General features: G+C 66.8%; 38 protein-coding genes and 1 pseudogene (1 of these 39 running past the window's edge). 17 read left to right on the top strand and 22 right to left on the bottom strand.

Annotated features, from left to right (window positions below):
- On the bottom strand, positions 1-1,380 hold the 5' portion of the coding sequence (locus Y887_RS03405) for a methyl-accepting chemotaxis protein (RefSeq protein ID WP_046963010.1). Its footprint begins 789 nt before the window's first position; 1,380 of the gene's 2,169 nt are visible here — the first part of the coding sequence; it begins with the start codon at positions 1,378-1,380; its stop codon lies off the left edge, out of view.
- A 625-nt stretch (positions 1,381-2,005) separates the two neighbouring features.
- Positions 2,006-2,212 (bottom strand): hypothetical protein, encoded by a 207-nt coding sequence (locus tag Y887_RS03400; protein ID WP_046963009.1) that lies wholly within the window; start codon positions 2,210-2,212, stop codon positions 2,006-2,008.
- A 211-nt stretch (positions 2,213-2,423) separates the two neighbouring features.
- On the opposite strand from Y887_RS03400, the gene Y887_RS03395 reads away from it, so the two are divergent.
- The gene (locus Y887_RS03395; RefSeq protein WP_046963008.1) at positions 2,424-3,134 is read left to right on the top strand and encodes an rRNA pseudouridine synthase; all 711 of its coding nucleotides are present in this window, start codon (positions 2,424-2,426) and stop codon (positions 3,132-3,134) included.
- Between the two features lie 1,185 nt (positions 3,135-4,319).
- On the opposite strand, the gene Y887_RS20080 is transcribed toward Y887_RS03395, so the two are convergent.
- The 5 genes from Y887_RS20080 to Y887_RS03370 all read right to left on the bottom strand — a co-directional run bounded on the left by Y887_RS20080 (position 4,320) and on the right by Y887_RS03370 (position 9,223).
- A complete protein-coding gene (locus Y887_RS20080) occupies positions 4,320-5,171 on the bottom strand; it encodes a hypothetical protein (RefSeq protein ID WP_245879439.1) in 852 nt (283 codons plus the stop codon).
- Positions 5,172-5,235: 64 nt separating this feature from the next.
- A complete protein-coding gene (locus Y887_RS03385) occupies positions 5,236-5,640 on the bottom strand; it encodes a response regulator (protein WP_046963007.1) in 405 nt (134 codons plus the stop codon).
- Between the two features lie 78 nt (positions 5,641-5,718).
- A complete protein-coding gene (locus Y887_RS03380; RefSeq protein WP_046963006.1) occupies positions 5,719-6,201 on the bottom strand; it encodes a hypothetical protein in 483 nt (160 codons plus the stop codon).
- 135 nt (positions 6,202-6,336) lie between these two features.
- Entirely contained in the window at positions 6,337-8,139 is a 1,803-nt protein-coding gene (gene recQ / locus Y887_RS03375; protein ID WP_046963005.1) for a DNA helicase RecQ, read from the bottom strand.
- Between the two features lie 535 nt (positions 8,140-8,674).
- On the bottom strand, positions 8,675-9,223 hold the full coding sequence (locus Y887_RS03370; RefSeq protein ID WP_046963004.1) for a Dps family protein: 549 nt from the start codon (positions 9,221-9,223) through the stop codon (positions 8,675-8,677).
- 106 nt (positions 9,224-9,329) lie between these two features.
- On the opposite strand from Y887_RS03370, the gene hrpA reads away from it, so the two are divergent.
- Positions 9,330-13,445: an ATP-dependent RNA helicase HrpA gene (gene hrpA / locus Y887_RS03365; protein ID WP_046963003.1), complete on the top strand. Its 4,116-nt coding sequence runs from the start codon at positions 9,330-9,332 to the stop codon at positions 13,443-13,445.
- Positions 13,446-13,717: 272 nt separating this feature from the next.
- Here hrpA and Y887_RS03360 read toward each other — a convergent pair whose 3' ends face one another.
- The 9 genes from Y887_RS03360 to pqqA form a co-directional block, all read right to left on the bottom strand.
- Positions 13,718-16,354: a TonB-dependent receptor gene (locus Y887_RS03360; RefSeq protein WP_046963002.1), complete on the bottom strand. Its 2,637-nt coding sequence runs from the start codon at positions 16,352-16,354 to the stop codon at positions 13,718-13,720.
- Between the two features lie 100 nt (positions 16,355-16,454).
- On the bottom strand, positions 16,455-17,486 hold the full coding sequence (locus Y887_RS03355; RefSeq protein WP_046963001.1) for a glucokinase family protein: 1,032 nt from the start codon (positions 17,484-17,486) through the stop codon (positions 16,455-16,457).
- Positions 17,487-17,948: 462 nt separating this feature from the next.
- Positions 17,949-19,439, bottom strand: a complete 1,491-nt coding sequence (locus Y887_RS03350; protein WP_046963000.1) for a PhoPQ-activated pathogenicity-related family protein — start codon at positions 19,437-19,439, stop codon at positions 17,949-17,951.
- Positions 19,440-20,044: 605 nt separating this feature from the next.
- On the bottom strand, positions 20,045-20,557 hold the full coding sequence (locus tag Y887_RS03345; RefSeq protein WP_046962999.1) for a hypothetical protein: 513 nt from the start codon (positions 20,555-20,557) through the stop codon (positions 20,045-20,047).
- A 62-nt stretch (positions 20,558-20,619) separates the two neighbouring features.
- A complete protein-coding gene (gene pqqE, locus Y887_RS03340) occupies positions 20,620-21,747 on the bottom strand; it encodes a pyrroloquinoline quinone biosynthesis protein PqqE (protein WP_046962998.1) in 1,128 nt (375 codons plus the stop codon).
- Entirely contained in the window at positions 21,744-22,121 is a 378-nt protein-coding gene (pqqD, locus tag Y887_RS21065; protein ID WP_502362098.1) for a pyrroloquinoline quinone biosynthesis peptide chaperone PqqD, read from the bottom strand. Before pqqD ends, pqqE begins: the two co-directional genes overlap by 4 nt.
- Entirely contained in the window at positions 22,019-22,771 is a 753-nt protein-coding gene (gene pqqC / locus Y887_RS03330) for a pyrroloquinoline-quinone synthase PqqC (protein ID WP_046962996.1), read from the bottom strand. The genes pqqD and pqqC overlap by 103 nt, the downstream gene beginning before the upstream one ends.
- Positions 22,768-23,667: a pyrroloquinoline quinone biosynthesis protein PqqB gene (pqqB, locus tag Y887_RS03325; RefSeq protein WP_046962995.1), complete on the bottom strand. Its 900-nt coding sequence runs from the start codon at positions 23,665-23,667 to the stop codon at positions 22,768-22,770. Before pqqB ends, pqqC begins: the two co-directional genes overlap by 4 nt.
- Positions 23,668-23,748: 81 nt before the next feature.
- The gene (pqqA, locus tag Y887_RS18560) at positions 23,749-23,829 is read right to left on the bottom strand and encodes a pyrroloquinoline quinone precursor peptide PqqA (protein WP_002812057.1); all 81 of its coding nucleotides are present in this window, start codon (positions 23,827-23,829) and stop codon (positions 23,749-23,751) included.
- 292 nt (positions 23,830-24,121) lie between these two features.
- Between pqqA and Y887_RS03320 the strand changes: the two genes are divergently transcribed.
- Both Y887_RS03320 and Y887_RS20640 read left to right on the top strand, forming a co-directional pair.
- Positions 24,122-26,305 carry a RelA/SpoT family protein gene (locus tag Y887_RS03320; RefSeq protein ID WP_342749431.1) on the top strand — a complete coding sequence of 728 codons (2,184 nt, stop codon included), beginning with the start codon at positions 24,122-24,124 and terminating at the stop codon, positions 26,303-26,305.
- 347 nt (positions 26,306-26,652) lie between these two features.
- A complete protein-coding gene (locus Y887_RS20640; RefSeq protein ID WP_046962994.1) occupies positions 26,653-28,167 on the top strand; it encodes a hypothetical protein in 1,515 nt (504 codons plus the stop codon).
- Positions 28,168-28,466: 299 nt separating this feature from the next.
- Here Y887_RS20640 and Y887_RS03310 read toward each other — a convergent pair whose 3' ends face one another.
- Positions 28,467-30,572, bottom strand: coding sequence for a glycosyltransferase (locus tag Y887_RS03310; protein WP_046962993.1), 2,106 nt, complete (start codon positions 30,570-30,572; stop codon positions 28,467-28,469).
- A 237-nt stretch (positions 30,573-30,809) separates the two neighbouring features.
- On the opposite strand from Y887_RS03310, the gene mrcB reads away from it, so the two are divergent.
- From mrcB to Y887_RS03285, 5 genes are all read left to right on the top strand, one after another.
- Positions 30,810-33,254: a penicillin-binding protein 1B gene (gene mrcB / locus Y887_RS03305; RefSeq protein ID WP_046962992.1), complete on the top strand. Its 2,445-nt coding sequence runs from the start codon at positions 30,810-30,812 to the stop codon at positions 33,252-33,254.
- A gap of 13 nt (positions 33,255-33,267) precedes the next feature.
- Entirely contained in the window at positions 33,268-33,792 is a 525-nt protein-coding gene (locus Y887_RS03300) for a tetratricopeptide repeat protein (RefSeq protein ID WP_046962991.1), read from the top strand.
- A 618-nt stretch (positions 33,793-34,410) separates the two neighbouring features.
- Positions 34,411-36,420, top strand: a complete 2,010-nt coding sequence (gene yoaA, locus Y887_RS03295) for a DNA repair helicase YoaA (RefSeq protein ID WP_046962990.1) — start codon at positions 34,411-34,413, stop codon at positions 36,418-36,420.
- A gap of 31 nt (positions 36,421-36,451) precedes the next feature.
- Positions 36,452-37,171 carry a tRNA (adenosine(37)-N6)-threonylcarbamoyltransferase complex dimerization subunit type 1 TsaB gene (gene tsaB, locus Y887_RS03290; protein ID WP_046962989.1) on the top strand — a complete coding sequence of 240 codons (720 nt, stop codon included), beginning with the start codon at positions 36,452-36,454 and terminating at the stop codon, positions 37,169-37,171.
- Positions 37,168-38,085 carry an ADP-ribosylglycohydrolase family protein gene (locus tag Y887_RS03285; protein ID WP_046962988.1) on the top strand — a complete coding sequence of 306 codons (918 nt, stop codon included), beginning with the start codon at positions 37,168-37,170 and terminating at the stop codon, positions 38,083-38,085. The genes tsaB and Y887_RS03285 overlap by 4 nt, the downstream gene beginning before the upstream one ends.
- A gap of 192 nt (positions 38,086-38,277) precedes the next feature.
- On the opposite strand, the gene Y887_RS03280 is transcribed toward Y887_RS03285, so the two are convergent.
- A complete protein-coding gene (locus Y887_RS03280) occupies positions 38,278-39,153 on the bottom strand; it encodes an energy transducer TonB family protein (RefSeq protein ID WP_046962987.1) in 876 nt (291 codons plus the stop codon).
- A complete protein-coding gene (gene gshB, locus Y887_RS03275) occupies positions 39,150-40,100 on the bottom strand; it encodes a glutathione synthase (RefSeq protein ID WP_046962986.1) in 951 nt (316 codons plus the stop codon). The genes Y887_RS03280 and gshB overlap by 4 nt, the downstream gene beginning before the upstream one ends.
- 237 nt (positions 40,101-40,337) lie before the next feature.
- On the opposite strand from gshB, the gene pilG reads away from it, so the two are divergent.
- The 8 genes and pseudogenes from pilG to Y887_RS03235 all read left to right on the top strand — a co-directional run bounded on the left by pilG (position 40,338) and on the right by Y887_RS03235 (position 53,457).
- Entirely contained in the window at positions 40,338-40,739 is a 402-nt protein-coding gene (gene pilG, locus Y887_RS03270) for a twitching motility response regulator PilG (RefSeq protein WP_005913706.1), read from the top strand.
- A 17-nt stretch (positions 40,740-40,756) separates the two neighbouring features.
- On the top strand, positions 40,757-41,119 hold the full coding sequence (locus Y887_RS03265; protein WP_006450735.1) for a response regulator: 363 nt from the start codon (positions 40,757-40,759) through the stop codon (positions 41,117-41,119).
- On the top strand, positions 41,119-41,649 hold the full coding sequence (locus Y887_RS03260; protein WP_046962985.1) for a chemotaxis protein CheW: 531 nt from the start codon (positions 41,119-41,121) through the stop codon (positions 41,647-41,649). The genes Y887_RS03265 and Y887_RS03260 overlap by 1 nt, the downstream gene beginning before the upstream one ends.
- Positions 41,650-41,688: 39 nt before the next feature.
- Positions 41,689-43,725: a methyl-accepting chemotaxis protein gene (locus Y887_RS03255; protein ID WP_046962984.1), complete on the top strand. Its 2,037-nt coding sequence runs from the start codon at positions 41,689-41,691 to the stop codon at positions 43,723-43,725.
- 113 nt (positions 43,726-43,838) lie between these two features.
- Positions 43,839-50,879, top strand: coding sequence for a hybrid sensor histidine kinase/response regulator (locus Y887_RS03250; RefSeq protein WP_046962983.1), 7,041 nt, complete (start codon positions 43,839-43,841; stop codon positions 50,877-50,879).
- Between the two features lie 7 nt (positions 50,880-50,886).
- Positions 50,887-52,074 carry a chemotaxis protein CheB gene (locus Y887_RS03245; protein ID WP_046962982.1) on the top strand — a complete coding sequence of 396 codons (1,188 nt, stop codon included), beginning with the start codon at positions 50,887-50,889 and terminating at the stop codon, positions 52,072-52,074.
- Between the two features lie 33 nt (positions 52,075-52,107).
- Positions 52,108-52,587, top strand: coding sequence for a chemotaxis protein CheW (locus Y887_RS03240; RefSeq protein ID WP_046962981.1), 480 nt, complete (start codon positions 52,108-52,110; stop codon positions 52,585-52,587).
- Between the two features lie 297 nt (positions 52,588-52,884).
- A pseudogene (locus tag Y887_RS03235) lies at positions 52,885-53,457 on the top strand (GNAT family N-acetyltransferase).
- Positions 53,458-53,686: 229 nt separating this feature from the next.
- Here Y887_RS03235 and Y887_RS03230 read toward each other — a convergent pair.
- From Y887_RS03230 to Y887_RS03220, 3 genes are read right to left on the bottom strand one after another with little or no spacing between them, the layout of a single operon-like run.
- Complete coding sequence (locus Y887_RS03230; protein WP_046962980.1) at positions 53,687-55,462, bottom strand: hypothetical protein; 1,776 nt, start codon at positions 55,460-55,462, stop codon at positions 53,687-53,689.
- Positions 55,459-56,031, bottom strand: a complete 573-nt coding sequence (locus Y887_RS03225; protein ID WP_046963015.1) for a sigma-70 family RNA polymerase sigma factor — start codon at positions 56,029-56,031, stop codon at positions 55,459-55,461. Before Y887_RS03225 ends, Y887_RS03230 begins: the two co-directional genes overlap by 4 nt.
- Positions 56,032-56,060: 29 nt before the next feature.
- Complete coding sequence (locus Y887_RS03220; protein WP_343123095.1) at positions 56,061-57,548, bottom strand: vWA domain-containing protein; 1,488 nt, start codon at positions 57,546-57,548, stop codon at positions 56,061-56,063.
- Positions 57,549-57,671: the final 123 nt, after the last annotated feature.

Below are 57,671 nucleotides of genomic sequence, written 5' to 3'. Positions count from 1 at the left end.
GGCAGCCGCGTTGATCGATACTGCCGATTGCTGGATGTTGCCGACGATCTGCGCCAACTGACTGGCGGTGGCATTGGCATCGTCGCGCATCTGCGCGAAGACGCCGCGGAAGTCGCCGCTCATGCGCGCAGTCAGATCCCCCGCGGCGATGGACTGCAGCAGCGACGACAACGACTGCAGGTTGCCGTCGGCGTTGGACATCAGGTGGTTGAGGCTTTCGACCATGATGCGGAAGTCGAACTGGAAGCGCTCCACATCGCCGCGTGCGCTGAAGTCGCCGTTGGCGGCGGACTGTGCCAGATGCTTGATCTCGTGGTTCATTGCCGACAGGTTGAGCTTGACCTGCGCCATGGTGTCGCTGAATACCGCTTTCTCGCCGGGCAATGGCTGCATGTCTTCAGACAGTTCGCCAACGGCATAGCGGCCCATGATGCGCGCCAGGTCCGTCTGCACGGCCACGTGCGCGGCCACCAGCAGATTGGTGTCGTTAGCCATACGGCCGTAGTCGCCCGGGAATGCCGCCGCATCGATACGGAAGCTGATCGTGCCGGCGTCGTGATGCCTGGCCATCTCGGTCTGTGCGGCGATCAGGTTGCGTACCTGCAGCTGCATCTTGTCCATGGCCTGCAGCAGACGGCCGGTTTCATCGTTGGCGGTGGTGTGGACATCGTTATGCAGATTGCCGGCGGCGATGGCTTCGGCGGTGCGCGTGGCCTGGCTGAGTGGCTGGGTCAGGCTGCGTGTGATCAGCCACGCCAGTAGTGTGCTGATCACCAATGCTGCAATGCCGCCGCTTGCCAGGATGACCTTGCCGCGATGCATGGAAGCCACCGCGGCGGCATATGCCTCCTTGCTGAGGCGCCGCTCCAGCGCGGCGTTTTCGCGAATGGCGGCTTGCTGGTCGTTCATCGCAGTGGCGGCTGCACCTTGCAACAGAGCCTGCGCCTGTTGGTTCTGGTCGTGAATGCCGTAGTCGAGAATCTGGTTGTTGAACTTGACCGAGATGTCGCGCTTTTCCTGCACCAACTTCAAAGCGGCCTTTTCGACGTCGCTGCTGGGCATGGCTGCCAGTGCATCGTGGGACTGGCGGTAGCGTGCGCGGTTGTCTTCGATCATCTTCAGGGCGCGGCGGTTGGCCGCATCGCCGGACACCATCACGATGTCGCGCAGGCCGATCGCCACATTCGTATTGGCATCGAGCATGTCGCTCGACAGCCGGATCCGCTCCATATTGTTGTTGACGATGGTGTCCAGCTCATAGCGGGCGTTGGACATGGTGATCAGGCCGGTCGCAACAAGCAGGCCCGACAGGAGAATCAAAATGCCGAAGGCCATGCCCAGGCGACGGCCGACATTGAGGCGTTGCAAATAATCGTTCATAACCGCATCCAGTTAGTGCAGCTGAAGAGCCCAGTGGATGCGGGGTGCGTCCACTCAAGCGTCTTGCCCAGCTAGCGGCTGGATACCGACGTGCTAAAGCCTTCCGTTCTGTAATAGTTACAGCCGATTCAGTGCGCGGAAGAGATTCCCCGACAGCTGTCCATCGGCGCCTGACATCGTGATCTGCTCATCGCCTGGGAGTGCAGCTAACGCCGCTTTTGCGTGCACGTTAAACAGATGTTGCCGATGCCGGAAAAAACCGGCGCAATACGCACGTCATCGCAGCGTGTGTGCAGGATTCGGCATCGATGATCGATTGCATGCGCCATTTGTCAGCCGCGCTTGTAAGCCCTGGCTGGATCGATGCGTGTCATCTGCAGAACGCCTGTCATGCGGCAGGTGAAGCGCTGGTGCGTGTATGGGAGTGCGTCTTGCCCACCACCAGATCACCTTGCGCAGGCGCGCCGGAGCCTCAGCAAACGTCTGGGTCGATCTGCACGGGCGACGGTGCCCCGCAGTGCAGGGCGATGTGTGCGAGCTTGGGGCAGTGTCGGCAGCGCGCATTGCATCTGGCGACGAGGCAAACCTCAGCAGCCGGGCGAGCGCGCTGCGTTGCGGACCGGCATCAGCCCTCCAGCGCAGCCAGCACCTTGGCATGCAGCTGTTGTGCGTCGGACTCGCTGTTGAAACGCGCAAACACTTCTTCGCCGGAGAGCAGGCCGACCCGCACGGAGTGGCAGTACGAGCCGAAGCTTTCGCCTGCGTTGAACGGATCGCTGATGACCGAGATGTGGGTGAGGCGGACCCGGGTAGTGCCGAACTTGATGAACATCTGCGAGCTCCTGTGTGAGTGCCGAGTTTCCCACGTTGTGGTGCAGGGCAGAAGCAGCGGTCGACGCGGGCGGTGTGGTGGTACAAGGCCGCAGCGTGCTGCGATCTGGCGGTGCGGCCCGGCTGTGCGGTGCGTGTCCGGAGCGATGGCTGCCCCTCGCATTCGGTGGGCCAGCACGTACACTGCCGTGCCCTGATGCTGAGCTTGCCTGATGTCCGATCCTATCCGTCTCGATAAATGCGTTGCCGCGCAGTTCGGCTGCTCGCGTGGCGAGGCGCAGCAGTACATCGAGGGCGGCTGGGTCAGCGTGGATGGGGTGGTTGTCGAAGAGCCGCAGGCCCTGGCGACCGCGGCGCAGGTGACGCTTGCGCCGGATGCGGTGCTGGAACCCGCCGAGCCTGCCACCTTGCTGTTGCACAAGCCGGCAGGAATGACGGCCGACGCTGCGATGGCACTGGCCAACCCAGCAAGCCGGAGCGAACTGGACAACGCCGAGTTGCGCGTGCTCAAACGGCATTTCCTGCGCCTCAATGCGCCGCTGCCGCTGGAAGACGATGCCAGCGGCCTGCTGGTGTTGAGCCAGGACGGGCGGGTACTGCGCAGGCTGACGGCCGATGCAGGCTCGATCGAGCAGGAATTTCTGGTGGAAGTACGCGGCGAGCTGCGCCCCTATGGCATGGCGCGGCTGGCGCACGGTCTGGTGTATCGGCAGCGCAGCCTGCCGCCGTGCAAGGTGAGCTGGCAGAACGAAGAACGGCTGCGCTTTGCGATCAAGCACGTGCAGCCAGGCCAACTGCGCTACATGTGCGGTGAGGTGGGACTGGACGTGGTCAGCATCCGTCGGCTACGTGTGGGCCGCGTGTCGCTGGGCAAGCTGGCGATCGGCCAGTGGCGTTATCTGCCTGTGGGTGAGCGTTTCTGAGGCGTATCTTGCTACGCGTGTGTGCAGCTCTTGCAGGCAGCGCGCTCGAATGCATGGTCCACTCGGTCAGATCGTGCGCGTGGAGTGCATGCGCTTGCGTCAGCGGCAGGACGCTTGTGCCAATGCTTCGCTACGCCGCGACGTAAACTCCTGACGTCTGTTTCACGTACCGGCCGACGCAGGTCGACCGATGCCTGACGAGCTGCATCGCACGCAATCGTGTGCAGCGCGTCCTTCGCTTGCGGGCCATCGCCCGGCTCGCTTACTTCTTGTTGCGCTTTTTCTTGGCGCGGGTCACCAGCCAGAACACCACGGCGATGATCCCGATGACCAAGATGGCGAATGCCGGTGTTAGAAACGCGTTGTCGCCCATGAAAATCTCCCGAAAGTCATCTGCAGCGAAGCGCTGCACTGACGTTAGCCTAGCGAGCGGCCTGCTTGATCGCGTGAAATGCACTGCATTCGTGCGCTGGCGCGCTTTTGCCTCGATGGAAGGCCAGCAGCGCTGTCGCTCGGTTCAGGCGCATCGATGCAGTGGGAGCCGTATGCGCCGGGCTATTTGATACGAAGACGCCCGATGCGATGTATGCAGTCAGCGCCGTGCGACGTCACGAAGCTGCGGACCGATGTGTGGCAACTGCTGCGGTATTGCGAGCGGTGACATTCAAGCAGCGCGACGTACGTACGAGCAGGTCATGCACCGGGCCACTGCGTGGATCGATGAGAGCAGTCGACAGAAGAGATCGATTGGATTGGCAACCGACCAGTGACGGCTGCCCCCTGCGTCGCATGCAACACTGATGTCGCTCGCATCGTCAGGCGCATGTCGCCCCATCCGATCGATGGGCGAGCCCCGCTCGACAAGCGTAACTGCGCTTGCACGGAGAAACACGTGCATGCGATCAGATGCAACCCGACCGGGGCGGTGATCGCGACGCAGTGGTCTACGAGCCCATCGTCTGGCGCCAGATGCAATGCGCGACGCAGTTCCGTACCACCAGTGTCCCGGCAGGGGCGTGCTCGGCGCCCCGCGAGTTGAGCGGCCCAACTGGCCTCGCGTCCGGTGGCTGCAGTTTAAATGAGACGTGCATCACGTAAATCGGGGGCGCGCCGACACGCTGTCGGGACGTTCCCGACAGCCGAGCCGCCTCGAGCTGCGCCAGGATTCGGGCGCAGCCACGGGTATCATCGAAAGCTGGACGTGCAGCGGAAGCCGGCACAGTCGATCTGCACCGTGCTGCCGCCCTGGCAGGTCGCAGTGAAACGGGTGGAACCCGCCGGCTGCACCGGGCCGCAGTTCAGGCCGCTGCTGATGCTTTGGGCGCGTGCCCTGGGCGGCTCGCTCGACATCGCCGTGCCCGCGGGCGTCGGCGAGGCTGCAGCGGCGGCCGGCGAAGTCGCAACGCTGACAGGTGCAGCAGTGGGTGCATCGGCTGCCAGGGGAATTGTCACCGCTTCGTGGTGCGGGCCGCCGCTTGTCGTCACGAGACCGCCTTGCGCGGTCTCTCCCTGCAATGGTTGCCCGCGCTCCTCGCGATGGCGGTCGAAACTCAGCGTCTGTCCGAACACCAACTGGATCCAGCTCGGGTAGGTGTAGCCGGTCCCCTTGTTGTGGTCGACGATGGCGCCGATGGCGCCGCCGATCAGGATGTTGCCCCAGATGCCCATGTTGGCGCGCGAGATGGAGCGACCTGCCGCATCGCGCTGACCGGGAAGCACACAGGTGACATCCAGATCGTGCGCGGACCGTCGCACCTGTGCGCTCTGGCCGGACTTCAGGGTGACGCGTCCCTTGTCGTTGCTGATGGCGCAATCGGCGCCGGTAATGGTCTGGCCGTCCGCGGTCCTGGTATCGACGCGAATCGGCTGGGTCGCGTCGTTCATCACCGTCGCGCAACCGCTTAACGCAGCCATGGCGATGGCTGCGGTCACTAGCTGTTTCATGTTGTCCCCTGGCGTAAAGCACAGCGGTACCAGGCGGGCATTGCGCCGCGTCCTTGGTAGAGCTGTGTCGTGATCAATCCCCGTTGCCGCCACATCGCGCGCCGGCCGCCATGTCATACCGGGATTGTTGGCCGCCGTCCAGTTGCGGCCGTGTGCGTCACACGCCCGGGGTGGCGAGCACGCGGCGTTTTGCCATCACGCTGCGGATGGCGGTGAGCAGTTGTTCCGGAGTGTAGGGTTTTTCCAGGAACGCCACCCCGTCGGGCAGGATCTCTTCCACGTACTCCACCGCCAGGCCGGAGGTCAGCAACACCGGCAGGTTGTACGGTGCATGCGCGGTCTTCAACGCAAGATCCACGCCGGTCAGCCCGCCCGGGAAGTGGATATCGGAAAACAGCACATCGACACGCGGGTCGCTTTCGATCAGGGTGAGCGCTTCTTCGACAGACCCTGCGCTGCGGCAGGTAAAGCCGTAACTTTCCAGGACAAGGCAGCTGAGTTGTCGGGTGCCGTCGCCGTCTTCGACGACGAATACAACTGGCCGTTCCTTGTTCTGTGACATGAGCGCGTCTCGTAAGGCAGACCACATTCTCAGCGATGCGGCAGTGAACCCACCGTCAACGCAGACGCTGCCGTATGGTTACCAGCCGAACGGGCCCGGACCATAGCCGCCGGGTGCGTAGCGCGGGCCGAAGACCGGGCCTTCGCCGCGGCCGACGCTGATGCTGACGCCGATCTGATGCGCTTTTCCGTCGTCGTCGTAATAGGTCTTGCAGGAGTTCAGATTGACTGCCTGCCAGTTGCTGTTGCCGCCACGGTTGGAATAGCCCATGCCGGTCTCGACCGCGCCATGCAGCTTGCCCTGGCATTGCTCGGCACGTTCTGCCGCGATCGAGGCGGCGCTTGGCCGTGCGAGGGCCGGGCGGGGGCCGCTCTTGTCGCCGTAGAACGTGCCCGGCGGGTCGGTGCTGTATTCCGGGTCGGAACGGTATTGCAGCGGCGCTTGCGGGACGCTCAGGTCCAGCGAGCGCGCGCTGGCCGGCTCGGCGCTGACATCGCCGGTCTGGGCGAGCGCGCCACCGGCGGTAAATAGAGTGGCCAGGAGAAGCAGGCTGCGTTTCATCGGTTCGACTCTAAGAGGGACTGGCAGCGCGTGCCAGCTCGCCCTGTGAAACTAGCAACGGCTGATTGAATGCGCGCTGTCGATTCCAGCCGATGTTGTGTCGACCCTGGCATGGCGCTGACACACGCTGTTGCATCAGCCCTGCTCGCGCACGATGTCGATCAGCTGCGCGCCATAGCGGGCCAGCTTGCCGCCACCGATGCCGCCGACGCGCGATAACGCATCGATGCTGGTCGGCCGTTGCTCGGCGATATTGCGCAAGGTGCTGTCGTGGAAGATCACGAACGCCGGCACGTTCTGTTCCTTGGCCAGCTCCGCGCGCAGGCCGCGCAAGGCGTTGAACAGCACCAGATCCTGCGGCTGTACCGGCAGGCCGGTGCGCTGGGCGCCGCGATCACGCTCGCGCCCGGCAGCCGGATTCTCGCGCCGCATCATCACCTGGCGCTCGCCCTTGAGTACCTGGCGGCTGGCGTCGGTCAGGCGCAGCCCGCCATGGCCTTCGCTGTCGACCTCCAGCAGGCTGGCCGCAACCAGTTGCCGGAACACGCTGCGCCAGGTGCGTTCGTCCAGGTCGCGGCCGATGCCATAGGTGCTCAGCTGATCGTGACCGAGCTGCTTGATGCGCTCGTTCTCGCTGCCGCGCAGGATGTCGAGCAGATGGCCCACACCGAAGCGCTGCCCGCTGCGGTACACGCAACTGAGCGCCTTCTGCGAGGCCACCGTGGCATCCCAGGCAGCCGCAGGGGTGAGGCAGTTGTCGCAGTTGCCGCAAGGTTTGGGGTAGGTCTCGCCGAAGCCGGCCAGCAGCACCTGGCGGCGGCATTGCATGGATTCGCAGTAGCCGAGCAGGTGATCGAGCTTGGCGCGCTCCAGACGCTTGCGCTCTTCGGCCGCTTCGCCCTGTTCGATCATCTGCTTGAGCAGCACCATATCGCCCAGGCCGTAGCAGAGCCAGGCTTCGGCCGGGTCGCCGTCGCGGCCGGCGCGGCCGGTTTCCTGGTAATAGCCCTCCAGCGATTTGGGCAGGTCCACGTGCGCCACGAAGCGCACGTCGGGCTTGTCGATGCCCATGCCGAAGGCGATCGTGGCGGCCATGATGATGCCGTCCTCGCGCAGGAAGCGACGCTGGTTTTCCGCGCGTACCTCGGCCGGCAGGCCGGCGTGGTAGGGCAGGGCGTTGAAGCCTTGCGCACACAGCTGCTGGGCGGTTTCCTCGACCTTGCGCCGCGACATCGCATAGACGATGCCGGCGCAGCCGCGATAACGGGTGAGGAATTCCTGCAGCTGTTTGCGCGCGTTGTCCTTCTGCACGACGGTGTAGCGGATGTTGGGGCGGTCGAAGGAGCTGACGAAGTGGCGTGCATCCACCAGATCCAGGCGCTCGGCGATCTCGCGCTGGGTGGGCGGGTCGGCGGTGGCGGTCAAGGCCATGCGCGGGATGTGCGGCCAGCGCTCGTGCAGCACGGTGAGCTGGCGGTATTCGGGGCGGAAGTCGTGGCCCCATTGCGACACGCAATGCGCTTCGTCGATGGCGAACAGCGCGATGCGGCTGCGTTCCAGCAACGACAGGAAGCGCTGGGTCAGCAGCCGTTCCGGCGCGACGTAGAGCAGATCCAGATCGCCCGACAGCAGCGCGCGTTCGACCCGCTGCGCGTTCTCGGCATCCAGGGTGGAATTGAGGAATTCGGCGCGCACGCCGAGCTGGCGCAGGGCCTCGACCTGGTCCTGCATCAATGCGATCAGCGGCGACACCACGATGCCGATGCCATCGCGCAACAGCGCCGGCACCTGGTAGCACAGCGATTTGCCGCCGCCGGTGGGCATCAGGACCAGGGCGTCGTTGCCGGCAGCGACGTGTTCGACGATGGCCTGTTGCGGGCCGCGGAAGTCGTCGTAACCGAAGACGCGGCTGAGCAGTTCGTGTGCGGGGGAAGACATCCGCCTAGGATACCGTGCAGGTCAAGCCCTGGTCGGTGTCATGCCGGCAGTGTTGCCCGATAGCGGGTCGGAGATTGCCGCGATGTGGTGTATGTGGCGGGCGAATGCGCAATGGGCGGTGTGACCGGGGTGGAGCGTGCGGCGCAGAGCAGGGCCGCATGCTGCGCGTTGAGGGCACTGAGCTTCGCTCCGCACCCTCACCCCAACCCTCGCTCCGCGCACGCTCATGGCACGCACCAGTGGCGCGCAAACCGTGCCTTCTCGCCCCGGCGGGAGAGGGGCTCAACAACCGACAGCGCACCAACAGCCCCCTGAGTCAGGGGGCGCGCCGAAGGCGGGGGGTGTGGAAATGCGTAGCGGGGCCCGACGTTTGCAAAGCAAACGTTGGGGGACATGTCCGCGAAGCGGAGATGGCCGCAACCCCTGAGTCAGGGCGCGCGCCGAAGGCGGGGGTGTGGCAGGCGACTGGCCAGGGGCCCAAGGTTTCGGCGCAGCGAAACCTTGGGCAGGCCTGCAGGGCGGACGCCCAGCGGGTTTACTGCAACAGCGAGCGCAGCATCCAGGCGTACTTCTCGTGGGTCTGCAGGCGCTGGGTCAGCAGGTCCACAGTCGGGTCGTCGCCGGCGTCGTCGGCGGTGCCGAGCACCTTGCGGGCGGTGCGGCACACGGCCTCGTTGCCGCTGACCAGCTGACGCACCATTTCGCGCCAATCGGCGCTGTCGCTCAGGCCCGGCTCCTCCGCAATCGAGGTCAGCGCGACGAACTCGCGGTACGAGCCTGGCGCGTTATAGCCCAGGGCGCGGATGCGCTCGGCCACTTCGTCCAGCGCCGCCCACTGCTCGGTGTACTGGGTTTCGAACATGGTGTGCAGCGAGTTGAACATCGACCCGGTGACGTTCCAATGGAAGTTGTGGGTCTTCAGGTACAAGGTGAAGGCGTCAGCCATGTAGCGGGCCAGACCGTCGGAGATCTGCTTGCGATCGGCGTCCTTGATCCCGATATCGATATGCGGCGCCGACGCAGCAGCGACCGGCAGGGCATCGCTGACGACGACGGGCTTGTTGGCGTTCTTTTTCTTGGACATGGAATGGCCCTTGCTGAGGAAGTGGATGTCTGTGGGAACAGATATGGCGTCACAATAGACAGGCTAAAGGATCAAACGTCATTCAATCTTTCACATTTCTCCATCAATGAGCGCTATCGACACCGACCTTGCTACGCTGCTGCGTGAGCGCCGCCACGCCGTGGATGGCGCACTGAGCCGCGACCGGGGCCGCTTGCTTGGCCTATGGTCGCGCTGGCAGGGCAAGCCCGGCAACCCGCAACTGCGCGATGCGTTCGAGCAGGCGTTGACGGTGTCGCTGGCGCAGCGGCAGGCACGTGCTGCGCAGCAGCCGGCGATCACGCTGGACACGCAACTGCCGATCGCCCGCGAAGCCGAGCGCATCATCGGGCTGATCCGCGACCATCAGGTGGTGGTCATCGCCGGCGAAACCGGCTCCGGCAAGACCACCCAGCTGCCCAAGCTGTGTCTGGCGGCCGGGCGCGGTGCGGCCGGCATGATCGGCTGCACCCAGCCGCGCCGGATCGCCGCGCGCGCGGTGGCCGCGCGGGTGGCCGACGAGCTGAAGACGCCGTTGGGCACGCTGGTGGGCTTCCAGGTGCGTTTCACAGACCGGGTGAGCGAGCAGTCGCGCATCAAGTTCATGACCGACGGCATCCTGCTGGCCGAGATCGCCAGCGACCGCTGGTTGTCGGCCTACGACACCATCATCGTGGACGAGGCGCACGAGCGCAGTCTCAACATCGATTTCCTGCTCGGCTACCTCAAGCAGCTGCTGAAAAAGCGCTCCGATCTCAAGTTGATCGTGACCTCGGCGACCATCGATACCGAACGCTTCGCGCAGCATTTCGACAATGCGCCGGTGATCAATGTGGAAGGGCGGACCTTCCCGGTCGAAGTGCGCTATCGGCCGCTCGAAGGCGAAAGCGGTGGCGACCAAGCGCAGGAGAGCGGCCGCGATGGCGAGCGCAGCGTCAACGATGCGATCGTGGCGGCGATCGACGAGATCACCCGCATCGATCCGCGCGGCGACGTGCTGATGTTCCTGCCGGGCGAGCGCGAGATCCGCGATGCGCATCATGCGCTGGAGCGGCGCAAATACCGCGAGACCGAAGTGGTGCCGCTGTATGCGCGGCTATCGGCAGCCGATCAGGACCGCGTGTTCAATCCCGGCCCGCGCCGACGTCTGGTGCTGGCGACCAACGTGGCCGAAACCTCGTTGACGGTGCCACGCATCCGCTACGTGGTGGACCCGGGCTTTGCGCGCGTCAAGCGTTACAGCCCGCGGCAGAAGCTGGACCGCCTGCATATCGAGCCGATCTCGCAGGCCAGCGCCAATCAGCGCATGGGCCGTTGCGGGCGGATCGCCGAAGGAATCTGTTACCGGCTGTATGCCGAAGCGGACTTTGCCGCGCGCCCGGCGTTTACCGACCCGGAAATCCGGCGCTCGTCGTTGTCGGGCGTGATCCTGCGCATGCTGCAACTGGGGCTGGGGCGGATCGAGGACTTCCCGTTTCTGGAAGCGCCCGACGAGCGCGCGGTGGCCGATGGTTGGCAGCAGCTGCTGGAGCTGGGCGCGATCGATGCGCAGCGCCGTCTGACCGCGATCGGTCGCCAGATGGCGCGCCTGCCGGTGGACGTCAAACTGGCGCGCATGCTGGTGGCTGCGCAGCAGCATGGTTGCCTGCGCGAGATGATCGTCATCGCCTCGTTCCTGGGCATCCAGGACCCGCGCGAACGCCCGCCCGAAGCGCGCGAGGCGGCCGACAACGCGCATGCGCTGTTTGCCGATGCGCGCTCGGAATTCGTCGGCATCCTGCGCCTGTGGGACGCTTACCGGCAGGTGCACGAAGACCTCACCCAGTCCAAGTTGCGCGATTGGTGCAACCGGCATTTTCTGGGTTTTTTGCGCATGCGCGAGTGGCGTGAACTGCATCGGCAATTGCGGCTGTTGTGCGAAGAGCTCGGCTGGAGCGAGGAGCCGGCCAACGTGATGCTGGCGCCGCTGCTGGCGGGCGCCAGCGCGCCTGCGCGCGAGGATGGCCACAACGCCAACCGGCCGACGCGCGGACAGCTGCACCGCGCGGCGCGGTTGGCGCGTGAGGGCAAGCCCGATCCGGCTGCGCCATCTGCACAAACTCCCTCTGCAGCTGCGAACAAGCAGGCCGAAGCCGCCGAGGTGTCGGCACGCACCAGCGAGCGCGAACGTGCCGCGGCGTATCAGGCCTTGCACCGCGCGCTGTTGGCGGGCCTGCCCACGCAGATCGGCCATCGCACCGAAAAGGGCGACTTCTTGGCAGCGCGGCAACGCCGGTTCGTGCCGTTCCCCGGATCTGCACTGGCACGCAAGCCGCCGCCGTGGATTCTGGCGGCCACGCTGCTGGATACGCAAAAAGTCTGGGGCATGACCAACGCCGCGATCGAGCCGGATTGGGCCATCGCCGAGCTGGGGCATCTGCTGGCGCGCAAGCATTTCGACCCGCACTGGTCGCGTGCGCAGGGGCAGGTGGTGGCATCGGAGCAGATCAGCCTGTTCGGGCTGGTGCTGGCGCCGAAGAAACCGGTGCATTTCGGCAAGATCGACCCGGCTGCCTCGCACGATCTGTTCGTGCGGCAAGGCCTGGTGACCGGCGAAATCAACACGCGCGCCGCCTTCGTGGCCGATAACCTCAAGGTGCTGGAACAGGCGCGCGAGGAAGAGGCCAAGCTGCGTCGCGCCGGCATCGTCGCCGACGAAGACTGGCAGGCGCGCTGGTACCTGGACCGCATTCCGGCCGAGCTGCATTCGTCCAGCGGGCTGGATGCGTGGTGGAAGAGCCTGCCGCCGGACAAACGCCGCAGCCTGCACTGGACCTTGAACGATCTGCTGCCCGGCGAGGGCAGCGAGGCCGATCGTTTCCCGAAGTATTTCCCGCTGGGCGATGCGCGGCTGCCGTTGCACTACCGTTTCGAGCCGGGTGCGATCGATGACGGCGTGACCCTGGACGTGCCGCTGCATCTGCTCAATGCGCTGGACCCTGCGCGCCTGTCATGGCTGGCGCCTGGCTTCGTCGCCGACAAGGCATCGGCCCTGATCCGCAGCCTGCCCAAGGCGCAGCGGCGCAATTTCGTGCCGGCGCCGGATTTCGGGCGTGCGTTCTACGAGGCCTACAGCCTGCCGTCGGCCGACGATATCCGCGGCGAGCTGGCGCGTTTTCTGTCCAAGGCCACCGGCGTGCAGGTATCGGCACTGGATTTCGACGAACAATCGCTGGACACGCATCTGCTGATGAACCTGCGTCTGCGCGACGACGACGGCAAGGTGCTGGCCGAATCGCGCGATCTGGACGGCCTGCGTGCACGCTTCGGCGAACGCGCCGGGCAAGCGTTTGCCGCGCGTGCCGGGCGTGCCCTGGCAGCAGAGGGGCTGCGCGATTTTCCGACCACCCCGATTCCCGAACAGGTTGCGGGCGAGGCCGGTGTACCGGCGTACCCGGCCTTGGTGGATCAGGGCGAGGATGCGGCCTTGCGCATCTTTGCCGACCGCAACGACGCCGCGCAGGCGCATCCACGCGGCGTGCGTCGCCTGCTGGAAATCGCGTTGGCCGACAAGATCAAACACGCGCGCAAACAGTTGCCGGTCTCGCCCAAGACCGGCCTGTTGTATGCGGCGATCGAATCGCAGGAGCGCCTGCGCGGCGATCTGGTCGATGCCGCGCTCAATGCGGTGCTCGCCGACGGGCTGGGCGCGATCCGCGACCCGGCTGCGTTTGCATACCGTCGCGAGGATGCGGCCAAGCGCCTGTTCGGCGAAGCGATGCAGCGGCTGAAACTTGCCGAAAGCATCCTGGGGGCGGTTGCCGAGCTCAAGCCGCTGCTGGAAGCGCCATTGATGGGCTGGGCGCGCGGCAATCTGGACGATATGGAGCAGCAGCTGCGTGCATTGGTGCATGCCGGCTTCCTGCGCGACACCCCGGCCGAGGCACTGGCCAACTACCCGCGCTATCTGAAGGCGATGATCCTGCGGACCGAGCGTGCCAAACGCGACCCGGCGCGCGATCAGTCGCGCATGCTCGAGCTCAAGCCGTTTGTGGATGCGCTGGACGATGCGGCCGCGCGTGGATTGCAGCAAGGTGCCGACTGGCAGGCGCTGCGCTGGGATCTGGAAGAGTTGCGGGTGTCGGTGTTCGCGCAGGAGCTTGGCGCCAGGTCCGGCGTGTCGGCAAAGAAATTGTCGCAGCGCGTGGCGGCGTTGCGCGGCTGAGTCGCGCTGCCCGATTGCGTGCGGGCTGCTCGCAGCCCGCTGCAGTGGGATCGGTTCGCATGTGCGTCGCCAGTGATGGGCCGGGCGCCTGGCCATCGCAGTGACCGCATCGGTCTCCTGCAGCGCCATGCGCGGCGTGCAGATCACGCTGCGCAGGTGGGCGGTGCGTGGCGTAGGCCCACGCATCCCCAAGCAGCGCAGGCAGGTAGGGTCCCGGCACCCGCGGCGGGTACGGCCACACGGCAATGGCCGCACCCGCGACGGCGCCGACGTCAGAACTTCACGTGCAGGCTCGCCATGTAGCGCCGTCCGCTCCTGTAGCGGCCGGCCAGATGGTCCTTGTCGCCGAGGTATTGCAGATACTCTTCATCCAGCAGGTTTTGCCCATCGATCTGCAGCGACCAGTTCGGGCCGAATGCGTAGCCGATGCTGGCGCCGAGTTCGGCGTAGTCGTCCACGCTGGCCGGCGCTGCGCCGGCCACATAACCGCCGGCCAGATAGCTGTCGCGCCAGTTATAGGTCAGCCGTGCGTTGAGCGGTCCTTTTTCGTAGTACGGGCTGAAGGCCACGCTGTTGCGCGACTGGTACGGCAGCGCATCGCCGGTGTTGTTTTCGCCGTTGGCGTAGGTGTAGTTGGCGGTAAGGCCAAAGCCGCTGTCGCCGAAGGGTTGCTGGAATGCGATGTTGAAGCCCTTGACCTTGCCGTCGCCGGCGTTGCGCGGGCGCTGGACGCTGTAATCGCAGTAGCCGTCGGCGGTGCAGCCATTACTGCCGAGCAATTGGGCCCAGCTCTGCGGTGCGGTGTCGCGCAGCGCATTGTACTGACGCTCCACGCTGGCACTGGTGTCGATGTAGTTGTCGATCTTCTTGTAGAACACCGACCATGCCACCACCGACTGCTGCGCGAAGTAGTACTCGGCCGATAGATTGAAATTCCACGATTCGTAGGGCGACAGCTCGGCGTTGCCGCCGCTGCCGGTCAGCGTGGTGTCGTTGAGGAAGGTGTTGTTGACCATCTGGTTGTAAGGCGCCCAGGCAATCACCTTGGCCGCGGCAAAGCGAAACACCCAGTCCTCGCTGGTGTCGTAGGACAAGGTCAGCGACGGCAGCAGGAAGTCCTCCTTGCGGGTGCGCGTCTGCCACAGGCTGTCGACATTGGCCAACGACGGTGTGCCGCTGTAGACGAAGCCGCTACCTTCGGTCTTGGAGTCCACGTAGCGCACGCCCAGATTGCCGCGCAGGCCGCCGCCGGAGAAATTCAACTGTGCGTAGGCGGCGTTGTTGGTCTGCTCCAGTGCCCAGCTGTTGTTGAGATAGCTGGCCGGATCCGGCGCGTTGTAATCGACCGGGCTGTTGCGGATCCAGTTCAGCACATTGTTGCGCCCGGCCTGCACATGCCGGCCGTGGTCGGGATAGAAATCCTGCAGGTCGGTCAGGCCAATCGTGCCGACGTCGGCCAATGTGCCGGGGGTTACCCCGCCGTAGACGTTGAGCTCGAAGCGTTCCTCATGCTTGCCATGGCGCACGCCCAGCAGCAGTTGGTTGAACACGCCATCGAACTGCAGATCCAGGTCCAGTTGCCCGTAGGTGTCCTTGCTTTGCGTGGAGAAGATGCCGTTGTTGCCGAACCAGCCACCGGCCGAGCCCCAGTTGGCCGGGTTGCGCGCAGCTGCAGGGTCGTCGAACTGGATGCCGCGGCGCGTGTCCCAACGAAAGCCGCCGTTGTAGAACGGCTCGATGAAGTATTGCGACAGATCCTTGTTTTCGGATTTGCTCTGGCCCACCTGGCCCTTCAATCCCCAGCCATCGCCGGCAAATGCGCCGCGCAGGTCCAGGCCTTTGGTGGTGACTTCCGATTCGCGCACATTGTTGTCGTAGATCACCGTGCCGCCGAGCGGATCGGCATTGGCGCTGGAGTGGCCGCTGGTCACCACGCCGTTGCGCACATCGCCGAGCTGGTCCACTGCAGCCACCGTGCCGGCATTCCAGGTCAGAAAGCTGTACATCGACTGGTTGTAGTTATCGAAATTCTCGTTGATGTACAAGCCGCTGAGGTTGAATTCCAGTGCATCGCTGGGCTTGAGTTGCAGGTTGACCACCGCGCTGTCGCGCTCGCGGTCCTGCTGGAACCAGGCGGCGTTGATCGAGTTGGGCACATCTGCATCGGCAGGCACCGTGCCTGCGGCATTGGCAAACGTGCTGGCGGGCGCGTAGCCGAACACCTCCATGCCGCGGCGGTCCACGCGTTCTTCGTAATGTTGCGCGGACACGGCGATGCCGAAGGTTTCTTCCGGGTTTTTCCAGCTGTAGAGCAGCGCCGCATTGGGCTTGCCCTTGCTGGCCTGGTCGCTATAGCTGTAGCCGATGGAGCCGGCGATTTCGTTGGCTTCCAGATCCAGTGGTTGGCGCGTGTGCATCAGCACCGTTCCGCCCAGGCTGCCTTCGGTCAGCCGCGCTTCGGATGACTTGAGGATCTCCGCGCGGCCCAGGATCTGCGGCGCCAGCAAGGTGTAATCGAATCCGCGGCTGGGTTGCTCGCCGTATAACCAGATCGCCTGCGCCACCGGGTGGCCATCCAGGAACGACAGATTCAAGCTGGGGTCGGTGCCGTCGATGCTGACGCGCTCGCCCTGGCCGAAGCGGCGATCCAGGGTGACGCCGGGAATCTGCGACAGCGCTTCGGCCACGTTGGTGCTAGGAAACTTGCCGATGTCTTCGGCAGTGATCGCTTCGGAAATGCCTGCGTTGTTGCGTTTGGTGTCCAGGGATTTTTCCAGGCTGGCACGGATGCCGACCACCTGTACGGCATCCAGGTCGGTGGCTTGCTGGCCAGTGCTGTCCTGGGCTTGCGCGGTCACCGCCAACGACAACGCAATCGCACTGCACAGCAGTTTGGTGCTGTATTTCATGATGTCTCTCCTCATCACGCACAGGGATGGATGGCGGGCCGTGGCTCGCCGGCTGCGGGGGCTAGCAAGCGCACGTCCGGGAAAACGTGCGGTGGAACGCTTACGACGCGTCAGCGTGGTGTTGCAGATACCAATTGGCCGCACCGAGCACGCCCAGCTGCCCGTGCTCGACCAGCTTGACCGGGATGCGTTCGAGCACCCCGCGCATGTTGCCTTTGTCCAGAAAGCGCGCGCCGAATGCGCTGGACGCCAGAAAGTGTCCGATCGTCGGCAGGATGCCGCCGGCCAGATAGATGCCGCCGGCAGCGCCGTAGGCCAGCGCCATGTCGCCGACTGCGTGGCCGAGCAGGGCGCAGAACACCTGCAGCGTTTCGCGCGGCAGTGGGTCGTCTTCATGCAATGCCGCGTGCGTGACTGCTGCAGGCTGCTGGTAGCGTTGCGGCAAGCCGTGCAGCGCGCACACCGCGGCATACAGCCGCAATAGCCCGGGCCCAGATAACACGTGCTCCAGCGGCAGGTAGTGCCGGTCGCGCAGCAGGATGCGCAGCAACTGATGCTCGTGCGCGTGTGTGCTGGCCAGTGCCACCTGGCCTGCTTCGGTCGCCAGGACGATGGGGCGGGGCTTGGCATCGATCCACACCGCAGCTCCCAATCCGGTGCCTGGGCCGACCACCAGAATCGGCCCGGCGCGACGCGCATGCCGCGGCGTCGGCCCGCTCAGCTGTAGCACCGCACGCGGTTCCATCTGCGGCGCTGCATAGGCGACGGCTTCGAAGTCATTGACCAGATGCACGTTGCGCAGCGTCAGCGTGGCGCGCAGGCGGCCGGGTGAGAGGCTCCATGGCAGGTTGTTGCTGATGAAGCTGCCGTCGTCCAGCGCAACGCCGGCGCTGGCGATGACGAGGGTCTCGACACGGCCGGCCTGCGGCAGGAAGTCGGCCAGGATGGCTTCAAGGCTGGCGTGCTCGGCGCAGCGGTAGGTGCGGTAATGCGCCAGCGTGATGGCGTCCTCTGTCTGCACTACATGGCCAAGACGCACATGCGTGCCGCCGACATCGGCAGCGATGAAGCCGGCGGCGACAGGAACAGCGGGCATGGCAGAAACGTGAGCAGAACGCGAAGTCGCAGCCACATGCAGTCCTTTGGTCCGTCTGATCGGCCGATGCCATCAGCGCGTAGCGGCCTGTTTAGGAGTTGGTGACAACGATGTCAATGGTCCAGTCGGGTTGGATCGATCTTGGTGGCGGCCTCAAGTGCCAAAACCGGTACTGGTACCGTTTCTGTGCGGACTTCGTTGCGCAACGCGGACCAGACGGTGCAGTCGTCGGGCCTGCAGTCGGCATAAATGCCGATGTGCCGGCGTGCTCAACTGGTGCGAATCCCCGCAGCGATCGTGAGGTACACGCTCACCGGCGACCCGTGCTGATTGGGGCGTGCCGCAAGGCATCGCGAACAACTGTCCCGTGAAGCCGTTGGCGTGCCCGACCTCGCGCAGCGTCACGGCCGCTGGCGAATCAAGCCAGCCCCCCTGGAAGAGGACTCACAGCGCGCCAGGCGATTAGCTGCTTGCCTTGTCCGCAGCAGCAATCACCCTTCAACGCGCAGCAGCGCTAGCGGCCATGCCGGGTAACGTGCTGCAAGCGGCGTTGTCGGTCGGCGGCGCGCTGGAAGGATAGTGCTGCTTGCCGAGCACGTAGGTCTGGCTGGTGGCGACGAATCCATCCGCATAGGTGGCTTCGACGAAGTAGGCGCTCCAACCGACGTCCGGGGTCTGCACCGGCACCGAGACGGTGTTGCCGCGTGCAAGCACAACCGGGGTGGCGTGATAGCGGATGCCGCAGGCGTAGCGGAAGTCGCGCGCCTGCGGATTGGTGGCCGACCATAGCCGCACTTGCGTCGGTCGTTCCGACGAACGGAAACGGATCGTGGGCGCGTCGCCGGTGCGCAAGGTATCGCTGACTTTTGGCAACGCGCGCTGCTGCTGCAGCCGTGCAATGAAAGGCACCAGGCTGTCGACGACCGATGCGCGGATGCCGTTGTGCGCACTGTTGGGCACCATGCGCAAGGCCTTGCTGCCAGGCAACGCGTCATAGAACAACTGCGTGTTGTCCGGCAGGAAAAAATCATCGCCGCTGGCGTTGACGATGTACTTGGGTACCATCAGGCGCTTGCGCTGCGGCGTGCGCAGATAACTCAGCGGATCTTGCAGTTGCACCAGTTGCGCAAACGCCGGGGTCTGCAGTTGCGCAATAATTCCCTGTTTGGCATAGGCGTTGAATGCAATCGGCCAGTTGCCGCCGTACGCCCGATACATGTGGTCCAGCACGGCCGGCATGTTGAGGATGTCGATCACGAACGGCGCCACCGCGTCGACGCGTGGGTCGGCGATGGTGGCGTGCCAGCTGGCCCAACCCCGTTTGGACGCACCGGCAAGAATGAAACGATGGATCTGCAGCGATGCCAGCTCGCGCTCGGCCAGGCTCATGGTGCGCGCAATTGCAGCTGCCATCGGCACATGCAGGGGCATGGTCTTGCGTTGCTGCGGCGATTGCAGAAATAGCGACCAGCTGTAGGCGACGCTATCGTCCTCGCGGCGCGCTGTGGCATCGCCCTGGTACTGCAACGCCTGGTTGGGAATGTCGCTCAGCGCGATGACCACGGTGCGGCTGCGTTGCGCCAGCGCCGCCAGCGCTTCCGGCGACAGCTCGCTGGCCGGCTGCGCCGCACTCCCTGCGGGCGGGTGACGCGTGCCGTTGGTGGAGATCAGCACTGCACGTGTCGGCAGTGCATCGGCGGGCACATACATCGCCACGTCATGCTGCCAGGTGGCGGGGGTGACCAATCCTTCAGGCGACCATGTTTGCGAGGTCAGCAGGTACTCGCGCCGCTCGACCCCGGCGATCCGGCTGGTGGCGCCTTTCGTGTAGACCAGCGGCTGCTGTTCCACCGCATCGCGATAGCAGACCAGGGCCTGATCGAACCCGACCTCGGGCGCCGTGGCGCAGCGTTCGGTGGCGGTGGATGCCAGTGCCGGTCCGGCGACCAAGGCCAGCAGCAGAATCCCGCAATGTGTCATCAGGCGCATCGGCGTTCTCCGTAAGCGGCGCTGCCGGCCAGCACGACCAAGGACACGGCCCGCGCCAGACGCACACATCGAGCCCGTTCCCGTTCCCGTTGGCAAGTCTGGCACACGTACGAGGCATCCATCTTCTGTTGCGGCCACAGCATGTACCGGCTAAGCGAAGTCAACGCCGTGGGGAGATGGAGGATGCTCCGCTGACTTACCCGCTTCTCGCGGTAGCGCGCTTGTAGGCGATGGGGCACACCGGCAAGCCCTCATCGCACGTCCGCGCGCTCCGCCAAGGACGCTACGTTCTTCCGCTTTGGCAAAACCTTTCCCATCGCCGCAACGCCTGGATAGGCTGAAGACGCAGCAAGCCGTCGTCAGGTGGATGTGGACGGCGCACGCAGAACTGATATCTAGAGCGTGTTATGCACTTTGAGACGGCCAACCCTCCGGGAAGCGCCCTGTGGCGCGCCGATACCGCGTTGCGCGCCTTGTCTCGACGCACCACAGGGCGCTTCGCACTCACCTCAAAGCACATAACACGCTCTCAGACGGATCCACGCAGTACCAAACACCGTCGACGCCCGCTTGATGGCGAGCGTAGTCGTTTCGTTGGCTGTCCTTTACTTGGTCCGCCGTACCTTCGCCGGGGTGTTGTAGCCCTCGATCTGCAGATACCACACGCCGACCAGGCCGGGCTTGATCTTGACCTTGGGAGCGTCCTTGCGCACGCCGGAGAGGCTGGCTGCGTCGGTCTGTTCCCACTCCTGACCATTGGCCAGCGTATAGACGCGGCCTTTGGAAAAGCCCTTGAACTCGCCGACGATGCTGCTTTCGATCGGCTCCTTGCTGCCGAAGTCGAAGAAGCCACGGTTCTTGACGATGATTTCCTGGCGGCCGGCCTCCTTGGCCTGTTCGACCACGACGGCGGCTTCCTTGGCTACCTTGCCTTGAAGCCAGTCGTTGAGTGCGGCCAGTTCGCTGGCATCGAGCTTGTCCAGGCCGGCGGCCTTGAACTGTTCGGCGCTCATCTGCGACTGCAGATCGCCGTGCACTGCGCGCTGTGCCAGGGCCGGGGTGGCGGTCAATGCAAGGGACAGGCAGACCAGCAGGGGAATGCGGCGCACGAGCGACATGGAAGCCATCCGACAGGAAAGAGGTGGCTAGTGTAGACGCTGTTTCTGCCGGCCGACGCCACTCAGTCCACGCTGTCTGCAGTGGCCGCTGTCGCATGCGCGGGGCGGGCGGGGCGGCGATAGATGAACTCCGGCGGCGACGCGGCCGCCTCGGTGTCGGCAAGAGCGCGCACCTGGGCATGATCGGGCGAGCGTTCGCAGACCGGATCCAGCGTGCCGGCATCGCCACTGAGCGCCAGCGCCTGGCAGCGGCAGCCGCCCCAGTCGATCTCGCGCTTGGGGCAGCCCTGGCAGACCTCGGGCATCCACGCGGTGCCGCGAAACCGCACGAAGGCCTCGCCGGTGTTCCAGATATCGGCCAGCGAGCGGTCGCGCAGGTTGTCGAAACGCATGCCGTCGATGGTTTCGGCCGCGTGGCAGGGCAGTACGTCGCCGCGCGGGGAAATATTGACGAAGCGCTGCCCCCAGCCACCCATGCAGGGCTTGGGTTGGCGGGCGTAGTAATCGGGGGTGACGAAGTCGATCGCCAGGCGATCGCCGAGCTCGCGGCGTGCTGCTTCCACTGCAGCAATCGTGGACATCAGCTGCTCGCGGCTGGGCATCAGCGCGGCACGATTGCGCAGACCCCAGCCGTAGTACTGGGTGTGCGCCACTTCGATGCGCTCGGCCTGCCATTCCAGCGCCAGCGCAATCATGCCGGGCACGCGTTCGGCGTTATGGCGGTGCAGCACCGCGTTGAGCGTCAGCGGCAAACCACGCGCACGCACGGCGGCGGCGAACTCGCGCTTCTTCGCCAGGCTGTTGCGATAACCGGCGATGCGGTCGGCGCCGGCCGGATCGACGTCCTGCACGCTCAACTGCACGTGTTCCAGCCCGGCAGCCTGCAGTTGGTCCAGCATCGGCTCGCCGCCAGCGACGCCGGAGGTGATCAGGTTGCTGTACAGCCCGAGTGCGCGTGCATGCGCTACCAATTCCGGCAGATCCTTGCGCAGCATCGGCTCGCCGCCGGAAAAATGCGCTTGCAGCACGCCCATGTCGGCCGCCTGCTGCAGCAGCGAGCGCCAACCTGCGGTGTCCATTTCCTCACGCAGCGCGGCCAACGCAATCGGATTGGAGCAATACGGGCACGCCAGCGGGCAGCGATGGGTCAGCTCGAGCAACACCGATAGCGGTGGCGGTGCGGTCGTCATAGCCGCAGCAGACGTTTCTGATGCAGGGTGGTGGTGAGTTCGATCACATCCACCTCGATCTCGGTGGCGTCGGCATCGAATTCTGCAGCGAGTTCCTGCGCGATCTGCGCCAGCGAACGCGCGCCATCGAAGCGCTGCGCCACCACCAGCGCGATCTCGTCGAGCTCGACCACACGCTCGGGTGCAAGCAGCACCCACTGGTCGCGCGCACGGTCGTGCTGCAGGCGCACGCCCGCGCGCAGTGCCGGCTGACTCTCGCGGGTAATGCCGCTCACGCGGCGGCCCGGCGGGCGTCGCGGTCGGGCACGAACGCGTCCGGCCACACGATGCCCGGCGTGACATAGGCCACGTGCAAGGCATCCAGCTGCGCCCATAACACCGAGCACTTGAAATGCAGGGCGGCTTTCACCAGCTGCTGCTTTTCGACCGTATCGGCATGCTGCTTGACGTAGTCGAGCGCGAAATCCGAATCGCGTGGCGCCTCGGTCAGGCGGTGCTCGAAGTACGCCAGCGCTTCGGGCGAGACGAAGTCGTAATGCTTGAGCATGCCGGCCACGCGCTGCCCGATGATGTTGGGCGCGAACAATTCGGTGAGCGAGGAGGCAATCGCCTCGAGCAGGCTTTTTTCGCGGACGAAATGCAGATACGCCTGCACCGCAAAGCGCGTGCCGGGCAGCAGGGCACGTCCGGATTCGACCAGGCCGCGATCCAGGCCCAGCGCGTCGGTCAGATGCAGCCAGCGCGCGATGCCGCCATCGCTGGCGCTATTGCCATCGTGGTCGAGGATGCGCTGGCGCCAGATCCGCCGCAGCGCCGGGTCTTCCATGCGCGCCAGGATCGCGGCGTCCTTCAGTGGAATGCAGCGCTGGTATTCGAAGCGATTCAGCGCCCAGGCCTGCACCTGGCCGCGATCGAGCTTGCCGTCGTGCAGCAGGGCGTGAAACGGGTGCTGGTCGTGATACAGGCGTGCGCCGATCGCACGCAGGTCCGCTTCCAGTTGGTCGGGGGTGAGCAGGGCGGTCACAGCGTGATCTCCAGGCCGTCGTGGGCAACATCCCAGCCGCTGGCACGCGCACTGGCGTATTGCGGCGAGTGGATGTCGAGCACGGGATTGGTGGTGTTGATATGGATGAAGATCTTGCGCGCCACATCCAACGACGCAAACGCGGCGATGCTGCCATCGGGGCCGTCGATGCTCATGTGGCCCATGCGCTGGCCGGTCTTCTGGCTGACGCCCAGCGTCACCATCTCATCGTCGCGCCACAGCGTGCCGTCGAAGAACACCAGCTCGGCGCCGTGCAGGCGCGCGCGCAGTGCGTCGGTCATCGCCGCGCAGCCTGGGATGTAATGCACGCGGTGCTGGCCATCGTCGATGGTGAGCCCGAGGGTTTCTTCGTTGGAGCCGGCCAGGTCGCCGCCGCTGCGCGACTCCATGAACAGCGGTACCTTGCCTGGCACCGAGAAGGGCGTGAGTTGCAGGCCCGGCAGCGACACCGGGGTGTCCAGCGCGAACGGCTGGCGCGTCACGTAGTGCGGGTTGATCGCATCGAAAATGGGGTTTTGCGACAGCAGGTCCAGCACCCGGCTGCTGGCATGCAGCGAGAACGGCTGGCTTTCGCGCATCGACAACAGCCCGGCGATATGGTCGATCTCGCCGCTGGTCAACAGCACTGCCTCGATCGGGGAGTGACGCAGACCGTGCTGCGGCCACAACGCGGGTGTTGCGAGAATCTGTTGGCGGAAATCGGGTGAAGCATTGATCAGCACCCAGCGCTTGTCATCGGCACTGACCGCGATGCTGGCTTGGGTACGACGTTGGGCACCGTCTGCTTGTTGCCATGCCCGCTGACTCGCGGGTGTGTGGCAATTCCACTGCGGGTGCCCACCGCCGGCCGCCGATCCCAGAACGATGATGCGCATGGAAACTGTTACCTAATCTGCCGGCAGGTGCCGGTCATGCATCAAGAGGAAGGGCGGCTGGTGCCATTGAGACGTGCCGGATCAAAACTCGCCAGAGACGTAGCAGTTGATTTCGGCGCCACAGTTGACTTCACGAACGACAGGCTTCTTCCAGGTCTTCATCGGCTACCTCGCAGTGGATGGAAAAACGCCGTCGCAGCGTAATGCAGCGATGACGTGGAACGAGCATAGGCAGCCGGTTTACTGCAATTGTAAAGAGCTTGTAAAAAGCCGCGATTGCGTCGCACCTGGCATGCCGCGCTGATGTCCATCCATCGCAGAGCGGTTGCGAATCAAGGCCTTGGCGGGTGAACCGGGCATAAGCGCAGGCAGGCTGCCGGCAGGCGTTTGCGCGGAAATTGCGCGTTGTGGAGAAGGTGACGCGCACGTTACCGTAGCTATCAGACCCCAGTGATTGCCGGCCGCCGTGTCCACCGTTGTGACCAGTTCCTCATTCGAACGCCTGCATGCCTTGCTGCAGCGCCCGGCCGTTGCGTCGATCGCGCCGGCATTACGCGATGCATTGGCGCAGGCCTGGCAGGATGCGCCGCCCGCGCAGGCCGACAGCGTGCCGTGGGCGCTGCTGGGCGACACGCTGGACGTGCTGGCATCGCTGGCAGCCGACGAGGCGACGTTGATTGCGGCACTGCTGTTCGACCTGCCGGCGTTGCGCGGCGCGATCGCCGGCCTGCCATGGCAGCCGGCCGAGCGCCGGGTGGCGGTCGAAGGCCTGCTGGACGGCCTGGATGCGGCCGACCAGGTCTGGGCGCTGCACGCCGGGCGCGAGGCCGGGCGCAACAGCGAGGGCTTGCGGCGGCTGCTGTTGTCCATCATCCACGACCTGCGTGTGGTGCCGATCCTGCTTGCGCGGCAGCTGGCGCGCATGCGCGTGGCCGACCGTCTCGGCGAGGAGCAGCGCCGAGCGTTGGCCCAGCTCACCCGCGACATTCATGCGCCGCTGGCCAACCGGCTGGGCATCTGGCAAGTGAAGTGGGAGCTGGAAGATCTGGCCTTCCGGCACCTGGAGCCGGACACCTACCGCCGCATCGCGCGCGAAGTGGACGAAACCCGGGTGGCGCGCGAGCGCTATCTGGAAGCGGTCAAGCGCACCCTGTCGGCGGCGCTCGCCCAGCAGGGCCTGCACGCGGAGGTGAGCGGGCGGCCAAAGCACATCTACAGCATCTGGAGGAAGATGCAGAAAAAGCGCCTGTCTTTCGATCAGTTGTACGACATCCGCGCGGTGCGCGTGATGGTCGAGGACGTGGCGGCCTGCTACGCCGCCCTGGGGGCGGTGCATTCGTTGTGGGCACCGGTGCCCAGCGAGTTCGACGATTACATCGCCCGCCCCAAGGCCAACGACTATCGCTCGCTGCATACCGCCGTGGTCGGCCCGGAAGGGCGCACGATCGAAATCCAGATCCGCACCCACGAGATGCATGCGCAGGCCGAGCTCGGCGTGGCCGCGCACTGGAAGTACAAGGAAGGCGGCAAGGGCGGCGAAAAGGCCTTCGACCGCAAGATCCTGTGGATGCGCCAGTTGCTGGAGCAGGTGCAGGAGGGCGATCACGGCGAGCTGGCCGGCGCGCTGGATGCCGAGCTGATCGAAGACCGCGTGTATGCGTTGACCCCCAAGGGCGAGGTCATCGATCTGCCGCAGGGCGCCACGCCGCTGGATTTTGCGTATCACGTACACACCATGGTGGGGCACCGCTGCCGTGGCGCGCGGGTCAACGACCGCATCGTGCCGCTGACCTACCGGCTGCGCAGCGGCGACCGGGTGGAGATCATGACCGCCAAGGAAGCCGACCCGCGTCGCGACTGGCTGCTGGCGTCCAACGGCTTCCTGGCCAGTGGGCGTTCGCGCGACAAGGTGCGTGCCTGGTTCCACAAGCTCGACCGCGCACGCAATGTGCAGGCGGGCAAGGACCTGCTCGATCGCGAGCTCAAGCGCCTGGGGCTGCAGCACGCCGATCTGAGCGTGGCGACGCGCAAGTTCCACGCAGAAAACCTCGACGATCTGTATATCCAGGTGGCGCTGGGCGATACCGGGCCGAACCAGGTCAGCCGTGCGTTGCTGGAAGCCGAGCGCGCCGCCTCGCAACCTGCGGTGCCGGCGGCGCCGCGACCCACCGCACGCCGCGAGGGCTTGGGCAAATCCAAGTTCACCGTGCAGGGCGTGGGGAATCTGCTGGTGCAACTGGCGCGGTGCTGCCAGCCGGTGGCCGGCGAGCCGATTGCCGGTTACCTCACCCGCGGCCGCGGCATCACCGTGCACCGCACCGACTGCGCGGCGTTGGCACGGCTGGCTGCTACCCACCCGCAGCGCGTGTTGCCGGTGGAGTGGGGCAAGGCCGGCAGCGGTTATGAAGTGGATGTGCAGGTGCGCGCAGTGGATCGCCGCTGGTTGCTCAAGGACATCACCAACCTGATCGCGCAGGAAGATGCGCACGTGCTGGAGATCAACAGCGACAACGTGCGCGACACCGGCAGGGCGCAGCTGCGCCTGCGGCTCAAGGTCAGCGACTACGACCAGCTGTCCGCCCTGCTCGGCAAGCTGGATGCCTTGCCCGGCGTGAATGAGGTGCGGCGCCTGGGCTGAGCGCGATCAGGCGGCGTCGCGCTCCTTTGGCGGCGTCGCGCTGGTCGGGGCGCAGCATCGACTGCCTCTGCGCGTGCTGCGCTTTCGAACGTGGCTTGCGCGGCCGCCGTGCTGCGGGAACGCGTGCCTGTCAGGCTCCCCGGGCCGCTTGCGGATGCCTTGGGGATTGGTGGATGTACCGCGGGCCAGTCCGGGCAGCGCGCCGGCTGCAGTCGCGCTTGCCTTGACCCATCCCGACTCCCGAATCCGCCTCTCCTGCCCACCCACACTGTCTTCGCGGCACAGCCGGCTACCATAGGCACGTGAACGCGTCCCCGTCAGGTCGCGCCAAGGATGGACGCCACCGCATGTTTTCCCTGCCGCGCTGGGTCAGGTCGCCGCGCCTTTGGGCGCCGTTGCGCAGCCGTGCGCTCTGGCGCGTGGTGCTCGTGCTGGCCGCCTGTCTGCTGTTGAGCGTCATCGCGCTGCGCAAGCCGCTGGGCGATTTGCTGTGGCCGGACACCCGCATCCAGCAATTGCTGCAACGTGGCGATGCGGCGCTGTCGCGCGGCAAGCTCAGTGCCGCCGACGGCAGCGGTGCCCAGGAACTGTTCACCGCTGCGCTTGCCTTGGACAACGATCGCAGCGAGGCGCGCATCGGGTTGGCGCGGACCGGCATGGCTGCCGTGGTGCAGGCGCGTGCCGCGATCGCGGCCGGCGATGCGGTCGCAGCGCAGCGCACGCTGGCACTGGCCACCGCACTGGAGGTGCCGCAGGCGCAGATCGCGCCGGTCGCGCTGCGGCTGCGGCAGTTGCAGGCGCGCCGCGCCGGACTGGATGCCCTGCTGGCGCAGGCCGCCGCGGCCCAGCAGCAAGGCCGCCTGGATGGCACGCCCGACAGCGCGCTGCCGCTGTATCAGCGCATCCTGACCCTGGCGCCCGACCGCACCGACGCGCTGGAAGGGCGCGAAGATGCCTTGACCGATCTATTGGCGCAGGCGTGTCATGCGCTGGCGCGCGACGCGCTCGGCGAGGCGGCGGCCCTGCTGGCCGCGGCCAAGCGCTACGACGCCGGGCACGCCGACGTGCCGTCGACCGAGGGGCACTATCACCGTGTGCTGGATCAGCGCCGGCAACGCGCCGAGGCATTGTTGCGCCGTGGTCGCCTGGCACCTGCGGCACGCGATTTCAACGCGGTGCTGGCGGCCGAGCCGGAGGATGGCGGTGCGCATCGCGGGCTGGAACGGGTGGCCAGCGAGTACGCCGCGCAGGCCGGCCGGCAGGCCGCGGACTTTCAGTTCGACGCGGCGATGCAGTCGCTGCAGCAGGCGCAGTCGCTGGTGCCGGGTGCCGCATCCATCGCCCAGGCCGAGCAGGCCATCGCCCGCGCCCGCGACGCCCAGCGCGGCCCGGAAACCGGTCTGTCACGTGGCGTGCGCGAGCGCCGTTTGCGGGGGCTGCTGCAACGCGTCGCCGAGGCCGAAGCGCGTCAGCAATGGATGACGCCGCCCGGTGCCAGCGCATACGACGCGGTGCGCGCGGCGCAGGCGCTGGCACCACGCGACCCACGCGTGGTGCAGGCCGCCGCGCGCGTGGTGCCGGCCAGTCAGCGCTGTTTCGAAGACGAGCTGCGCAACAACCGGCTGCGCGCCGCGCGCGGTTGCCTGGATGCCTGGCAGGCATTGACCCCGAATGGCGATGCGCTGGCCGGCGCGCGTCGACGTCTTGCGCAGCGCTGGGTCGCGGTCGGCAGCGAGCGCCTGGGCCAGGAGGATGCGGCGTTCGCGCGCCGTGCGCAGGAACAAGCGCATCAACTGGATCCCGGCTTGCCGGAGCTGGCCGAATTCACGCGTCGGGTCAGGGCGGTGGCAGAGCAGCGCTGAGGCGCGGGCTGTTGTTGTAGTTGTTGTAGGCATTCGGCCTGTAGACGTCTGCGGTGGCTGGCGACCAGGTTGCAAGACAATCCCTACGGTCGATTCCTTCTCCCTTCGGGAGACGGTGCCCGAAGGGCGGATGAGGGCGCGCGCGAAGCATCGCGATCCATCTGTGCCTTCGTCGTCGCGATGGGCCACTCCCATCAAGCCCTGCGCGCGCCCGTATCCGGGCAGCCCGCAATCCTTCAGCGCACCACGAATGCATCCGCCCGATCCGCAACGCGCCAGTCAGTCACCAGTGGCGCCCTTCACCCCGCGATAAACAGCTCGCGCACCGTTGCGCGCGCTGCATCCAGCGAAAAGTATTCGGCCACGTTGCGCAGGCCGTTATCGGCCAGCTTCTGCCATTGCGTCGCGTCCTGGTACAGCCGCACGATGGCATTGGCAAAGGCATCGGCCTCATCGGCCACGCAGACATCCTCGCCATCGCGCAGATGCATGCCTTCCACCGCGCAAGTGGTGCCGACCACCGGTTGACCATGCGCCATGCTCAGGTTGATCTTGCCCTTGACCCCGGCGCCGAAGCGCAGTGGGGCGACCGCAATGCGCGCGCTGTCCATGAACGGCACCAGATCCGGTACATGGCCGTGCAGGCGCACGCCCGGGCATTCTTCCGCAAGCAGCTTGAGCGCTTCCGGAAGATCGGCACCGATGCAGTGAAATTCCACAGCGGGCAGTTGCGCGCGCACCTGCGGAAAGATCGCGCTGATGAACCATTGCACCGCATCCACGTTCGGCGGATGCCGGAAGCCGCCCACGAACACCAGGTCGCGGCGTTGTTCGAAGCTGTGACCGCTGCCGGCGACCTCGTGCAGGTTGGAGAGCAGGGCGGTGCGGATCTGCGGCGCATCCGCGCGCAATTGCGCCTGTTCGGCGGCAGACACCAGCACGGTGACATCGGTGGCCGCCATGATCTCCAGCTCGCGGACCCGGGTACGTTCGGCGCTGCGCAACAGATTGGTGTCGCCGGCGAGCTCGGCGCCGCGGCGCTCGCGCAGGTAGTGCAGGTCGACGGTGTCGAACAGGGTACGTGCCTGCGGCGCGTACTGTTTCAACAGCGGCAGGCAGGCGTGGGCAACGTGATGGCGTACCAGCAGCACTACCGCAAAGCGCGGGCCGTGCGTGCGCAACCAGCCACCGATGCCGTCCAGGAACGGTGCGTACCAGACCTCCACGCCCAGTTGCTGCAGCGCCAGGGTGTGGCGCCCGGCATGTTCGCGGCGGGTCGGCACGAACACCACATGCGCGCCTTCTTCGCGCAACAGCCGGATCAGATTGAACTGCCGCAGCGATCCGGAATCGCGATCCGGTTGCGGCACGCATTCGTCCAGGATCAGCACCTGGCGTTGCGCGCGATGCAGTTGCGCCGGGCCGGGCACCGTGCCGACCGGCAACTGCATCGCCAGTGCCTGCTGCCATTTCTCGGCAAAAACCGCCTGATTGCGCACCTGGTAGGCCTTCACTCCGGTACGTGTGTCGGTACCGTTGCTGGTGCCTTCGTCATGCACCACCACGCTGGCCGGCTGCACCAGGACCTGATGCCCGGCAGCGCGCACCGCAAAGGCCAGGTCGGTGTCTTCGTAGTAGGCGGGCATGTAGCGGCGATCCAGCCCGCCCAGGGTCGTCAGCAACAGCGTTCGCGGCAGCGCAATCGCCGCACCCGAGCAGTAGTCCATCGCGCGGACATAGGCGTAGCGCGGGTCGTCGGCCGATTCGAAGCGGCCGTAGCTCCAGGCACTGCCATCGCCGAACACCACGCCGCCGGACTCCTGCAGGCGCCCGTCCGGGTACACCAGTTGCGCGCCGACCAGGCCGGCGTCCGGATACGCGGCAAACGTGTCGATCAGCCGATCCAGCCAGCCGGGCTGCGGGATGGTGTCGTTGTTGAGCAGCACCACGTACTCTCCACGTGCCAGTGCGATACCGTCGTTGCAGGCGGCGATGAAGCCGCCGTTGCTGGCGCGCAGGTGGTACTGCAGGCCATCAATCTGCGGCAGCTGCACGGCGGTGGCATCGCTGCTGCCGTCGTCCACCACGATGATCTCCACCTCCAGCTGCGGCGGATGCGCCGCCAGCGCACGCAGGCAGGCCAGGGTATGGGCGATGTGGTTGTAGACCGGGATCACCACCGTCACGCGCGGCGCGGTGCTGTGCGGCACGGCAAAGGCGGCAAACGCCGCGGCGTCGGGCAGCCATAACGGCGTGCCGAGCGCGACCGGCGGTGCCTGCGTGTGCACCCGAATGCGCTGCCAGGTGGCACGCCACCCGCGTGTGCGCATGCTGGCCACGCTGCGGTGGATCAGGCCGAGCACGCGATTGAACAGATAGCGCGCATCGGCCAGGGACATCGACATTGCGTTGAAACTCCAGCGGAGAGACGGGTGGACGTAGCGAGCAGGTGGTGCGATGGCGCAGCCGGCCCACTATGGCCGCCAGTGTAACGAGGGGCACTTGTCGCGCCGAGCGCAGGCCGCACCGGCGCGCAGGCGAGCGCTGGCGTTTGTTAGCCGCGCTTAAGTCGGCGGGGCCAGCGGGCCGCAACCACGACAGCGCTGCGCTAGACTCGCCCGACTCTACATTCTCGCATCCCCGTGCCCCGACGCTACGACCACGACGATTCCGACGACTTTCAGGACGACTCCAACGCGCAAGACTCCCGCTGGCAACGCAGGCTGATTGTCTGGGGCTTTGCCGCGATCGCGCTGGCGCTCGGTTTCCTGATCCCCTACACGGTGTATCTGAACAAGCAGGTCAGCCAGCGCTTCGGCGAGCTGCGTTGGCAGATCCCGACCCGTGTGTACGGGCGCCCGCTGGTACTGGTGCCCGGTAAAGCACTGGATGCGGCCACGCTGAAGACCGAACTCGATGCGGCGTCCTACCGCGACGACGGCCAGGCCAAGCTGGCCGGCACCTATCAGCAGGAAGGCAGCCGCTTCACCATCGCCAGCCGTGGCTACAACGACGTGGACGGGCGCGTGCCTGCGCGGCGTATCGAGGTGAGCCTGTCCGGCGGACGCGTGGCCAGCCTGCGCGATGCCGGCGATCGCAAGGCGCTCAAGAGCGCGCGGCTGGACCCGGCGCGCATCGCCACGCTGTATGGACAAAAGCAGGAAGAGCGCCGCCTGGTGCGCATGGAAGAAGTGCCAGAACTGCTGGTGACCGGCTTGCAGGCGGTGGAAGACCGCGACTTCAACAGCCACCACGGCATCGATCTGAGCGGCATGGTGCGGGCGGCCTGGATCATGCTGCGCTCCGGCGGCCAGGTCCGTCAGGGCGCCAGCACCCTGACCCAGCAGCTGGCGCGCAGCGGTCTGCTCGGCATCGGCAAGGAGCAGACGGTCACGCGCAAGTTCAACGAGATTCTGTACGCGGTGATCATGGAAGCGCGCTACGACAAGCGCACCATCCTGGAGGCCTACCTCAACCAGGTCTATCTGGGCCAGCGCGGCGGGCAGGCCATCCACGGCGTGTCCTCGGGTGCGGAGCTGTGGTTCGGGCGCGAGCTCACCTCGATGACGACCGAGCAGATCGCGCTGCTGATCGGGCTGGTCAAGGGGCCGTCGTATTACGACCCGCGGCGCAACCCGGAGCGCGCACTGGACCGGCGCAACTTCGTGCTGGGCAAGCTGCACGAGAACCAGCTGATCGACGATGCCGAGTACAAGCGTGCGCTGGCTGCGCCGCTGGGCGTGCCTACCGAGCCAGGCCTGGTCGCGGCCAACCGCTTCCCGGCCTATGTGGATCTGGTGCGGCGGCAGCTGGCGCACGACTATCCGGAAGGCGTGCTGCAAGGTGCCGGCATGAGCGTGCTCACCGGCATGTCGCCGTCCGCGCAGGCCTATGCCGAAGGCGCGGTGACCGGCACCATCAAGCGGCTGGACAACAAGAAGCGTCCGCCGCTGCAGGCCGGCTTGGTGTTGACCGACGTGCATAACGGCGATGTGCTGGCGGTGGTCGGCAGCCGCGATGTGGCCAAGCCCGGCTTCAATCGTGCGGTGGAGGCGCAGCGGCAGGTGGGCTCGTTGCTCAAGCCGTTCGTCTACCTGCTGGCGCTGGCGTCGCCGGACCGCTGGGCCTTGTCCAGTTGGGTCGACGACTCCCCGGTCACGGTGCAGCTCAGCCGGGGCAAGACCTGGTCGCCGGGCAATTCCGACAACCGCAGCCACGGTACGGTGCGGCTGGTCGATGCACTGGCGCATTCGTATAACCAGGCCACGGTGCGGGTGGGCATGCAGGTCGGCGCCGATCGCGTGGCGCAATTGATCCAGGTGCTGGCTGGCATCAAGGCCGACCCGAACCCCTCGCTGATCCTGGGCGCGACCGACCAGAGCCCGTACGGCATGGCGCAGCTGTACCAGTTCCTGGCGGCCGGCGGCGAGATCCAGCCGCTGCATGCGGTGCGTGGCGTGCTCGATCCGCAGGGCAAGCTGCTCAAGCGCTACGACAAGACGCCGGCACCGGCGCAGGAAGGCGATTCGGTGGCGGCCAACCTGATCAGCGTCGCCCTGCAGCAGGTGGTCAGCGGCGGTACCGCGCGGCAGCTGCTGGGCGATGGCCTGGGGCGCCTGTCGCCGGCCGGCAAGACCGGCACGTCCAACGACGGTCGCGACAGCTGGTATGCCGGCTATACCGGCGACCATCTGGCGGTGATCTGGATGGGGAACGACCAGAACGAAGAAACCGGCCTGTACGGCGCCACCGGCGCGATGCGGGTGTGGTCGAGCATCTTCGCGCGCCTGCCCAGCGCACCGTTGAAGGTGAACGGCAAGGGCCTGGACTGGCAGTGGGTGGACGCGGCCGGCACGGGCGTCACCGATGCCGGCTGCCCGGGCGCGCGCCAGTTCCCGTTCGTGGTCGGCTTCACGCCGGCCTATGCGTCGTGCGCCGGCAATGCGCCCTCCATCGAAGGCGTGCCCGACGATGGGTCCGCACCTGCCGAGCAATCCAGCGGCGGCGGCTGGCGGCGCTTCTTCGGATTGGAAAAGAAGCCGGAAGAACCCGCACCGGCGCCTGCGTCGGCGCCTCCTGCACATTGAGTGGAGTGACCCCATGATCCGATTGCATCGCCTTGTTGCCCTGATCGGCGTGCTCGCCGCAGTCACCGCTTGCGTCAGTGCGCCGCCCGCGCCGCCGCCGCCCCCGGTGGACCCAACCACGCCAACGCAACGGCTGTTGCTGATCGAACGCGAAGCCGGCGTCGACGACACCGAGCTGTCGGTGCAGCCGCTGCGCGACCCGCAGGTGGACGACCTGCGCGACAGCGCCAAGGCCAAGCGCCAGGCCGGCGATTTACCCGGCGCGGCGGCGGCGCTGGATCAGGCGCTGAAGCTGGTGTCCGGTGACCCGGCAATCTTGCAGGAGCGTGCCGAAGTGGCCGTGCTGCAGGCCGATTGGCCGGCGGCCGAACGTTTTGCCAACCAGGCAGTGGAACTGGGTTCCAAGACCGGCCCGCTGTGCCGTCGCCATTGGGCCACCATCGAGCAATCGCGGCTGGCGCGTGGCGAGAAGGAAAACGCCGCCTCGGCCAAGGCGCAGATCGCCGGTTGCACCGTGCCGGGTGTGAAACGCTACTGAGTGTGCGCACTACCGGTTGCGCTGCCAGCAGCGCCACCGGCTCGCCCGGCGGCGCCATACGGGAGTGGGATGTGTGGCTGCGTCCTGCGGTCCGCAGACAGGTCGACTCGATTCAAGGCGCCCACGGCCGCTTCGCAGCGGGCCTGAAGTCTTCGAGTGTGATGCGTCGATGGCCGCGCGCATCCAGCCGTGCCCGGGCGATGTGACCACGCGCATGGCATGGGCAATCTGCCTTGTCGTCTGCAAGTCGCCACTGCATGCCAGTCCAACCGCTGGGTGAGGAGGTTGGCAATGCCGGCCGGGGTGCCACCCCTGTGCGTGGCATGGCTAGGGCATTCGTAGCGGCGACCACGCAGCAGCGCCCCGAGCACACCGGCGACGCAACGTCCACTGCGCACTTGCTGCATCGAACGCCGGTGCACTGTCGAGGGCCATCCTCCTCGGGCGCGGATGGCGCGGCGCAGTCACGAGCTCGCCACATCGCCCGCCCACGTGCGCCGCGGCCGCCTTGCCGCGATGATGTGTTTACCGGCTACTGCAGCCCGATCCAGGCAGCATCCCCGCGCACGCGCTAGGCTGTCGTGATTCTTCTTCTTCTTCTGCATTCCCCCTGGTCTCATGTCCCAACTTGCCACTGCCAGCATCGAGGCGCTCAGCGAGGGCGGGGCGCTTGCGCGTCAGCTCGATGCGTTTGCGCCGCGCGATGCGCAGTTGCGCCTGACCGGCGCCATCGCCGAGGCGTTCGAGCAGCGCGACGTGCTGCTGGCCGAGGCCGGCACCGGCACCGGCAAGACCTATGCGTATCTGGTGCCTGCATTGCTGTCCGGCCTCAAGACCATCGTCTCCACCGGCACGCGCGCGCTGCAGGATCAGCTGTTCCACCGCGATCTGCCGCGCGTGCGCGCCGCGTTGGGCGTTGGGCTGCGCAGCGCGTTGTTGAAAGGCCGCGCCAATTACCTGTGCAAGTACCGCACCCAGCAAGCGCGCGGCGAGCCGCGCTTGGCCACGCCCGAGCAGGTGTCGCAATTCCAGCGCATCGTGGCCTGGAGCGGGCGTACCCAGTACGGCGACATGGCCGAGATGGACGCCTTGCCGGACGATTCGCCGCTGCTGCCGATGGTGACCTCCACCGTCGACAACTGCCTGGGCACCGAGTGCCCGTTCTACGGCGAGTGCTTCGTGGTGCAGGCGCGCCAGCGTGCGCAGGCCGCCGATTTGGTCGTGGTCAATCACCATCTGCTGCTGGCCGATCTGGCGCTCAAACAGGAAGGCTTCGGCGAGATCCTGCCGGGCGCGCAGGCGTTTGTCATCGACGAAGCGCACCAGCTGCCGGAGCTGGCGGCCAATTTCTTCGGCGAAAGTTTCGGCATGCGGCCGTGGCAGGAGTTGGCGCGCGATTGCATGGTCGAAGCGCGTCTGGTCGCCGGTGCGCAGGCCAGTCTGCAGGAGCCGATCCTTGCCCTGGACGACGCCTTGCGCGGCTTGCGTGCCGGCATGGAAGGCCTGCCGCCGCGCGGCACGCAATGGCGCGCACTGGCCAAACCGCAGGTGCGCGAAGGGTTCGATGCGGTGTTGTCGGCATTGGCGCGGTTGGGCGAATCGCTGTTGCCGTTACGCGAGGCCTCGCCGGGATTCGATGGCTGCACTGCGCGTGCGCAGGAAGCGTTGAACCGGTTGTCGCGCTGGCTGGGCGAGGACGTGGCGGTGGCGGATTTTGCGCAGGATCCGCCGGAAGAAACCGTCGACAACGATGTGCTCTGGTATGAGCTGAGCCCGCGTGGATTCCGTTGCCAGCGCACGCCGCTGGACGTGTCCGGGCCGCTGCGCGAGCACCGCGAAAAATCGCAAGCGGCCTGGGTGTTCACCTCGGCCACGCTGGCGGTGGGCGGCGAGTTCGACCACATCGCGCTGCGTTTGGGCTTGAACGACCCGGTGACCTTGCTGCAGCCCAGCCCCTTCGACTGGGGACGTCAGGCGTTGTGCTACCTGCCGCCGAATCTGCCCGATCCGGCCGCGCGCGGTTTCGGTACGGCCTTGATCGCGGCATTGACCCCGGTGCTGGAAGCTTCCAATGGCCGCGCGTTCCTGCTGTTCGCTTCGCACCGCGCGCTGCGCGAGGCGGCCGAAGCGCTGCGTGGTGCGCCGTGGCCGCTGTTCGTGCAGGGCGAAGCGCCGCGCGCAACCTTGCTGCAGCGTTTTCGCGATTCCGGCAACGGCGTGCTGCTGGGGTCGGCCAGTTTCCGCGAAGGCGTGGACGTGGTCGGCGATGCCTTGAGCGTGGTGGTGATCGACAAGCTGCCGTTTGCCGCGCCCGACGACCCGGTGTTCGAAGCGCGCCTGGACGCGATCCGCCGCGAGGGCGGCAACCCGTTCCGCGACGAGCAATTGCCGCAAGCGGTCATCGCGCTCAAGCAGGGCGTGGGCCGGCTGATCCGCAGCGAGACCGACCGCGGCGTGCTGGTGCTGTGCGATCCGCGATTGGTGAACAAGAGCTACGGCCGCACCTTCATGAAGTCGCTGCCGCCGTTTGCGCGCACGCGCGAGATTGACGAAGTGCGGGCGTTTTTTGGCGTCGCCGCGCCGCTGGGCGACAATGGCGTACTGGCGTTGCCGTTCGGCGACGGCTGATCTTCCCCTTTCTTGCTGCCACGGCCCTGCCATGAACGTTCTCGCATTCGAAACCTCTACCGAAGCCTGTTCGGTCGCACTGCACGTGGGCGGGCGCGTCATCGAGCGTTTCGAACTGGCGCCGCGTCGCCACGCGGAACTGGCATTGCCGTGGGCCGAGCAGTTGCTGGCCGAGGCCGGCATCACGCGGCGCCAGCTCGATGCGATTGCGGTCGGGCGCGGGCCCGGCGCGTTTACCGGCGTGCGCCTTGCCATCGGTATCGCGCAAGGCATTGCGTTAGGTCTGGATCGGCCGGTGCTGGCGGTCTCCACGCTGCAGGTACTGGCGTTGCGTGCGCCTGCGCAGGCGACGCATGTGCTGGCCTGTATCGATGCGCGCATGGGCGAGGTGTATGCCGGCGTCTTCGTGCGTCGCGGCGATGGTGTGCTGGAACTGATGCCGGAAGTGGTGTGCACGCCCGACACCTTGATCGTGCCGGACACCGCGCACCGCTTCGCCGGAGTGGGCACCGGCTTGGCTGCCGCCGATGGCCTGCTGCTGCAGCGTTTTGCAGCGCAGTTGAGCAGTGTCGATGCCAGCGCCTTGCCGCACGCCGCCGACCTGCTCACGTTGGCGGTACCGGCGTTGCAGCGTGGCGAAGGCGTGGCGCCGGAGCGTGTGGAACCGGCGTATCTGCGCGATAACGTCGCGCTGACGCTGGTCGAGCAACAGGCCGCACGTGCAGCGAAGGCGGCCGCTGCCGCGCCATGACGCACGACGATCTGGAACGCGCGCGGTTTCGCGGCTGTCTGCTGGGCCTGGCCGTCGGCGATGCGCTCGGCACCACGCTGGAATTCTGTGCTCCGGGCAGCTTTGCCCCGATCGACGACATGCGTGGCGGTGGTCCGTTCGCCTTGCGTGCCGGGCAATGGACCGACGATACCTCGATGGCCTTGTGCCTGGCGCACAGCCTGCTGTACCGAAGCGGATTCGATGCTGCCGATCAGATGAATCGTTATTGCAACTGGTACCAGCACGGCTACCTCAGCAGCACCGGCAGCTGTTTCGATATCGGCAGCACCGTGCGGCAGGCGCTGGAGCGCTATCTGGATGGCGGCCCGGCCTTCAGCGGCAGCGACGACCCGCGCACGGCCGGGAATGGCGCGTTGATGCGGCTGGCGCCGGTGGCGATGTATTACGCGCATCGCCCGGACGAGTTGGGCGCGCGTGCCGTGGACAGTTCGCGCACCACGCATGCCGCCGCCGAAGCGCTGGACGCCTGCCGGCTGTTCGCGCTGCAGCTGCGCGCCGCGTTGCTGGGCGGCGAGCGTCGGGCAGTGCTGCAGGCGCAGTGCGATGAATTGGTCACGCCGGCAGTGCGCGCATTGGCCACGCGCAATCACGCGGCGGTGCCCGCGGCGCAGATCCGCGGCACCGGCTATGTGGTCGATTCGCTGTCGGCGGCGCTGTGGTGTTTCGCCACCACCGAGACCTTTGCCGATGCGGTGCTGCGCGCAGCCAACCTGGGCGACGATGCCGACACCACCGCGGCCATCTGCGGCCAGCTGGCGGGGGCGTTCTACGGCATCGACGGCATTCCGGCCGCCTGGCGCGAGCGGGTGCAGGACGCGGACGGGATCGTGGCATTAGCCGATCGCTTGCATGCCGCAGCGCAGGTGGCCTGACCGACGCCTTGGTTGGGTCGGCTGAGAGGGCTGCGACCGATCCCGGCCGGTTTGAACGCCGAACGCGCGCGGCTCGGTCGACGCCGGGCGGAACGTGCTCGCCGCTCAACCGCGAGGACGAAGACCCATGCTGTGCCCGAAGCGCACCGCATCGAACGGCATGGCGCAGATCAGTCGCCTGCGACCGCAGCTTCAGCGATCGTCGTGCAGCTCGCCGCCGGGCAGGAACAGCCAGGTGCGGGTGACTTCCAGAATGTCCACGTCGTCCTTGGTCCTGGGCAGGGGCGGGAACGGCTGGGCCAGTTGCACCACGCGCAATGCGGCATCGTCCAATGCCGGCACGCCGCTGGAGATCAGCACGCGGCTGCTTTCCACGCTCCCGTCGCGGCGTACGCCCACGCTGATCACGACCTTGCCGCCCAGCCGGCGCCGACGCGCCTCGTCCGGATAATTCAGATTGCCCACCCGCTCGGCGCGATCCACCCAGGCGCGCAGATAGTTGGCGTACGCATATTCGCGGGTACTGGCCGAGACGAACTTGCGGTTGGGGCGCTTGGCGTACTGCTCCGAGCGCAGATGCACCTCGGCGGCGAGCCGGGCCATTTCCGCGTCGCGCTGCACGCGTTGTGCGTCGGCCGGGGTGAGCGGGTCGGTCTGCGGATTGGGTTGCGGCGTCGGCATCGTCTGCTCGCCGCGACGGCTGCTGACCACGCGGGTCTGGGTCGGCTCCGGTGCCTGCACGCTGGTGGCGCGCTGCGCCTGTGGCGCGAGCCCGGTGCGGTCCTGCGGCACCACGCCGGGCTGGCTGTCGCGCGGGCGCTGGGCGGTGTCGTGGTCGCCGCCGCCCTGCTGGTTGGCCTGGGCCAGGAAGTCGGCCTGTTTCGGCGTCAACGGCGTGCTGGTCTGGCTGAAGATCACGTCCAGTGTCGGCACCAGCGGCGCATCCTCGCTGACCGTGAAACCCACGCCCAGGATCAGCGCGGCGTGCAGCACCAGCGAGATCACCAGCATCGCGCTCAGGCGCTGGCGTTCGTGCATCGCTGCAGGCTGCGCCGCGGCCGTGCTCATTGCGCGGCGCCGGCCTCGATCGCGTCGAACAGCAGCCCGGCGATGTTCAAACCGAACTGCGCATCCAGCTCGCGCACGCAGGTGGGGCTGGTGACGTTGACCTCGGTCAGGTAATCGCCGATCACGTCCAGGCCGACGAAGCGCATGCCGCGCCGGCGCATTTCCGGGCCCACTTGCGCGGCGATCCAGCGGTCGCGCTCGGACAGCGGGCGGCCCTCGCCGCGTCCGCCGGCGGCCAGGTTGCCGCGGAATTCATCGCCCTGCGGAATCCGCGCCAGACAGTAGTCCACCGGCTCGCCATCGACCAGCAGGATGCGCTTGTCGCCGGCGGTGATGTCCGGAATGAAGCGCTGCGCCAGGGTCAGCTTGCGGTTGCCGTCGGTCAGCGTTTCCAGGATCACATTGAGGTTGGGGTCGCCGGTGCCGCTGCGGAAGATCGAGCGCCCGCCCATGCCGTCCAGCGGCTTCAGCACGGCCTGGCCATGCTCCAGCACGAAGGCCTTCAGCGCCGCCGCATCGCGGCTGACCAGGGTCGGCGGGCAGCACTGCGGAAACAGCAGCGCGGCGAGCTTCTCGTTGTAGTCACGCAGGCCCTGCGGGTCGTTGACGATCTGCGCGCCGGCGCGCTGCGCGACGCTCAGCACCTGGGTGTCGTAGATGAACTCCGCATCCACAGGCGGGTCCTTGCGCATCAGCACCACCTGGCCGGGTCCGAACGCCAGTTCGGCGAAGGCGCCCAGGCTGAACCAGCCGGTCTTGTCCTCGCGCACGCTCAGCGGCGCGACCTGCGCCACCGCGCGGCCTTCGCGCAGGCTCAGCCCGCCCGGGCGCACGTAATGCAGGCGATGGCCACGGCGCTGGGCTTCCAGCAGCATGGCGAAGGTGGTGTCTTTGGCGATCTTGATGGAGGCGATGGGATCCATCACCACAACGACGTCGAGCGACATGGGGCTAAACCTTTCGAACAAGCTGCCGATGGTAACTTCAAGCGGCGGGCGATGGCGTGCCCGGCAGCTCGCGGATGCGCGACTTGCCGGTCCGGAGGCACCCAGCCGCGGTCGGAACGTCCGCCTGGCGGGGCCCCGGCAATGCGCCCTTGACAGTCGATCCGGGTCTTGGGATATACATGCAGTTTCGTAGCGACGTCGGAAGGGATGAAGCGTTGCGCGTCCGGGGATATTTGCATGAGTGAAAACATTGCTGCGGGTGGGGAACTCGCAGGACTGAAGGTGATGGTCATCGACGATTCGAAGACCATTCGCCGCACCGCCGAAACGCTGCTGAAGCGGGAAGGTTGTGAAGTAGTGACAGCGACCGATGGTTTCGAGGCACTGGCCAAAATTGCGGACCAGCAACCTCAGATCATTTTTGTCGACATCATGATGCCGCGCCTGGATGGGTACCAGACGTGCGCGTTGATCAAGGGCAACCAGCTCTTCAAGTCGACGCCGGTGATCATGTTGTCGTCCAAGGATGGCCTGTTCGACAAGGCACGCGGCCGCATCGTCGGCTCCGAGCAATATCTGACCAAGCCGTTCACCCGTGAAGAACTACTGAGCGCGATTCGCACGTACGTCCACGCCTGACCAGGGGGAAAGGCAACATGGCTCGAATTATATTGATCGAGGACTCGCCCACCGATCGGGCAGTCTTCAGTCAATGGCTGGAAAAAGCTGGCCATACGGTCGTCGCCACCGACAACGCCGAAGCGGGACTTGAGCTGATTCGCAGCCAGGCGCCCGATCTGGTGCTGATGGATGTGGTGCTGCCAGGCATGAGCGGCTTCCAGGCAACGCGTGCACTCGCACGCGACCAGGCCACCAAGGACATCCCCGTGCTGCTGGTCAGCACCAAGGGGATGGAAACCGACAAGGCATGGGGTTTGCGACAAGGTGCCAGCGACTACATCGTCAAGCCGCCGCGCGAAGACGATCTGATCGCTCGCATCAAACAACTGGTGCGTTGATGCGCTCTCCATTCGATATTCTCGAAGACTACGAGCGTCGTAGTCTTGCGCACGCCACGCCGCTGCCGGAACGCCAGTTTTCGGTCGATATCTGGCGTGGCGTCGGCTATCGCGTCGGGACCCGGCGACTGGTGTCGGATTTCCGCGAAGTGGCGGAAATCGTGCCGATGCCGCCGGTGACGCCGGTGCCCGGCGGGCAGCCCTGGTTGCTAGGCGTGGGCAACCTGCGCGGCAACCTGTTTCCGGTGATCGACCTGAAGCAGTTCCTGGAGGGCCGTCGCACGGTGCTGCAGGAAGGCCAGCGTGTGCTGATCATGCGTCAGAGCGGCGGCGACGTCGCGCTGACCATCGATGAGCTGTACGGCCAGCGCAGCTTCGAACAGTCCCAGGCGGTCGAACCCGGCGAGTTGGCGCAAGGCCGCTACGCCCACTTCATCGATCGTGCCTTCCGCAACGAGACGCAGGACTGGGGTGTGTTCTCCCTGGCGTTGCTGTCGCGCACTCCTGAATTCCGGCAGGCCGCGGCCTAAGCCGCGACCCCGCCACGTCATACAGATCGAGGTCGAACCATGAGTACCGCCCCGGACGCCCGCAAGACCAACAAGCTCGGCAGCGTCAGCACCAGCTTCTGGCTTGGCTTGCTGGTGTTGTCGATGATCGTGTTTGGCGCCAACACCGGCGTCGCGACCTGGCAGGGCAGTCGTCTTGCCGGTGCCGGCACCGGCGCGGCCGACTTGCAGGTGCTCTCGCAGCAGCTGGCCAACCAGGGCCGCGAAGCGGTCTCCGGCGACCCCAAGGCGTTCGCCGCGTTCAAGGAGACCAAGGGCCGCATCGACAGCACGGTGAGCGAACTGGATGGCCGCTACGGCCAGGAAGGCTCGGTCGCCAGTTCGATGGCCCAGCTCAAGGCGACCTGGGTACCGCTCAGCAAGAACGCCGACCAGATCATCGCCAGCGAACCGGCAGTGCTCGGTCTGGCCGGCAACGCCGAACGCTTCACCGGCAGCGTGCCGCAGCTGCAGGCGCAGTTGAACGAAGTGGTGCGCGCGATGACGGTCAGCGGCGCACCTGCGTCGCAGATCTACAACACGCTGCAGCAGGTGGTGGTCGCCGGCACCATGGCGCGCCGGGTCACGGAAATGCGCGCCGGCGGCGCCAATGCCGCCGCCTCGGGCGACGCGCTGGCGCGCGACTCGGTGGTGTTCACGCAGATGCTGGAAGGCCTGCGCGCAGGTAACGAGGAACTGGGCATCGCCGCGGTGCGCAACCCGGCCGCATTGTCGGCGCTGGAGCAGTCGCAGGCGCAGTGGACGACGATGAAGAAGGACATCGACGCCATCCTCGCCAGCTCGCGCAACCTGTTCGCCGCGCAATCCTCGGCCGCCGCGCTGACCGCCGGCTCCAACAAGATGCTCGACGACAGTAAGAAGCTGTTCGATGCGTTCTCCGCGTTCGGTTCGGTACGCGATACGCGCCTGTTTCCGAACTTCTGGCTGGGTGTGGTTTCCGGCCTGATCGCATTGCTGGCCATCGTCGGTTTCGTGTGGAGCTCGGTGCGCGTACGGACCCGCGAGCAGGACGTGCGTTATCAGGCGCAGGTGGAATTCAACAGCCGCAACCAGCAGGCGATCATGCGGTTGCTGGACGAAATCAGCTCGCTGGGTGAAGGCGATCTGACCGTGAAGGCCTCGGTGACCGAAGACATGACCGGCGCCATCGCGGACGCTATCAACTACGCCGTGGACGAGCTGCGCCACCTGGTGACCACCATCAACGACACCTCGGCCAAGGTGGCCGTGTCGACCCAGGAAACCCAGGCCACTGCGATGCAGCTGGCCGAAGCCGCCGGCCAGCAGGCCAATCAGATCACCACCGCGTCCGAGCGCATCAGCGAAATCGCTGCCAGCATCGAACAGGTCTCGCGCAACTCCACCGAGTCGGCCGAAGTGGCGCAGCGCTCGGTGGTCATCGCCGCCGAAGGCGCCGGCGTGGTGCGCGAGACGATTCAGGGCATGGACCAGATTCGCGACCAGATCCAGGAAACCTCCAAGCGCATCAAGCGCCTGGGCGAATCGACCCAGGAAATCGGCTCGATCGTGGAACTGATCAACGACATTTCCGAGCAGACCAACATCCTGGCGCTCAACGCCGCGGTGCAGGCGGCCTCGGCAGGCGAGGCCGGTCGCGGTTTCGCCGTGGTGGCCGACGAAGTGCAGCGACTGGCCGAACGTACCTCCGGTGCGACGCGACGGATCGAAGGCCTGGTGCAGACGATTCAGGCCGATACCAACGAAGCGGTCAGCTCGATGGAGCAGACCACCTCCGAAGTGGTGTCAGGTGCGCGCCTGGCCGAAGATGCCGGCACCGCGCTGACCGAAATCGAGCGCGTGTCCAACGCACTGAACAACCTCATCAAGAACATCTCCATCGCCGCACACCAGCAGTCGGCTGCGGCGACGGATATCACACAGACCATGGGCGTGATCCGTCAGATCACCAGCCAGACATCGCAGGGTGCGGAACAGACGGCCGAGTCGATCGGCAACCTGGCTCAGCTCGCTGCCGATCTGCGCCGTTCGGTCGCCGACTTCAAGCTGCCGGCGTGACCACGACGCGGAACGGGAAAGGATCAGCAGATGGCGCGTAGTCGCATTACGTCGATGCAGGAAGTGACCGGTAACCGCGCAAGCGGTGAGCCGGCCGTTGTCAGGGGGCTGCAATGAGTGCGCTTCGCGATGCGATGAGCCACGCCGCGCTGGGCTGGGTCAAGCCGGAGCTGGACGAAACGTTGCGCCAGGCGCGCAACGAGATCGAGTACTTCGCCGAAGAACCGTCCGACACCAGCCGGATGCGCTTCTGCGCCGGTTACCTGCACCAGGTGCAGGGCACCTTGCGCATGGTCGAGCTGTACGCGCCGGCGATGGTGGCCGAGGAACTGGAGCTGCTCGCCAACGCGGTGCAGGCCGGTGAGGTCAGCGACCGCGACGAAGCCTGCGCCATGCTGATGCGCGGCACCGTGCTGCTGCCCGACTATCTTGAGCGTCTGCAGAACGGCCATCGCGACATCCCGATCGTGCTGCTGCCGCTGCTCAACGAAATCCGCGCCACCCGTGGCCAGCCCGGCCTCAACGAGAGCGTGCTGTTCGCGTTCGACCCGCAGGCCGGCGTCGCCACCGAAGCCGAACTGGATCACGCACGCGGCAGCCTGTCCGGTCGCAACCGCGAACTGCTCGACACGGTCGGCAGTGCGGTCAAGGAAGAATTGCTGCGCGTCAAGGACGCGCTGGATCTGCATCTGCGCACCGGCGGCGACATCGCCGAGCTGCAGACCCAGGTCAAGGATCTCGGCAGCGTGGCCGACACCCTGGGCATGATGGGCCTGGGCGTGGCACGCAACGTCGTCGTGCAGCAGCGCGATGCGCTGGCGCGCGTGGTCGATGGCCAGGTGCAGATGGACGAAGGCGTGCTGCTGGATATCGCCGGCGCGCTGCTGTACGTGGATGCGTCGCTGGACGATCAGGTCGCCAGTCTGGGCGCCGACAGCGGCGACGGCAACGAGGCCAGCAACAGCGCCACCTCGTCGGAAGTGCGTCGCACCGTCGATGTGCTGGCGCAGGAAGCAATCGCCAACTTCGGTGCGGCGCGCGAACACTTCGTCGCCTTCATCGAGACCAACTGGGATCACGCGCGTCTGGCCGATGTGCCGCATCTGCTGGGCGAAGTCGGCGGTGCCTTGCGCATCCTCGAGTTGCCGCAGGCGGCCGATTACCTGGAAGGCGTGCGGCGTTATGTCGATCTGGAACTGATCGGCAAGCAGCGCGTGCCCAGCGGACGTCAGCTGGACACGCTGGCCGACGCGATGGCCAGCCTGGAGTATTACCTGGAAGCCCTGCGCGAGCGCCGTCCCGGCCGCGAGGAGATTCTGGACATCACCCGCAACAGCCTGGAAACGCTGCGCTATTGGCCGCTGCCTTCGGGTCAGCCGTCCGAATTGCCGGTCGGTGCCGACCAGCCGGGCAGCGTTGCCGAGCTGCAACCGGTTGCCGTGTCGCTTGCCCCGCATGCTGGCACGCCGGATGCGGCGGCCAACGATGCGGCGCCTGTCGCGCCGCTGGAATGGGCCAACGAAACCGTGGTCGAAACGCCGTTCGCGGCCAGCGTGGTGCACGACACCGGCGCTGCGGCGACCGATACGGTGTTCTCGTTCGACCCGGTGGCTGCAGAAGAAACCCTCTCCGGCCAGGCGCACGTGCCGTTTACGGTTGCGCCGCTGGACTTGTCCGACGACGGGACGCATGCGCCCGGCGATTGGCAGCTGGAAACCACCGGACAGGCTGCACCGATCGCCACGTCCGCGTTCGACCCGGTCTCGGCCGAGCAGGACGGTCACGCAGCGGGCGAGGCCGCGCAGGTCAGCTACACCGTGGATCTGAGCGCGCTGGAACAGGAGCAGACCGCCGCGCCTGTCGTGGCCGACACCACGCCGTTGCAGATCGAGCAGATCGAGTTGCCTGGCGATATGGACCAGGTCGACGCGCCGCTGGATTTCATTGCCGACAACCAGGCGCGCCGCGCGCAGACCAGCATCGAAGATGCGTTCTCGCCGCCGCCGGCTCCGCCGCAGGAGCTGGACGATCCGTTTGTCGAGTCCGCGCCCGACGTCGCACAGCAGGCCCCGACCGACGCCAGTGCCGAGCAAACGACTCCGCGCGTGCAGCAGGCCACGGTCAGCGAGTTCGAACTGGACGATGCGTCGGCCGCCTTCCTGGCGCAGCTCGACGCGGCCGCCGCGCAATTCGACGTGACGCGTCCGCAGGATGCATCCGCCCCCAGCGATGCAGCGCCGGTGCAGGCAGCGAGCGAACCGGCGATGGCCGATACCGCCGATGCCGGCATTTTCGGCGGCTTTGGCGACAGCGATATCGATGACGACATCCGCGATGTCTTCCTCGAAGAATTCGACGAAGAACTGGTCAACCTCGGCCAGTTGCTGCCGGTCTGGCGCGCTGCGCCCCATAGTCCGGACCACCTGCGCCCGATCCGCCGCGTCTTCCACACCCTGAAGGGCAGTGGGCGTCTGGTCGGCGCCAGCGTGCTCGGCGAATTCAGCTGGAAGATCGAGAGCATGCTCAACCGCGTGCTCGACAACTCGCGCCCGGCCAGTCCGGCGGTGGTGGCGATGGTCGAGCTGGCCTACGAGGTGCTGCCGCAATTGAACGCAGCGCTGCGCGACCAGGGCCGCATCGCTGCCGATCTGCCGGAGATCCAGGCCGTTGCCGAGCGGGTGGCCGCCGGCGAAGAGGTCTATTACGTGCCCGCACAGGTAACGCCGGCGGCGCTTGAACCTGCTGCGATTCCTGCAGTCGCCGGGGCGCTTGTCGCCGGTGGCACGCCGGCATCGGTGGACAGCGTGCTTCGCGAGATCCTGGAAGCCGAAGTCGCCACGCATCTGGAAACCGTCAACGCCTGGTTGCAGGCCACGCAGGTCGAGCCGCAACTGGCAACCGAAGAGTTGCTGCGCGCCGTGCACACCATGAGTGGCGCGTTCGCGATGACCGATGTGCCGGAAATCACCTTGGTGACCACGCCGGCCGAAAGCTATGTCAAGCGCCTGCTTGCGGCGTCGCAAACGCCTTCGCAGGAAGGCATCGATGCGATCACCGCCACCGCTGCAGCGATCGCGACCACGGTCACCGCACTGCGCGCCGACGCGCCGCTGATTCCGTCGTTTGCGCCGTTGACCGAGCGCCTGCGCGCCTTGGTGGACACGCTGCCCGAAGCGCAATGGCCGCCGCAGGTGGCCCTGGACGAGCTGGACGAGCTCGACGCTGCCGGCGACGAGGTCGACGCCAACCAGACGGTCGAGCTCACCGGCGTGGAGGATCTGTCGCAGTACCTGGACTCCAGCGCACTGCCAGCCGATACCGCTGCACCGACGCACCCGACCGACCAGCCGCAGGATGCCGACGCACACGCCGAGACCCCGATTGCGGTGGACGAACTGGCCGACGCCGAGGCAGGCAGTTTGCGACATGCGCTGGACGTCCCTGCAGCCAGCGACGAGCACGTCGCAGCGCTGGAGCAGGACGGCGCGTTCGCCGAATCTGCCGATGCCGCGTCCAGCGACGGCGTCGCACCGCTAACGCATACCGAACAGGCCGACTCGCTGCACGGCGAAGCCGCGCAGCATGACCAAGCCGCAGCGCAGGGCACCGATGCGCACGACAGCTCGATCGATGAGCCGGCGGTCGAAGCCGACGCCTGGGATGCCACCGAGCTGCAGCACGTCGAGACGGCGGATGCGCCGTCGCAGCCTGCCGACCCGGTCGAAGATGCAGCAAGCGAAACGGACGCCGCTGCCGATGCATCGCCGTCTGCGCACGACCATGCAGACCACGCCACGCACGTGGACGACAGCGTTGCGGTAGACGAGCTGGCAGAGGCGGAGGCCACGTTGGGCCAAACGCAGACGCTTGCACCGGTGTCCGATACCGACACGGTTGCAGACCAGGCGACTGTCGACACCATCGAGGCACTGGAAGCGGTTCACAGCGATGCCGCGGTCGCCGACGAGGCGCCTGCCGCGATCGACGAGGACTGGACGCCGGAAACTGCGGCGCTGGACAGCGTTTCGACCGATCAGGATGGTCAGGACCTCGCTCAGGGGGACGTCGACCACGTCGCCGCGTCGTCCGAGCACGCCGCCGGCACGCAGGATCACCACGCCGAGCATGCGGCCGACCAGGCCGCGGAGCACGCCGAGTCGGTGCAGGCGCATAACGCCGATGCAACGACGAGCGAACAGGCGCAGCACGCCGCGCAAGCGGACGAGCTCGCCGGAACGCAAGACCAAGCGGACGCCGAGCAGCTGGCGCATTCCGAAGCGCAGGCGGCGTATGACGCACCGTCGCAGTCGGACCCGCTGGTCGCATCGAGCGAGCAGCCGGACGCCATCGACCAGGCGCAGCCGCACCAGCAATCGCACGACGAGGCGCCGACTGCCGACGCTGCCGACGACGCAGCGCAGGCGGACGTCGAGCACGTGGATGCAGTGCACGCAGAGGCCGAGCACGCCGAGACGGTGCATGCCGATGACGCAGTGCCGGAGCAGACCATCGCGTCGGTGCAGGCGTTCGAAATGGCGCATGCGGCCGATCAGGTCGAAGAATCGGGCGATCCGCAGTCCGGGACCGTGCCGGAGCTGCAAGACCACATCGCGACTACCGACGCCGACGCGCAGCACGACGACGCGACTGCAACGGGCGATCAGCTCGAGCAGGCAGGGCACACCGACGCCGCTGAATCGGCGACTGCCGAGGCTGCGGATGTCGAGCACGAAGCCAGCGCAGCGTCGGCCCTCAGCGCACCGGTGGAAGACGCCGCGCCGGTCGAAGCGGCAACCAACGAGGTGGGCGCCGCGTTCGATATCGGCCCGCTCAACTTCGATCAGCTCGATGGCGAACTGGTCGACATCTTTGTCGAAGAAGGCCGCGACCTGCTCGACCATTGCGACGGTCTGCTCGCCCGCATGCGCGAAGTGCCGGAAGACCGCGAGGTCCTCAACGGACTGCAGCGCGATCTGCACACGCTCAAGGGCGGCGCGCGCATGGCCGGCATCAACGCCATCGGCGACCTCGGGCATGCGATCGAATCGCTGCTCGAAGCGGTGGCGGCCAACCGTACCGACATCGATCGCGATGACGTGCGCCTGTTCGAACGCGGCTTCGACCGTTTGCATCAGTTGTTGACCCGCACCGGCATGCACCGCGCCGTGTCGATGCCGACCGACCTGGTGGAAGCCTTCGAAACCCGGACCCGTGGCCGCAACGCTGCCCCGCCCAGCGACGCCGATGTCCGCGCGATCGCCAAGGCGTCGGTGGAGCCGGCACCGTTGTCGGCGCCCGTCCCGGTCGACGGCCAGGTCGAGGAAGAGCTCATGCCGCGCGCGCAGCAGGAACAGGTGCGCGTGCGTGCCGACCTGCTGGACCGCCTGGTCAATCACGCCGGCGAAGTGGCGATCTACCGTTCGCGTCTGGAACAGCAGATGGGCGCCTTCCGCGGCGCCATGGGCGAACTGGATCGCACCAACGCCCGTCTGCGCGACCAGCTCCGTCGTCTGGACCTGGAAACCGAAGCGCAGATCGTGGCGCGTTATCAGCGCGAACAGGACCAGGGCGATCGCACCTTCGATCCGCTGGAACTGGACCGCTTCTCCACCCTGCAGCAGCTCAGCCGCGCGCTGAACGAATCGGCGGCCGACTTGGGCGGCTTGCAGGGCGTGCTGGAAGATCTGTCGCGGCAGTACGACGGCCTGCTGCAACAGCAGTCGCGCGTCAGCTCCGAACTGCAGGACGGCCTGATGCGCGCGCGCATGGTGCCGTTCGACGGTCTGGTGCCGCGCCTGCGCCGTGTGGTGCGCCAGGCAGCCAGCGATACCGGCAAGCAGGTGCATCTGGTGCTGGAAGGTACCCAGGGCGAACTGGATCGCAACGTGCTCGACCGCATGGTCGCGCCGTTGGAACACATGCTGCGCAACTCGGTCGCACATGGCCTGGAAACGCCGGAGCAACGCCGCGACGCCGGCAAGCCGGAAGAAGGCAGCATCGCGATCCGTCTGCGCCGCGAAGGCTCGGAAATCGTGCTGGAAGTGGCCGACGACGGCGCCGGGCTGGACCGCGAGGCGATCCGTCGCCGCGGCGAGCAGCGCGGCCTGATCGAACCCGGCCAGGAGCTCAGCGAGGCCGAACTGGATGGCCTGATCTTCGCCTCCGGCTTCAGTACCTCCGAACAGGTCAGTCAGCTGTCCGGCCGTGGTGTGGGCATGGACGTGGTGCGCAACGAAGTGCGTCAGCTCGGCGGCTCGGTGGATATCCACTCGGTGCGCGGCCAGGGCGCCACCTTCACCCTGCGCCTGCCGCAGACGCTGGCGGTCACCCAGGCGGTGTTCGTGCGCATCGGCGAAACCACGTTTGCGGTGCCGGTGGGTTCGGTCAGCGGTATCGGCCGCATCTCGCGCACCCGCTACGAATCGGGCGAGGGCGGGTATCACTACGCCGGCGAAGAGTACGTGCTGCACGACCTGGGCTCGCTGGTCGGCCAGCCGGTTGCGCGCGCGGATGGTCAGGCGCAGGTGCCGTTGTTGCTGGTGCGTGCGGGCGATCTGCGCGCCGCAGTGGCGATCGATCAGGTGCTGGGCAACCGCGAAATCGTGGTCAAGCCGGTGGGTCTGCAGATCGCGTCGGTGCCGGGTATCTACGGCGCCACCATCACCGGCGATGGCCGCGTGGTGGTGATCCTGGACGTGGCCCCGCTGGTGCGTCGTTACCTCAGCCAGCCGGCGCGTCCGACCCTGGAAACCCCGGCCGAAGCGCAGCGCCAGGTGCCGTTGGTGATGGTGGTCGACGACTCGCTGACCATGCGCAAGGTCACCAGCCGCGTGCTGGAACGCCACAACCTGGATGTCACTACCGCCCGCGACGGCGTGGAGGCACTGGAACTGCTGGAAGAGCGCGTGCCGGACCTGATGCTGCTGGACATCGAAATGCCGCGCATGGACGGCTACGAGCTGGCCACTGCGATGCGCGCCGACCCGCGCTTCAAGTCGGTGCCGATCGTGATGATCACCTCGCGCAGCGGCGAGAAGCATCGCCAGCGCGCCTTCGAGATCGGCGTGCAGCGCTACCTGGGCAAGCCTTACCAAGAGTTGGATCTGATGCGAAACGTGTATGACCTGCTGGGGATCGCCCGTGTCCGAGACTAATGGCGCAATGGGAACGCCGGTCGCCCTGCTGGGTCGGCCGGGCGAGGCGCGCGAGCGCCTGCGCGAAGCGCTCGGCCTGGCCGGTGCGCAGGTCGTGCTGGAAGACGAACCGTCGGCGGTCGACGTGCAGATGCTGCGCGACGCCGAGCCGGTCGCGGTGCTGGTCGCGCTGGAGCCGGCGATCGAAGACGCACTTGAGGCCTTGGAGCCGGCCTTCAACATGCCGGGCGTGACGGTGATCTTCGACGAGGCCGAACTCACGGTGCGTCGCGAGGGTTGGGAAGCGCAGCGTTGGGTGCGCCATCTGGCCGCCAAGCTGCACGGCCATGCCGATGTGTTGCCGCCCGGCACCGAAAGCGAGCCCTCGCTGCAACCCGAGCCGGGCCTGACGCTCGCACCGCGGCAGCATACGGATTTGCAACTGGATCAACATCTGGAAGCGGCCGCGCATGCCTTCGAAAGCATGCCGGGCGATGCGATGTTCGCGCGCGCGGTCGATCACGCGCAGACCCCAGCTGCTGCCGACAAGCCGGGCCCGACGCTGGGCGATTCCAGCACCTGGGGCCTGGTCGACGAGGTTGCCGTGGTGGTGCGCCCGCGCACCGACGTGGATGTGGCGGCGCTGTCGACCGGAGGCTTGTCCCTGGTGGATCTGGAACACAGCGGCGAGGTGACCGGCGCAGTGCTGGTGATGGCCGGCATCGGTGGTCCGGATGCGATCCGCCGCCTGCTGGCTGCGCTACCGCCGAATTTCCCGCGTGCGGTGCTGGTGCGGATGACCCTCGATGGTGGCCAGTACGGCAACCTGGTGCGACAGATGGGGCGCGTCTCCGCGTTGCCGGTCGAACTGGGCGAGCCGGGACAGGTGGTCGTGCCGGGCAAGGTCTACGTGTTGTCCGACGAACTTGGCGTGCAGCAGCATGCAGGTGCGCTGGCGTTCGTGGCGCACAGCGATCCTGCGGCGCTGATCGCCGCGCTGCCGGCCACCGACAGTGCGGTGCTGATGCTCAGCGGCGCCAACGAGGCGCTGGTGGAGGCATCGCTGGCACTGGCCGAGCAGGGTGCTTGGTTGGCCGGTCAGTCCGCCGACGGCTGCTACGACCCGGCCGCTGCGGCGCGCCTGGCCCGGCAAGGCATTTTGACCGGCGATCCTGCGCAGTTGGCGCAGGCGTTGGCACAGCGTTGGCCGGCGTAAGCCGGGCGCTCCCTCTCAGATCGGAATGGTGCGATGAGCTACGCCAACAATGACGAAATCCGCGGCGTCCTGATTCAGGCCGGCACCGAGCGCGTGCTGCTGCCGAACGCCACGGTGGCCGAGGTGATGTCGCGCGTGGCAGTCGAAGCGCTGCCGGACATGCCGCGCTGGGTCGTGGGGCGCATCGACTGGTATGGCTGGAAAGTGCCGCTGCTGTCGTTCGCACGCCTCAGCGGCTTGGGCGAGGAACCCACTGCCGTCAACAACAAGGTGATCGTGTTGAAGGCGCTGGGCGGCAATCCTGCGCTGCCGTACTTCGCGTTGCTGACGGCTTCGTTCCCGCAACTGATTTCGGTGCCGCGCGACGGCTTGCTGGCCGACGCCTCGGAAGACGCGCTGCCGGACGGCGTGCACATGCGTGTGCTGCTCGGCGAACAAAGCGCGCTGCTGCCGAATCTGGATGCCATCGAGTCGCAGGTGGCGCAGGCGCTTGACTCGGCTGCCGCCGCCTAGAGCAGCCGGGAGAGCGACACCGCAGCGGTCGGACCGGCATCTGCGGTGCTCCCCATCGGCAGGGCGTGCACGCGCAGTGCAACCTCTGTGCGATTGCCGGATCCAACCGGGACATGCATGCAGCGTAGCGGGCGCCGCGCGTGCAGTGACTGCCATCCAGGCGATGCGTTCGCGCTCACGCGACTGCACGCGCCAGGCCGGGGGTCGGTTCGCTACCGGTAGCGCGGCTTTGACGGTGCGATGCACCGCTGTCATCGTCCGATACGCTGCGCGATATCGCGGTTGCAGAGGGGCGCCATGAGCCTGCCCGTCTTCAAGCCCGTGTGCCATGCGGACGGTGTGGTGTTGTCCGACCTGGTCAACGTCGACCCGGCCGCCGTCGCCGACTACCACGCACGCAACCGCGCCCATCTGATCGAGGCGATGCCGCTGCGGCCGCCTGCGTTCTATACCGCCGAAGGCTGGCGGCGGTTATGCATCGCCTACCGAGCGTCGGTGCCCGGCGAGCGCGAACTGCAGCTGGTGTTGTGTGCCGGCCAGGAGGTGATCGGCACGCTGGGCTTTACCCAGATTCAGCGCGGCGCGTTTCAGGGCTGCCATCTCGGCTACGGGCTGGATGCGTCCCATCAGGGGCGCGGCCTGATGTAGTGGGCCGCCACCCAGGGCATTGCGTTCGTGTTCGGACCGCTGGGGCTGCATCGGATCATGGCGCAGTACGTGCCGGACAATGTGCGCAGTGCGCAGGTGCTGGCGCGGCTGGGCTTCCAGATCGAAGGACACGCGCGGCGCTATCTGCAGTTGAACGGCGTCTGGCGCGATCATGTGCTGACCAGCCTGTTGCGCGAGGACGGGGAGTTCGGCGCGCAATGAGGTGTACGGCGGCGTCCCGCCGGCGATAACGGATGCGGCCGCTGCTCGGTGCGGCATGCACGACGCATACATTCCGGTTCCTCCGCACCGTCCACACGCACCCCACGACGACGCAACCGCCAGACCGGCGCGGCCGGTGCTCGGCGTCGGCATGGACGGCTCTCCATGGCGATTTTTCCGCGCCACCGACACCGCCAGGCCATACCTCGCGACATCTTGTTGGCGGCTCTCACTCCGGCTGCGTTGCGCTCACCGTTTCGATGCGCACGCGGTCTGTTGGCAGGCGTGGGTCGCGGGCGATGTCCAGCTGCAAGGGAACATTGCGCTGGCTGTAGGCCTTGCGCAGTCGATCCAGCCACTGCCGGAACGCGTTCGCCTCGGGATCTGCCGCCCAGATGCGCAGTTGCACCGGCCCATGTTGTCCGGCAGGCAGGGCGTGGTCGAGCCAGGTCTCGGGCGAGGTCGTCAACGCAAGCAACTGCACCGGCCTGGCTGATCTGGAGGCATCGTCTGCAGCGCTGGCTGGCAGCGCAGCCCCTGTGGATGCAGACCTGGGAGGCTGCGCTGCGGTGGGTTCTTGCACGCGTTGTTGCGTGGCAGCGTCTTTCTGCAACGGCGCGCGTTTGATCGGGGGCGCGCGCGACAGTTGCGCATCCTGAGGCGCTGGTGCTGCCGTTGCAGCGGCTGGGATGACAGGTGCAGGCTTCCCGCTGTCCAACTGCCCGGAGGGCTGCCTGGTGTCGTTTGCCGGGGGCGTGGCGGCAATTGCAGGCACCGCTGCCGGTTTCGCCTGGTTGCGTGCGGCTGCCTGCACGGCGTTGGCGGCGTCCGGCACAGCAGCGTTGCGATGTGCGGACGAAGACGGTCGCTCGGCCACTGATGCGCTGACCGAGGGCGCAACCGGTGCAGGGAGCGAGGGCAGTGCGAGATCAGCTGCAGGGGCTGCTGCGATGGGTGCGGGTTCGGGAGGTGCTGCGAGCGGCGGCGGAGGGGCAGGAGCGCTGACCGACGCCTCCGCAGGCTGCGCAGGCGCTGGCATCGGCATCGGAGGCGGCGGTGGCGCAAACGCTGGCGGCGGCGCAGACGCCGGTTGCCGCATGCGCTCTTGCAGAGCGCTATCGGGGGCTGTCGGCACTGCCGCTGCTGCAGACGCGGGCGCTAGCGGGCGGCTCTCACCCAGCGGCGCCTGATTGTCCTGAGCCGATCCTGGTTGCTGTTCTGCTTCTGCCTGGGCCAGGTCGGCTGGCGCAGCTACAGCCGGTGCAGCATCCATCGAGGCTGCCGGCGGCGCAGTCGCCTGCCATTGCAGGCCGACGCCGACCGCCAGGGTGACCGAGGCGGCCAACGCCAATGCCGGCATCCAGCGTTGGCGACGTGCGCGACGGGCGGCTGGCGCGGGCCTCGCATCGGTTGGGTGTGCTGCATCGCCGGTCTGCGCAGCGTGCGAGGCGGGCATCGTTGCTGCACGCACCGGAGCCGGCGACGCATCACCCGGTGTCACGCTGGAAGACGAATGGTTTGCCATCTGCTGGGCGTCCAGCGGCGCAGTGGCGTCGCCCACGAACGCATCGGCGCCACCGTTGTGCTGCAATGCGGGCGCGCCGACACCCGCTGTCGTGCCCGGGACCGGCAACTGCTGCTGCAACCACGCGCGTGTGGAGTCGTGTACCGGTGCACCTAGGACTTGCGCCGCATCGTCGCCATCTTCCAGGCGTGCCTGGATGGCGGCGCGTTGGGGAGCCTGCGCCTGCTCCGCCTGCGCGGCAGCGGCAGCGAAGATGGCACCCATCGTCGCCGGTGGTTCGAATTGCAAGGTGTCTGCTGCGTCTGTCGCTGCTGCCTGGGCCGATCCAGGGCCGGCGGCATGGCGCGCGCTATCGGCCTGAGCGGCGGCCTGCGCGAACCACGCCTGCATGCGGTCGGGCGGCGCGTAAGCGGGCAATGCACGCAGCAACGCGGCCATGCCATCTTCGCCAGCAACAAAGCGCTCCAATAGCGTGCTCATTGCGCGGCGTCCAGGCTCAGGCGCAATTTGGCAAAGGCATAACGCAGCCGGCTTTTGACGGTCTCGAAGCCTTCGCCGACGACCTGCGCGATGTCTTCGACGGCAAGGCCGGAAAAGAACCGCAGCACGATCACTTCGCGTTGCGCGTCGGGCAAGGCCATCACCGCACTGCGCACCCGATGCTGCTGCTGCCCCAGCATTGCCAGCTGTTCGGTGGACAGGTCTTCGTCGGGCAGCTGCAGATGGCTGTCGTCCAATGGCATCGAGGTGGCGACGTAGGCGCTACGGCGGGTGTCGATCCACGCATTGCGCGCGATCTGCAACAGAAAACTGGTGAAGGCCGCTTGCCCCGGGCGGTAATCGCTACAACGGGTCATCAGCTTGACCCAGGTCTTCTGCGCCAGGTCTTCGGCCTCGCTGACATTGCCCTCGCACTGCCAAGCCAGAAAATTGAACAAGGTGCGGTTATGCCGCTTGAACAGCTCGGTGGCCGGCTGTTCGACAAAACCATTGGCGACGAGGAGCATGAGCTCCTCGTCGGGGAGACGCGCAAGATCGGCCGGATGCATGCGCGCAGTATAGGCAACCGCTGCGCGCATCAGTCGGTGGTGGCGACCGGTCGGCTGCTCAGCGCCTGGGCCTGCTGCACCATGCGCAGGAAGTCGGCGCGGTAGCCGAAGCGGTCCTTGCCGATGCTGCCTGCTGCCAGGGCGCGCAGCTGTGGATAGTCCCAGCCGTGCAATTGGGTGCCGCCGCGCAGGCGTTGGCCGAAACCAGCCACCGCTGCCGCAAACCGGAACGCGTCGCTGGAGGCGTCCAGCGCCACCTGCTGGTCGCGGCGGATGACGGTGTCCAGCAGACGGCTGCGGTGTGCGTCCGGCAACTTGTAGCGCAGCTTCAGATGCGCCAGTTCGTTGCCGTTGTCCGTGGCCGGGCGTGCGGCTGCAGTGGCATAACGCAGCGGGTCGACTGCGGCTGCGCCGCGTGCGGGCGTGATTTCATACAGCGCGGTGACGCTGTGGCCCGCGCCGATGTCGCCGGCGTCGACCTGGTCGTTGTTGAAGTCTTCGCGCCGCAGTGCGCGGTTTTCGTAGCCGATCAGGCGGTATTCCTGCACGGTGGCCGGGTTGAATTCGACCTGGATCTTGACGTCGCGCGCGATGGTTTCCAGCGTGGCGCCCAGCTCGTGGGTCAAGACCTTGCGCGCTTCCAGCGGCGAGTCGATATAGGCGTAGGCACCGTCGCCGGCGTCGGCCAGCTGCTCCATCAAGGTGTCGTTGTAGTTTCCGGTGCCAAAGCCCAGCGTGGACAACGCCACGCCGGAACGGCGCTTCTCGGCCACCATGCCCTTGAGCGTATCGAAGTCGGTGACGCCCACGTTGAAGTCGCCATCGGTGGCCAGCAGGATGCGGTTGATGCCGCCACGCAGATAGCTTTGCTGCGCCGCCTTGTACGCCAGCTCGATGCCGCTGGCACCGGCGGTGCCGCCGCCCGATTGCAGGCTGTCGATGGCTTCGACGATGCGCGCCTGTTGATTGCCTGAAGTAGGCGGCAGCACCACGGCGGTGTTGCCGGCGTAGGTCACCAGGGTGATGCGGTCCTGCGCGCGCAGCTGGCGTGTCAACAGCTTGAGCGAGGACTGCAACAGCGGCAGTTTATCTGGCGCATCCATCGAGCCGGAGACATCGACCAGGAACACCAGGTTGGCCGCAGGCATGGCGGACGCGGCGACATCGCGGCCGGTAATGCCGATGCGCAGCAGCACGCTGTCGTGATTCCACGGTGTGGGCGCCAGTTCGGTACGCACGGCAAACGCTTGGCCGTCGCTGGGTGCGGGGTCGTCGTAACGGAAGTAGTTGATCATCTCTTCCACGCGCACTGCATCGACCGGCGGCAGGCTGCCACTGGTGAGATAGCGCCGCACATTGCTGTAGCTGCCGGTGTCGACATCGATGCTGAAGGTGGATACCGGAGTGTCTGCGGCCTGCACGATCGGGTTGTCGCTGATGGTCTGGTAGGTCTCGCGATTCTCGGCCGGGGCGGCCGGCGGAGCCGGCAGGATCATGCTGCTCGCCGCTTGTGCCATCAGCGCCGCGGCCGGTGCTTGCCGCGCAAGCGCGCCCCTGACCCTTGGTGCAGGATCCGCGTTGATGGGTGGGGCCGCGGGTTGGGGTTGGGGGTCGGGTTCGGCCGCGGGCGTGTACGCGAT

The sequence above is a fragment of the Xanthomonas pisi DSM 18956 genome, from assembly GCF_001010415.1.
Taxonomy (GTDB): Bacteria; Pseudomonadota; Gammaproteobacteria; order Xanthomonadales; family Xanthomonadaceae; genus Xanthomonas; species Xanthomonas pisi.
The sequence above is the reverse complement of the archived record's forward strand: the minus strand, read 5'-3'. Positions and strand labels throughout refer to the sequence as shown.

Bases quoted from the DNA above. Each gene is read 5' to 3' on its own strand.
- Y887_RS03400 (WP_046963009.1), bottom strand. From the start codon at position 2,212: ATGTTCATCAAGTTCGGCACTACCCGGGTCCGCCTCACCCACATCTCG.
- Y887_RS03395 (WP_046963008.1), top strand. From the start codon at position 2,424: ATGTCCGATCCTATCCGTCTCGATAAATGCGTTGCCGCGCAGTTCGGC.
- Y887_RS03385 (WP_046963007.1), bottom strand. From the start codon at position 5,640: ATGTCACAGAACAAGGAACGGCCAGTTGTATTCGTCGTCGAAGACGGC.
- Y887_RS03380 (WP_046963006.1), bottom strand. From the start codon at position 6,201: ATGAAACGCAGCCTGCTTCTCCTGGCCACTCTATTTACCGCCGGTGGC.
- recQ (WP_046963005.1), bottom strand. From the start codon at position 8,139: ATGTCTTCCCCCGCACACGAACTGCTCAGCCGCGTCTTCGGTTACGAC.
- Y887_RS03370 (WP_046963004.1), bottom strand. From the start codon at position 9,223: ATGTCCAAGAAAAAGAACGCCAACAAGCCCGTCGTCGTCAGCGATGCC.
- hrpA (WP_046963003.1), top strand. From the start codon at position 9,330: ATGAGCGCTATCGACACCGACCTTGCTACGCTGCTGCGTGAGCGCCGC.
- Y887_RS03360 (WP_046963002.1), bottom strand. From the start codon at position 16,354: ATGAAATACAGCACCAAACTGCTGTGCAGTGCGATTGCGTTGTCGTTG.
- Y887_RS03350 (WP_046963000.1), bottom strand. From the start codon at position 19,439: ATGCGCCTGATGACACATTGCGGGATTCTGCTGCTGGCCTTGGTCGCC.
- Y887_RS03345 (WP_046962999.1), bottom strand. From the start codon at position 20,557: ATGTCGCTCGTGCGCCGCATTCCCCTGCTGGTCTGCCTGTCCCTTGCA.
- pqqE (WP_046962998.1), bottom strand. From the start codon at position 21,747: ATGACGACCGCACCGCCACCGCTATCGGTGTTGCTCGAGCTGACCCAT.
- pqqD (WP_502362098.1), bottom strand. From the start codon at position 22,121: ATGGGCGCAGCTGGATGCCTTGCACGTGGCCTATGTCACGCCGGGCAT.
- pqqB (WP_046962995.1), bottom strand. From the start codon at position 23,667: ATGCGCATCATCGTTCTGGGATCGGCGGCCGGCGGTGGGCACCCGCAG.
- pqqA (WP_002812057.1), bottom strand. From the start codon at position 23,829: ATGAAGACCTGGAAGAAGCCTGTCGTTCGTGAAGTCAACTGTGGCGCC.
- Y887_RS20640 (WP_046962994.1), top strand. From the start codon at position 26,653: ATGTTTTCCCTGCCGCGCTGGGTCAGGTCGCCGCGCCTTTGGGCGCCG.
- Y887_RS03310 (WP_046962993.1), bottom strand. From the start codon at position 30,572: ATGTCGATGTCCCTGGCCGATGCGCGCTATCTGTTCAATCGCGTGCTC.
- Y887_RS03300 (WP_046962991.1), top strand. From the start codon at position 33,268: ATGATCCGATTGCATCGCCTTGTTGCCCTGATCGGCGTGCTCGCCGCA.
- yoaA (WP_046962990.1), top strand. From the start codon at position 34,411: ATGTCCCAACTTGCCACTGCCAGCATCGAGGCGCTCAGCGAGGGCGGG.
- tsaB (WP_046962989.1), top strand. From the start codon at position 36,452: ATGAACGTTCTCGCATTCGAAACCTCTACCGAAGCCTGTTCGGTCGCA.
- Y887_RS03285 (WP_046962988.1), top strand. From the start codon at position 37,168: ATGACGCACGACGATCTGGAACGCGCGCGGTTTCGCGGCTGTCTGCTG.
- Y887_RS03280 (WP_046962987.1), bottom strand. From the start codon at position 39,153: ATGAGCACGGCCGCGGCGCAGCCTGCAGCGATGCACGAACGCCAGCGC.
- gshB (WP_046962986.1), bottom strand. From the start codon at position 40,100: ATGTCGCTCGACGTCGTTGTGGTGATGGATCCCATCGCCTCCATCAAG.
- pilG (WP_005913706.1), top strand. From the start codon at position 40,338: ATGAGTGAAAACATTGCTGCGGGTGGGGAACTCGCAGGACTGAAGGTG.
- Y887_RS03265 (WP_006450735.1), top strand. From the start codon at position 40,757: ATGGCTCGAATTATATTGATCGAGGACTCGCCCACCGATCGGGCAGTC.
- Y887_RS03260 (WP_046962985.1), top strand. From the start codon at position 41,119: ATGCGCTCTCCATTCGATATTCTCGAAGACTACGAGCGTCGTAGTCTT.
- Y887_RS03255 (WP_046962984.1), top strand. From the start codon at position 41,689: ATGAGTACCGCCCCGGACGCCCGCAAGACCAACAAGCTCGGCAGCGTC.
- Y887_RS03250 (WP_046962983.1), top strand. From the start codon at position 43,839: ATGAGTGCGCTTCGCGATGCGATGAGCCACGCCGCGCTGGGCTGGGTC.
- Y887_RS03245 (WP_046962982.1), top strand. From the start codon at position 50,887: ATGGGAACGCCGGTCGCCCTGCTGGGTCGGCCGGGCGAGGCGCGCGAG.
- Y887_RS03240 (WP_046962981.1), top strand. From the start codon at position 52,108: ATGAGCTACGCCAACAATGACGAAATCCGCGGCGTCCTGATTCAGGCC.
- Y887_RS03230 (WP_046962980.1), bottom strand. From the start codon at position 55,462: ATGAGCACGCTATTGGAGCGCTTTGTTGCTGGCGAAGATGGCATGGCC.
- Y887_RS03225 (WP_046963015.1), bottom strand. From the start codon at position 56,031: ATGCATCCGGCCGATCTTGCGCGTCTCCCCGACGAGGAGCTCATGCTC.
- Y887_RS03220 (WP_343123095.1), bottom strand. From the start codon at position 57,548: ATGGCACAAGCGGCGAGCAGCATGATCCTGCCGGCTCCGCCGGCCGCC.